A 57,019-nucleotide genomic window follows, 5' to 3' on the forward strand; every position below is an offset into this window, starting at 1 on the left:
AACCGCGCACACTTTTGCGCGACACGCTTTAGCCGGCCGACTTCGACCGTCAGGCGAAGCTCAGACGGAAAATTGCACACCCGCTCCAGCGCTCATTGTCGCGCCGATATCATGTGACGGCTGAACCAAACGGCATTTCGGAACGATAGTCGGTTCCGGGATCGAAGATACGTGCGCGTTTCAGAGAGACGAAGCAGACATTGTGAAGGGACGGAATCAGAAATCGACGTCACCGGCTTGACGGCTCCCGCGGTTTGAGAAATGCTAAGATGTCAGACCAATTTTAGGACTGACTGCCTGATAAGAAAATGGGGAACCATGAAGGCAAACAGTAGCGACAGGCCGGTGATCCGGCCGCTTCCCGCGATCGACCGCGCGCGTCAGGTGACCGATGCGCTGGCGGATTATGTCGAGCAGGCCAGCTTGCAGGCAGGGGACCGGCTGCCGGCCGAACGGGAGCTAATGGCCGCACTTGCCGTCGGGCGTTCAACGATCCGCGAGGCGATCCGTCACTTCCAGGCGCTCGGCGTCATCGAGACCCGCAAGGGCAGCGGTACCTATCTCCTGAAGCCGGTTTCCAGGGCGACGATCCACATGCCCCTGTCCTTCGACGCGGTGCATCTGCGCGATGCGCTGCTGCAGACGCTGGAAGTTCGCCGCGGCATCGAATGCGAGGCGGGCATGGTTGCGGCGCGGCGGCGCACCGAGAAGGACCTTGTCGTCATCGAGGAAAAGCTTGACGAAATGGAGCGGGTGCACCTGGAGAAGGGCACCTCCGGTCCGGAAGATCTGGCTTTCCATCTCGCCGTCTACGACGCCACCCACAATCCGCTGTTTCGCCAGCTTCTCGAACAGATGCGCGAGACCTTCGAGCGTTTCTGGGAGCATCCTTTCGACCGGCAGGATTTCGCCCGGCGGTCCTTTCCCTTTCACCGCACCCTTTTCAACGCGATCGCTGCCCAGGACCCGGAGGCGGCGCGCGCGGAAACATTGAAAATTCTCGAAATCGTCGAGGAAGACATCAAGGAAATGTCCAAATGAGCAGCGGCGTTGAACCGTTCGATCTTGCTTCCCTCATCACCGCCCACGACGAAGGCAACTTCGCCGAGGCCGTCGTGCCGCCGATCTTTCAGACATCTCTTTTCACCTTTTCCGATTATGACGAGATGATCGCCTCCTATCGCGGCGAGAAGGTGCGGCCGATCTATACGCGCGGGCTGAACCCGACGGTGCGCGCCTTTGAGGAAATGCTGGCAAAGCTCGAAGGCGCCGAGGATGCGCTTGGTTTTGCGAGCGGCATGGCGGCGATCTCTTCGGCGGTCTTAAGCTTCGTCGAGCCGGGCGACCGCATCGTCGCCGTCAGGCACGTCTATCCCGATGCCTTCCGGCTGTTCGGCACCATCCTGAAGCGGATGAAGATCGAGGTGACCTATGTCGATGGGCGCGACGAGGAAGCAGTCGCCAGGGCGCTGCCCGGCGCCAAGGTCCTGTACTTGGAGAGCCCGACGAGCTGGGTGATGGAAGCCCATGATGTCGGCGCGCTGGCAGCACTTGCGAGACGGCACGGCGCCGTCTCGATGATCGACAACAGCTGGGCAAGCCCGTTCTTCCAGCGGCCGCTGACGCTCGGCGTCGATCTCGTCATCCATTCGGCCTCGAAATATCTCGGCGGTCACAGCGATGTGGTGGCGGGCGTCGTTGCCGGCTCGAAGGAGATGATCGCGCGCATCAAGGCCGAGGCCTATCCCTATCTCGGCGGCAAGCTTTCGCCCTTCGACGCATGGCTGCTGATCCGCGGCCTGCGCACGCTGCCGCTGCGCATGAAGGCCCATGAGGCCTCCGCGCTTGAGATCGCCAGGCGTCTGCAGCGGCTCGAAGTGGTGGAGACGGTCTGCCATCCCGGCCTCGCCAACCGACTGCCCGCCGGGCTCAACGGCACATCGGGCCTCTTCTCGTTCATCTTCCGCGAGGGCGTCGATATCCGCACCTTCGCCGACCATCTCAAGCTCTTCAAACTGGGTGTAAGCTGGGGTGGGCACGAAAGTCTGATCGTACCCGGCGAGGTGGTGCTGCAGCAGAAGGCGCAGCCGAATTCCGCGCATGCCTTCGGCATTCATGCGCGATCCGTACGCCTCCATGTCGGCCTCGAAGGAACCGAGGCGCTGTGGAGGGACATCGAGGATGCGCTCGCCGCCGCCTCACAATCCTGAAACCCGAGAGAAACCTAAAAGGGGGAACTGAGCATGAAAAAACTAATAATCTCGACGCTCTTCGCTTCGATGATGGCGGGCACGGCCTTTGCCGACACCACGCTCAAGCTCGTCGAAGTCATCACCAGCCCGGAGCGCACCGAAACGCTGAAATCGATCGTCGGCAAGTTCGAGGCCGCCAATCCTGGCACCAAGGTCGACATCATCTCGCTGCCGTGGAACGAAGCCTTCCAGAAGTTCGCGACCATGGTATCGGCCGGCGACGTGCCCGATGTGATGGAGATGCCCGATACCTGGCTGTCGCTCTATGCCAATAACGGCATGCTCGAGAGCTTAGAGCCCTACCTCGAAAAGTGGGAGCACACCAAGGAGCTGACACCGCGCGCGCTCGAACTCGGCCGCGACGTCAAGAACACCGCCTATATGCTGCCTTACGGCTTCTATCTCCGGGCGATGTTCTACAACAAGAAGCTGCTTTCGGAGGCCGGCGTCGCAGCACCCCCGAAGACGATGGAGGAATTCACCGCCGCTTCGGAAAAGGTCTCCAAGCTGCCTGGCAAATACGGCTACTGCATGCGCGGCGGACCGGGCGGCCTAAACGGCTGGATGATCTTCGCCGCCTCCATGGCCGGCTCGAACAAATACTTCGGCGAGGACGGCACCTCGACGATGAACAGCCCCGGTTGGGCCAAGGGCATCGAGTGGATGGTCGATCTCTACAAGAAGGGCTATGCGCCGAAGGACAGCGTCAACTGGGGCTTCAACGAAGTCGTCGCCGGCTTCTATTCCGGCACCTGCGCCTTCCTCGACCAGGATCCGGATGCGCTGATCGCCATCGCCGAGCGCATGAAGAAGGAAGATTTCGGCGTCGCGCCGCTGCCGAAGGGTCCCGACGGCAAGTCCTTCCCGACCATCGGTTATGGCGGCTGGTCGATGTTCACGACGAGCGGCAACAAGGACCTCGCCTGGAAGCTGATCGCCACCCTCGAAGGGCCGGAAGGCAATCTCGAATGGAACAAGCGCATCGGCGCCCTGCCGGCCTATACGGCGGCCGAAAAGGATCCCTTCTATGCCGGTGACCAGTTCAAGGGCTGGTTCGAGGAACTCGCGGACCCGAACACGGTGCCGACAGTCATGCCGACCTACCTCGAGGAGTTCGCCTTCTTCAAGGATTCGCTGGCGATCAAGACCTCGCAGCAGGCCCTGCTCGGCGACATCTCGGCGAAGGACCTCGCCGACCAGTGGGCGGACTATCTGACCAAGGCGCAGCAGAAGTTCTTGTCGAAGAAATAAAGATAGAGGGCTTTGAGATTGAAGCCCCCTCATCCGCCTGCCGGCACCTTCTCCCCAGCGGGGAGAAGGTGGCCCGTAGGGTCGGATGAGGGGGCCGCACTCGCATTCGAAGCCTTGATCTACACATTATGGAAACTGCAATCCGATGACCATTTCCGCCGACACGATCGACATGCGTCGCGACCGCAGGCCGTGGCTGCGTCGTCTTGCCGATGCTTCGGAGCCCTATCTCTATAGCGCGCCGTCGCTGATCCTGATCATCGCGGTGATGCTGGTGCCGCTGACATTGGGCGTTTCCTACGCCTTCCGCGATATCCAGCTGCTCAATCCGTTTTCCGGCGGTTTCATCGGGCTCGATCATTTCCGCGCGCTTTCGAGCGACGCCGCCTTCTATGGCGCCTTGAGGAACACGCTTTGGTGGACCGGCGCTTCCGTCGTCCTGCAGTTCATCTTCGGGCTCATTCTGGCGTTGCTGCTCGACAAGCCCTTCCGCGGCCGGGCGATCGCGCAGGCGCTGGTCTTCCTGCCCTGGGCGGTGCCGTCCTTTCTCGCCGGCCTCAACTGGGCCTGGCTGTTCAACCCCGTCATCGGGCCGATCCCGCACTGGCTCTTCGCGCTCGGGCTGATGAACGAGCCGGGCAATATCCTCTCCGATCCCAACTATGCCATGTGGGGGCCGATCGTCGCCAATGTCTGGTGGGGCATCCCCTTCTTCGCCATCACGCTGCTGGCCGCTCTGCAGGCGATCCCGCGCGATCTTTACGAGGCGGCGTCGATCGACGGCGCCGGCTGGTTCCAGCGCTTCCGCTCGATCACCCTGCCGTTTCTGGCGCCGACCATCGCCATAACAGTGCTGTTGCGCACCGTCTGGATTTCCAATTTCGCCGATCTCATCGTCGTCATGACCAATGGCGGGCCGGCGGACCGCACGCAGATCGTCGCGAGCTACATCTTCACGACCGCCTTCAAGCGGCTCGATTTCGGTTATGCCTCGGCGATCGCGCTGGTGCTGCTGGTGCTGCTGCTCGCCTATTCGATGCTGATCATCCTGCTGCGGCAGACGCTGCTGAACAAGGATTGAGACCATGAGACGATCCATCCTTCCGACGATCGCGCACCGTCTGGCGATCCTCTGCTATATCGCCTTCGCGCTCTTCCCGCTGTTCTGGCTGCTCAAGGTCTCGGTGACGCCGAACGACCTGCTCTATACCGAGGGCGTGCGCATGTGGCCGTCGCGCACGAGCTGGGATCATTACGCCTTCGTGCTGCAGCACAGCGCCTTTCCGACCTTCTTCAAGAACAGCCTGATCGTGTCGGCTTCGACGGCAGTGACGGTGACGATCTGCGCCTCGCTCTCCGGCTATGCGCTGTCGCGCTTCAATTTCCGGGCGAAATACTGGATCGTCGCCTTGATGCTGCTGACCCAGATGTTCCCGCTCGTCATGCTGGTGGCGCCGATCTTCAAGATCCTGTCGCCCCTACATCTGACCAACAGCCTGACCGGGCTCGTCATCGTCTACACCGCCTTCAACGTGCCCTTCGCCACCTTCCTGATGCAGTCCTTCTTCGACGGCATTCCGAAGGATTTGGAAGAGGCGGCGATGATCGACGGGGCGACGCAATTCACGGCGTTTCGCCAGATCATCCTGCCGCTCACGCTGCCCGGCATCGCCGCGACGCTCGGCTTCGTCTTTACCGCGGCCTGGAGCGAGCTGCTCTTCGCGCTGATGCTGATCAACGGCAATGACGCGGCGACCTTCCCGGTCGGTCTGCTCACCTTCGTTTCGAAATTCTCGGTGGATTTCGGACAGATGATGGCGGCGGGCGTCATGGCGCTCATTCCGGCCGGCCTCTTCTTCCTGCTCATCCAGCGTTATCTCGTCCAGGGCCTCACGGCCGGCGCGGTCAAGGGTTAAACAGAATGGCATCGATCGATATTCAGAATATCCGCAAAGCCTATGGCCATGTGCAGGTGCTGCACGGCGTCGACTTGAAGATCCGGGACGGCGAATTCGTCGTGCTGGTCGGTCCCTCCGGCTGCGGCAAGTCCACGCTCCTGCGTATGATCGCCGGACTGGAGGACGTCACCGGCGGCGAGATCCGGATTGCCGGAACCAGGGTGAATGAGCTGCACCCCAAGGATCGCGACATCGCCATGGTGTTCCAGTCCTACGCGCTCTATCCGCATATGAACGTCGCCGGCAATATGAGCTACAGCCTGAGGCTGCGGAAGACGGCCAAGGAGAAGATTGCAGGCGCTGTGTCTGCCGCCGCCGCCAAGCTCGGCCTCGATCCGCTGCTCGAACGGCGGCCGAAGGCGCTCTCCGGCGGCCAGCGCCAGCGCGTCGCCATGGGCCGCGCCATCGTGCGCCAGCCGAAGGCCTTCCTGTTCGACGAGCCGCTTTCCAACCTCGACGCGCGCCTGCGCGAACAGATGCGCGCCGAGATCAAGAAACTGCATGGCGACCTGAAGGCGACCTCGATCTACGTCACCCATGACCAGATCGAGGCAATGACGCTGGCCGACCGCATCGTCGCCATGCATGGCGGCATCGTCCAGCAGGTCGGCAGTCCGCTGGAACTCTACGACCGTCCGGCCAACCTCTTCGTCGCCGGCTTCATCGGTTCGCCGGGGATGAATTTCCTCGATGCGACCTATGATGCAGGCGGCGTGAAGCTGAAGGACGGAACGATCGTGCCGCTCGCAAAGCCGCTGCCGCTTGCAGACGGCGCAAAGGTGACGCTCGGCATCCGGCCGGAGCACGTGCTGATGACCAATGACGGGGCGGGCCTTGCCACCGACGTGGAACTCATCGAACCTACAGGCTTCGGCATCATCCTGCATCTTGCCCTGCACGGCCTGCCCTTCAAGATCTTCACGCTGAACCGCGACGCGCTGAGTGCCGGCCCCAGGGTCAATGTGGCTTTCCCGCCGCAATATCTGCATGTGTTCGATGCCGAGGGAAAACGCGTCGATTGAGCGGTGAAACTCACGCTTGGCGAGCGGAAAAAACTTTTGCCGCCTCGCTCGCGAGGGCTATATCGTCAGATGACCTTGCTGGACTGGATGCCATGACCGACACTGTTCTCGACCGCTTTCTCCGTTATGTCGTTATCGACACGCAATCCGATCCTTCCTCGCCGACGCAGCCGACCACCGAGAAACAGAAGAATCTCGGACGTGTTCTGGTCGACGAATTGCTGAAGATCGGAATTGCCGATGCGCATCTTGATGAGCACGGCTATGTCTACGCGACGATTCCCGCCAATAGCGACAAGCCGGTGCCGGTCATCTGCTTCTGTTCGCACATGGATACGGCGCCCGATTTCAGCGGCACGAATGTCAAACCGCAGATCGTCAGGAATTATGCGGGCGGGGATATCCAGCTCACCGGCGACCCGAGCCGGGTGATCCGCGTTTCTGAACATCCAGAGCTGAAGAACCAGATCGGCAACGACATCGTCACGACCGACGGAACGACATTGCTCGGCGCCGACGACAAGGCGGGGCTGGCGGAAATCATGACGGCGGCGCAGATCCTCATCGACAATCCCGAGATCCGGCACGGGACGATCAAGATCCTGTTCACGCCCGACGAGGAAGTCGGGCGCGGCGTCAACAAGGTCGACGTCAAGAAGCTCGGTGCCGACTTCGCCTATACGATGGACGGCGAGACGGCCGGCCATATCGAGGACGAGACCTTCTCGGCCGATGGTGTGGAGATCGACATTTCAGGCGTGGCGATCCATCCGGGCTTTGCCAAGGACCGCATGGAAAACGCCATCAAGATCGCAGGCGCCATCATCGACCGCCTGCCGCGGGATATCGCGCCCGAGACTACGGAAGGCAAGCAGGGTTTCATCCATCCGGTGGACCTGAACGGCTCGATGGAGAAAGCGTCCCTGAGCTTCATCATCCGCGATTTCACGGAGAAGGGGCTCGTGGAAAAGGAGGCCCTGCTCGAAGCCATCGTGAAGGACGTGCTGTCGGCCTATCCCGGCTCGACCTACCGCTTCGAGGTGAAGGAGCAGTATCGCAATATGAAGGTTGTGCTCGACCGTCATCCCGAGATCGTCGACAACGCCATCGAGGCCGTGCGGCGGGCCGGCATGACGCCAGTGCGCGGCAGCATCCGCGGCGGCACGGATGGCTCGCGCCTCTCCTTCATGGGGCTGCCATGCCCGAACATCTTCGCCGGCGGCCATGCCTTCCATTCGCCACTGGAATGGGTCAGCCGCCAGGACATGGAAAAGGCCGTTCGGACGATCGTTGAGCTTGCCAGGGTCTGGGAAGAGCGCGCTTAGACGCTCTTCTTGTTCCGAATTGCCGGCGTCAGCCGCCGATCGCCGGAATGTCGCCGCGCAGCATCACGCTGTCATAGGCGGGGCGGGGAGTGGGGATCGCGACCGGCATTCCCGGCTCGGGCTCGATCGAGGTTTCCGGCTGGGTCACCGGCGCGGTGATGTGCATCTGCGCCGTGCTTGCCGTGGACATGGGATCGGGAGCCGGCAGCGGAACGGGGACGGCCGAAGGTATCAGTGCCTCGAATTGCGGCGGCAGCATGCTCTCCCCGGGCACATAATTCATCGCCACCTCATAGGCTGGCAGCGGCGCCGGCGTTTCGAGCATGCCGTTGGAATCGCGCTTCTCGTAGAAGGCGTTGCCGCCGGCAACCGTCACATAATGCATGTTGTCGTAAGGGAATTTCAGCCCGTCGGTGTGGAAGAACATTGCTTCCTTGACCGCAGGGTGGCGTGCACCCTTCAGAATGGCGTCTGCTGCGGACGTAAGTTCGATTTCCGCCTGCGGTTTGACTTCGCGCGTCATCACGCCGGGGGCAAATTGCCTCCTCTGGGCGACGACGCCGCAGATCGACTGGGGATAGGCCCCTGAGGTGAGCCTGTTCATGACGACGGTGCCGACGGCCAGATAGCCGTCCTCGTCCGAATGCTGCGATTCGAAATACATCGCGCGCTTCAGGCAGTCGCGATCCTTGGCCGTATAGTTGAAAGTGACTTTCGCCGGTTGAGCCTGTGCTGTCTTCGCCGCCGTTGCCGGCGGCTTCGTCGTTGTCGTGCAGCTCGCGGCTGCCAGTCCTACGAACAAAATCCCGCCCAGGGATTTTGCAAAGGAAATCTCCGCCCTCAACGCCAGGTGCCTCCTATCGGATTAGTCCAGCCCTTTATGATTAACGCGAAAACGTTTTACTCGGCATGTGACAAAAATACAAACAACCTAGGATCACAAAAAGCCCGAGGGACTCTCGCCGAATACGATTCCGGCGAAGGTCCTTATCACAAGTCCATTTCCATCAGCCGCGGAACAGCTTCCAGCGGGTGGGCTTGAAGGCCACCCGGTTGCGGTCGAGCCTGTCGGCCTCGCTCGGCGGCAGCTCGATTTCGATGTTCGGGCGGCCGTTGCCGATATCGAGTTCGATATGGCGGGTGCCCGCGACGCGGCGGCTGGAAACCGGATGGCCGGCAATACAGTTTTCCGCCGATTCGCAGAGCCGCACGTCGTGCGGGCGGAAATAGAGCTGAGCCCCGCCATCCGCTTCGCCGGAGGCATTGAGACCGAGCGAGCGGCCTTCGAAGCGGATGTCGCCATCCGATATCTCGACCTGCAGGCAGTTCGACTGGCCGATGAAGCCGAAGACGAAGGGAGAATTCGGGTTGTCGTAGACTTCGTCAGGCGTTCCGACCTGTTCGATCGCGCCCTGGCTCATGACGACGACCCGGTCTGCGAGCTCCAGCGCCTCGTCCTGATCGTGGGTGACGAAGACCGTGGTGTGGCCGGTGCGGTCGTGGATCTCGCGCAGCCATTTGCGCAGATCCTTGCGCACCTGGGCATCGAGCGCGCCGAAGGGTTCGTCGAGCAGCAGCACGTTCGGCTCGACGGCCATGGCGCGGGCGAGCGCCACGCGCTGGCGCTGGCCGCCGGAAAGCTGGGCCGGGTAGCGTTTTTCGAGACCGGAAAGCTGCACCAGTTCAAGCAGTTCCAGCGCCCGCCGGCGGATATCGGCTTTCGGCGGCCGCCGCGCGCCCTTTCTGACCTTCAGGCCGAAGGAGACGTTGTCGAGCACCGTCATGTAGCGGAAGAGGGCATAATGCTGGAACACGAAGCCGATATTGCGCTGCTGCACTGATTTCTTCGAGGCATCCTCGTCGCCGAAGAAGATCTGTCCCCCGGTCGGGCTTTCCAGGCCGGCGATCAGGCGCAGCAATGTCGTCTTGCCGGAGCCCGAAGGGCCGAGCAGTGCGATAAGCTCGCCGGAGCGGATGTCGAGCGAGACATCGTGCAGCGCCGGAAAACGATCGAATTCCTTGCGGATGTTTTGAACGCGTACTTCCATTCCAGATCCTTCAGTGCCGCCGGCTGGCGGAGATTTCAGCGCTGTAGCGCATTTCCAGCAGCGTCTTCAAAACAAGGGTGACGAGTGCCAGCAGGGCCAAAAGCGTGGCGACGGCAAAAGCGCCGGTGAAATTATACTCGTTGTAGAGAATCTCTACCTGCAGCGGCATGGTGTTCGTCTGGCCGCGGATGTGGCCGGAGACGACGGAGACGGCGCCGAACTCGCCCATGGCGCGGGCGTTGCAGAGCAGCACGCCGTAGAGCAGGCCCCATTTGATGTTCGGCAGCGTCACATACCAGAAGGTCTGCCAGCCGCTGGCGCCCAGCGAAAGGGCAGCCTCTTCGTCCGCCGTTCCCTGTTCCTGCATCAGCGGGATCAGTTCGCGGGCGACGAAGGGGAAGGTGACGAACATGGTTGCGAGCACCAGTCCCGGTACGGCGAACAGGATCTTGATGCTGTTGGCGCTCAGCCATTGGCCGAGATAGGTGTTCGCCCCGAACAGCAGCACGAAGACCAGGCCCGATATGACCGGCGAAACCGAGAAGGGCAGGTCGATCAGCGTCGTCAGAAACGCCTTGCCCTTGAACTCGAACTTGGCGATCGCCCAGGCGGCGGCGACGCCGAAGGCGAGGTTCAGCGGCACGCTGATGCCGGCGACGATCAGCGTCAGGCGGATCGCCGAGAAGGTTTCGGCATCGCCGAGCGCCGTGATGAAGGGACCGGCTCCCTTGCGGAAGGCTTCGACGAAGACGGCGGTCAGCGGCAGCAGCAGGATCAGCAGCAGGAAGACGAGCGAGAGAATGATCAGGCTGTAGCGTGCGATCCGGTGTTCTGTTGTCACCGAACGCAGCTTGACGGGTTGAACGGTTGCATCAAGCGCCATAGCCGTACCTCCGCCTGCTCCAGCTCTGGATGAGATTGATGACGAGCAGCATGGTGAACGAAATGATCAGCATGATCGCCGCAATGCCCGTCGCTGCCGCGTAGTTATACTCTTCGAGTTTGATGACGATCAGCAGCGGCGCGATCTCCGATTTGAACGGCAGGTTGCCGGCGATGAAGATGACCGAGCCGTATTCGCCGACGCCGCGGGCAAAGGCGAGCGCGAAGCCGGTGAGCACGGCAGGCGCCAGCCCCGGCAGCAGCACCCGGAAAATCGTCTGGAAGCGATTGGCGCCGAGCGTGGCCGCCGCTTCTTCCACCTCCTTGTCGATCTCTTCCATGACGGGCTGCACCGTGCGCACCACGAAGGGCAGGCCGACGAAGATCAGCGCCACGACGATGCCGGCCGGCGTGAATGCGATCTTGATGCCGAGCGGCGTCAGGAACTGGCCGATCCAGCCGTTCGGCGCATAGAGCGTCGTCAATGCGATGCCGGCAACCGCGGTCGGCAGCGCGAAGGGCAGGTCGACCATGGCATCGATGACGCGCTTGCCGGGGAAGCGGTAGCGCACCAGCACCCAGGCGAGGATGATGCCGAAGACGGCATTGACGATCGCGGCGATGAAGGCGCTGCCGAAGCTGATGCGCAGCGCGTTCAGCGTGCGCGGATCGAGCGCGATCGACCAGAATTTCTCCCAGCCGAGCGCGCTCGACCGGACGGCAAGGCCCGAGAGCGGAATGAGGATCAGAAGGGTGAGCCAGGTCAAGGTAAGGCCGAGCGTCATTCCGAAACCCGGAATGACGCTCGGCCGTCTGAACCGCCACCGCGTGGGGCTATGTGCTTTCATGAAGTCTACTATTGGGCCGGCTTGTAGATCTGGTCAAATACGCCGCCATCGCCGAAGAATTTCGGCTGGGCTTCCTTCCAGCCGCCGAAATCGTCGATAGTGGCGAGCGTCAGCTTCGGGAAGCGGGCGATGTCGGCCGGGTCGGCAGCTTCCGGCTTGATCGGCCGGTAGTAATGCTTGGCGGCGATCTTCTGGCCTTCGTCCGAATAGAGATAGTTGAGATAGGCTTCGGCGACCTTGCGCGTGCCCTTCTTGTCGACGTTGCCGTCGACGACGGCGACCGGCGGGTCGGCGCGGATGGAGAAGGTCGGCGTTACGATCTCGAACTGGTCTGGGCCGAGTTCCTCGAGCGAAAGATAGGCTTCGTTTTCCCAGGCGAGCAGCACGTCGCCGAGGCCGCGCTGGACGAAGGTGGTCGTGGCGCCGCGCGCACCGGTGTCGAGAACCGGAACGTGCTGCAGCAGTTTCCCGACATAGTCCTGCGCCTTGGCGTCGTCGCCGCCATTCGCCTGCTTGGCCCATGCCCAGGCGGCCAGGAAGTTCCAGCGGGCGCCGCCCGATGTCTTCGGATTCGGCGTGATGACCTGCACGTCATCCTTGATCAGGTCGCCCCAATCCTTGATGCCCTTCGGGTTGCCCTTGCGGACCAGGAAGACGATCGTCGACGTGTAGGGGGTCGAATTGTTCGGGAGCTTCGACTTCCAGTCGGCCGGTATCTTGCCGGTCGCCTTGGCGATGGCGTCTATATCGCCTTCAAGGGCCAGCGTCACGACATCGGCGTCGAGGCCGTCGATGACCGAGCGGGCCTGGGCGCCGGAGCCGCCATGCGAGGCCTGGATCGTAACGGTTTCACCCGTGTCCTTCTGCCACTTGGCGGCAAAGGCGGCGTTGAAATCCTTGTACAATTCGCGGGTCGGATCATAGGAAACGTTGAGCAGCGCCTGGTCCGCGAATGCGGGAGCAACGCTCCCGATTGCGAAGCTGCCTGCCATGACTGCGGCCGCGAGAAGCCGGGCGAGCCGTTTTGTCTGCATGGGAACCCTCCTGTTATCTGTCTTAACTCTATCAACTCAGTCGTATAATGAAACGAAGGTTCTTCCGGTTCCTTGGTTGCTCGTAGAATGTCATTCCATTTGAGGGCGTTTTTTGAAATGGACGTGCCGAAGTTGGCCGCGGCCAATTGCAACCTGCCGCGGTGCTGCCGCAGATCCGTGTTTTTTCTGCCACAGTTCCTCCACAAGCGGCGCGCGTAGCGCTGATTTTTGCCAGGATTTCGCCGCGATGGCATTGGCGGATTCCTATATGGCGGCGGTGCGGCCGTATTAGCCGACCGCTACGTGGGGGCATCCTTGAAATGCGCCTCACATTCAAACCTGTTAAGGGCCATTAAAATGAATATCAGAACTATCCTTTTTGCTTCCGTTGCCGCCCTTGCCGCGGCATCCGGAGCCCGCGCTGCCGACGCCATCGTGGCGGCGGAACCCGAGCCCGTGGAATATGTTCGCGTTTGCGACGCCTACGGTACCGGCTATTTTTATATTCCGGGAACGGAAACATGCCTTTCGATCGGCGGTTACATCCGTACGGAAGTGCGCTTCGGCGATCACATTGCCGGCGATTCCGACGTAAACTTCTGGACTCGCGGTCAGGTCACCTTCCAGGCCAAGAACGACACCGAGTACGGCACACTGACCGGCGTCATCACCCTGCGTTACAACGTCGACAACGCCTCCGACCAGGAAGCGCTGCTCGATGAAGGCTATATCGACATCGCCGGTTTCCGCGTCGGTAAGCTCTACAGCTGGTGGGACGACGACATGAGCGGCGAGACCGATACGCTCGCCAGCAACGAGACGACCCATAACTCGATCCGTTATCAGTACGAGAATGGTGCCTTCGCGGCCGGCCTTTCGATCGACGAGCTGGAAGACGACTACGACACCAAGCCGGGCGAAGGCCCGAACAACTTCGGTGTCGCAGGCCAGGTCTCCTACAAGGCCGGCGCCATCAGCGCTTACCTGCTTGCCGGCTATGACACCGACACCAGCGAAGTCGCTGTCCGCGGTATCGTCTATGCCGACATCGGTCCTGGCACGCTCGGCATTGCCGGCGTATGGGCAAGCGGCGCCAACTACTACTACGAAGAGTCCGAATGGACGATCGCAGCGGAATACGCCTTGAAGATCAACGAAAAGTGGTCGGTCACCCCTGGCTTCCAGTACTTCGAGAACATTGCTCTCGAGGCTGACGGCAACGGCTTCACCGGCGGCAGTGCCTACACGACCGGTGTCACGATCGACTACCGCATCGTCGACGACCTGCGTTCGAAGCTCAGCGTGCAATATCACGATGAGGACGAAGGCGACGACGAAGTCTTCGGCTTCCTGCGCTTCCAGCGCGATTTCTAAGATCGTCTGATTTAGACGAGCGGGCGCGGCCTTCGGGCCGCGCCTTTTTCACACCCGCGAGTCGGCGATGAAATCGGAATAGAATTCGTCGACCGTCCTTGCCTTGCGCATGGCGGCAAGCACGCCGTCCGTTTGCAGCCGCCGCGCGATGGCGGACAGCACGTTCAGATATTCGCCGCGGTTGTTCTCCCCGAAGAGCAGCACGAAGGCGATGTCGGTCGGGATATCGTCGATCGCCTCGAAATCCAGCGGCTGGGTGAAGCGGATGAGCAGGCCGCGCGGGCTGGTCATGCCCTCGATTGCCGCATGCGGGATGGCGATGCCGTTGCCGATCCCGGTGGAGCCGAGCTTCTCGCGCGTTTCGAGCGCCTTCAGGATGGTCGGTCCGTCGACGGAAAATGCCTTGGCGGCCTTGTCCGCTATCGTCTGCAGCGCGCGCCATTTCGTCGGCGCCGACAGGCCGATGAAGGTGTGTTCCGGCCGGATGATGCTGGGAAGGTTCATGTCATTCTCGATGCTGTTCTGGCTCGATACTGTTCGGGCAGCGGGCGGGAAGGGAGGTCAATCCGGTTCCCTGAGCCGGTAGCCGACGCCGGTCTCGGTGGTGATATAGTGCGGCTGGTCCGGAATCTGCTCGACCTTTTGCCGCAGTTGCCTGATGTAAACGCGCAGATACTGCACATCCGCCGCCGGCCCCCAAACCTGCTTCAAAAGAAACTGGTGGGTCAGCACCTTGCCTGCGTGCTGGGCGAGCACGCGCAGGATGTCGTATTCCTTCGGCGACAATTTTATTTCCTCGCCGTCGACTTTGACGATGCGCTTGACGAGATCGATCGACAGCCCGCCGGTCTGGAAGATCGCCTTTTCCCCTTGCTGCTGCAGCCGGTGGCGCAGCGCCACGCGGATGCGGGCGCCGAGCTCGTTGATGCCGAAGGGCTTGGTGACGTAATCGTCGGCGCCGCTTTCCAGCGCCCTGACGATGCCGGCCTCGTCTGTGCGGCTGGAGAGGATGACGACGGGCATCGCAAGCCCCTCATCGCGCCATTCCTGCAAGAGGTCATGGCCCGGCTTGTCGGGCAGGCCGAGATCGAGCACGACGAGGTCGGGTATATCAGCGGCGACCGACTGGCGGGCGCTGGCGGCGTTCGGTGCCTCCTGCACCTCGTAGCCCTGCGCGGTCAGGCCGACGCGGAGCAGCTTGCGGATCGGAGGCTCGTCGTCGACGACGAGGATTTTGACGGCTGAACCGGTCATTTGAGTTCATCCAGTTTGGGAATGTCGTTGGGTTTCGGCAGGCGGATGGTGAAGACGGCGCCCGAGCGGCCCGTCCGGTTGCCGGCGGCGATCGTGCCGCCCATCGCCTCGATGAAGCCGCGGCAGATGGAAAGGCCAAGCCCGGTGCCGGCGCGCACCTGATCGCCCTTGCTCACGCGGTAGAAGGTATCGAACACACGCGTCAGGTCGGCCGGCGAGATGCCCGGGCCTTCGTCCGAGACCTGCAGGACCACATGGTCGGCATCGGCCCAGCCGCCGATATGGATCACCGATCCCTCGGGCGCGTATTTCGCGGCATTGTCGAGCAGATTGAAGATCACCTGCTCGAACAGCACGGGATCGACCCGCACCATCGGCAGATCGGCGGGAATGCGCATCTCTGTCTTATGGTGTTCGAGGATCTTTGCGGCGCGGGCGAGCGCGCTGCCGACGATATCGCCGGCATAATGCAGCGCTGAGTTCGGCTCCATCGCCCCGGATTCGATCTTGGTCATGTCGAGCAGATTGGCGATGAAGCGGTTGAGCCGCTCCGATTCGTCGACGACGGTTGCGAGCAGGTCGGCGCGATCCTCCTCGGGCATGGAGGTGAAGTAATCGCGCAACGTGCCGGCGGCGCCGAGGATGGCGGCAAGCGGCGTCTTCAGGTCATGCGAGATCGAGGTCAGCAGGGCCGAGCGCAGCCGGTCGGCTTCCGCCGCCAATCTCGCCCGGTCGACATCGGCGACGAGCTGGACGCGTTCGATGGCAAGGGCCGCCTGGTCGGCCAGCGCATCGAGCAGCCGCTGCTGCTCGGGCGTCAGCAGCGGCCCGTCGCGGCGATCGCTGTCGAGGCCGATGACGCCGACGGCGGTGCGCCCGGTTCTAAGCGGCACGTAAAGCCGTTTGGCGCCGGGCAGAGTGTCAGCGCCGCGGCCGGCGGCGTGATTGTGCTCCCAGGCCCAGCGGGCGGCGGCGATATCGGCATCGTCGAGCGTGTCGTCGGGCGGATAACCGGCCTTGACGGCGATGGTGCCTTCCTCAGGCAGCAGCAGCACGACGCGGACCTTCAGCATCGAGGCGAGCTGGAAGGCGGTCGCCCAAAGTACGTCGTCGAGTGTGCCGGTGCCGGCGAGCTTCTTGGAGAAGAGATAGAGATCTTCGGTCGTGCGCGCCCGCTGCCGGGCGGCGGCGGCCTGGCGCTGCACGGTCGCGGTCAGATTGCTGGCGATGATCGCCACGCCCAGAAAGAAGAAGAGGGCAAGCACGCTTTCCGGATCGCTGATCGTCAGCGTGTAGCGCGGCGGCAGGAAGAAGAAGTTGAAGGACAGGGCGCTGAGGATGCAGCTGTAAAGCGCCGCCCGAAGCCCGTGGATGACGGCCGACGTCAGCACCGCCATCAGGAAGACCAGGGCGAGGTTGCGCACGTCGAGCACTTGGTCGAGCACGATGCTGACCCCGAGTGCGACGGCGACATAGGCTGTTGCCAGCAGATAGGCCCGGAGATCCAGCTGCGGCGCGGCAGCGGCCGCTCTGACCCCGCGGGCGGTGGTGCCGTCCTTCTCATTGCCTGAAATGACATGGACGCTGATCTCGCCGGTCTTGCGGATCAGCTCGTCGGTAATCGAGCGGCTCCACCAGTCGCGCCATGTCGGCTTCTTCGGCGCGCCGATGACGATATGGGTGACGTTGTTGGCGCCGGCGTGGCGGACGAGTTCCTCGGCCACCTCGCGGCCGGGAATGGTGATCGCCTCGCCGCCGAGCTGCTCGGCAAGGCGCAGCGTGGCTGCCACCGTATCGCGTTCCGCTTCCGTCAGATTGATCGAGCGGGCCGTCTCGATATAGACGGCGGCCCAGGGCGCGCGCAGCCGCGATGCCATGCGCGAGGCGTAGCGCACCAGCGAAGCGGAACGCGGGTGATGGTCGATCGAGACGAGGATGCGTTCGCCCGCCGCCCAGGGGCCTGATATGGCATGCGCCTGCATATGGGTGAGCAGCTGATCGTCGACGCGCTGGGCGGTCTTGCGCAATGCCAGTTCCCTGAGCGCCGTCAGATTGCCCGGCGTGAAATAATTGGTCAGCGCCCGCTCGGCCGTCTTCGGCATGTAGACCTTGCCGTCATGCAGGCGCTTGATGAGATCGTCGGGCGTCAGGTCGATGATCTCGACGTCGTCGGCAAGATCGATGATCGAATCTGGCACCGTCTCGCGCACCCGGATGCGGGTGATCTGCGAGACGACGTCGTTCAGGCTCTCGACATGCTGGATGTTCAGCGTCGTATAGACGTCGATGCCGCGATCGAGCAATTCCTTGACGTCGAGATAGCGCTTCGGATGCCGGCTGCCCTCGGCATTGCTATGGGCGAGTTCGTCGACCAGCACGAGATCGGGCCTGCGGGCAAGGATGCCGTCGAGGTCCATTTCCTCGAGCGGCCGGCCCTTATAGTCGATTTCGACGCGCGGAATGATCTCGAAGCCGGCAAGCAGCGCCTCGGTCTCCTTGCGGCCATGGGTCTCGACGACGCCGATGACGACATCGAGGCCATCGGCGAGCTTGGCGCGGCCGGAGATGAGCATCTCGTAGGTCTTGCCGACGCCGGGAGCGGCGCCGAGGAAGATTTTCAGACGGCCGCGCGTCTCGGCCCGGGCTTTTTCGAGAAGCGCATCGGGCGAGGGCCTGCCGGCCTGGTCGCGATTGTCGTCTGGCATGCGTGTGGTCTTTCTGCCGATGCCTGTGCTTGAGGATGGGCGCTACGCCTCCTTCTCCTCATTCCTGTGCCCGTCACAGGAATCCTTTCACGCGAAGTCCTTCGCGTGAAAGGAGTCTCCCGCGCCGCTGACGCGGCGCTGCTGGATCCCTGTGATGAGCACAGGGATGAGGGAGAAGGAGATGGCGTGCCCAGCCAACGAAACTCACTCACTCATAGAAGCATCAAGGCTCTGGTTCAACGCCAGAACATTGACCGTCGGTTCGCCGAGGAAGCCGAGTTCGCGGGCCTGAACGGCGCCGTCGACCAGCGTCTGGACCTTGGCTTCATCCACACCACGTGCCTTGGCGACGCGCGGCACCTGGAAGTAAGCGGCCTCGGGTGAGATATCGGGATCGAGGCCGCTGCCGGACGCCGTGACGAGGTCGGCGGGCACTTGCGTATTCGGGTTCACCGCCTTGGCGGCCTCGTAGTCGCCTTTGACGCGGTCGATCAGTTTCCGGCTGGTCGGGCCGAGGTTCGAGCCACTGGAGGCGGCGGCATTGTAGCCGTTTCCGGCGGCGGAGGGACGGCCGTGGAAATATCTGTCTGCCGTGAAGGCCTGGCCGATCAGCGCCGAGCCGATCACCTGGCCGTTCTTCTCGATCAGGCTGCCGTTCGCCTGGCTGGGGAAGAGGGCCTGGGCCGCACCCGTCATCGCGAGCGGGTAGAGAAGGCCGGTGATGGCGGTGGTGGCGACGATCATGACGACGGCCGGGCGAAATTCTTTCAACATTGTTCTTGCTCCTTAAGCGAGGCCGAGGGCTGCGACGGCCATGTCGATCGCCTTGATGCCGATGAAGGGGACGATGATGCCGCCGAGGCCGTAGATCAGCAGGTTGCGCGACAGCAATGCACCGGCGCCGATCGGGCGGTAGCGCACGCCCTTCAGCGACAGCGGGATCAGCGCGATGATGATCAAGGCATTGAAGATGATCGCCGAGAGGATGGCGCTTTGCGGCGTCGAAAGCCCCATGATGTTGAGCACACCAAGCTGCGGGTAGAAGGTCAGGAACATTGCCGGGATGATGGCGAAATATTTGGCGATATCGTTGGCGATCGAGAAGGTCGTCAGCGCGCCGCGCGTCATCAAGAGCTGCTTGCCGATCTCGACGATCTCGATGAGCTTGGTCGGATCCGAGTCGAGATCGACCATGTTGCCGGCCTCGCGGGCGGCGACCGTGCCGGTGTTCATGGCGACGCCGACATCGGCCTGGGCAAGCGCGGGGGCGTCATTGGTGCCGTCGCCGCACATGGCGACGAGCTTGCCCTTGGCCTGTTCCTCGCGCATCAGCGCCAGTTTCATCTCCGGCGTCGCCTGGGCGAGGAAATCGTCGACGCCGGCCTCGGCGGCGATGGCTGCTGCCGTCAGCGGGTTGTCGCCCGTGATCATCACTGTGCGGATGCCCATGCGGCGCAGCTCCGTGAAGCGCTCGCGGATGCCGCCCTTGACGATATCCTTCAGCTGGACGATGCCGAGCAGCCGGCCGTCGCGGGCAACGGCGAGCGGCGTGCCGCCCGATTTGGCGACCTCGTCGGCGATCGACTGCAATTCGCGCACGACCTCGCCGCCATTCTTCGAGGGCGCGTCGCCGGCGACATAGGCGAGCACCGTATCGACCGCGCCCTTGCGGATCGAGGCGCCTTCGAGATCGACGCCGCTCATGCGGGTCTGGGCGGTGAATGGCACGAAACTCGCCTTGAGGCTCGCCATGTCGCGGCCGCGGATCGCATATTTCTCCTTGGCGAGCACGACGATGGAGCGGCCTTCCGGCGTTTCGTCGGCGAGTGAGGCGAGCTGGGCGGCGTCGGCGAGATTCTGTTCGGAAACGCCGCGCACCGGCCGGAAGCTCGTCGCCTGGCGGTTGCCGAGAGTGATGGTGCCGGTCTTGTCGAGCAGCAGCGTATCGACGTCGCCGGCGGCTTCGACCGCACGGCCCGACATGGCGAGCACGTTGAAGCGGACGAGACGGTCCATGCCGGCAATGCCGATCGCCGACAGCAGCGCGCCGATCGTCGTCGGGATCAGGGTGACGAAGAGGGCGACGAGAATGATGATCGGGATCGAGCCGCCCGCATAGATGGCAAAGCTCGGGATCGTCGCGGTGGCGAGCACGAAAATCAGCGTCATGCCGGCAAGCAGGATGTTGAGCGCGATCTCGTTCGGCGTCTTCTGGCGTTGAGCACCTTCGACCAGCGAGATCATCCGGTCGAGGAAGGTCGAACCGGCGGCCGCGGTGATGCGCACGCGGATCCAGTCAGAGAGCACCTGCGTGCCGCCTGTCACCGCCGAGCGGTCGCCGCCGGATTCACGGATGACGGGGGCGGATTCGCCAGTGATCGCCGCCTCGTTGACGGAGGCGACACCTTCGATGACTTCACCATCCGAGGGGATGATGTCACCGGCCTCGACGAGCACGATATCGCCGACCTTGAGGCTGGTGCCCGGCACCATACGGTAATCGCTGCCGCTGCTACCGGTCAGCAGCTTGGCCTGGGTTTCGGTGCGTGCCTTGCGCAGTGAATCCGCCTGCGCCTTGCCGCGGCCTTCGGCGACGGCTTCGGCGAAATTGGCGAAGAGCACGGTGAACCAGAGCCAGAGATTGATCTGGAAGGAGAAGCCGAGATTGCCGTTGCCGGCGATGAGGTCGCGCAGGAAGAGCACGGTGGTCAACACGGAAACCGTGGCGACGACAAACATGACCGGATTTCTGGCGAGCGCCCGGGGGTCGAGCTTTTGGAAGGCGGCGCCCACGGCCGGAATGAGGATGCGAGAATCCATGATGCTCGCGGATTTTGCCTGGCTCATAAGAGACTCCAGCGTTGAAACGAGAATGGCGAAGGAACCTGCTGCGCAGGTTGCAGCATCGCCTCAGAAGGTTTGCCCGGCGATCGCGACCAGGTGCTCGACGACGGGGCCGAGCGCCAGAGCCGGGAAGAAGGTGAGGCCGCCGACGATCAGGATCGTGCCGACGAGCAGGCCGACGAAGAGCGGGCCGTCGGTCGGGAAGGTGCCTGCCGAGGCCGGAACCGTCTTCTTGGCGATCAGCGAGCCGGCGATGGCGAGGGCGGGGATGATGACCAGGAAGCGGCCGGCAAGCATGCCGATGCCGAGCGTCACGTTGTACCAGGGCGTATTGCCGGTCAGGCCGCCGAAAGCCGAGCCGTTATTGGCCGCAGCCGAGGTATAGGCGTAGAGGATTTCGGAGAAGCCGTGCGGGCCGGCGGTGCCGACCGAGGCGACGGCGGAAGGCAGCACCGTGGCGATCGCGGTAAAGACGAGCATGGCGAGCGGCAGGCAGAGGATGGCGAGAACGGCCATCTTCATTTCCTTCGCCTCGATCTTCTTGCCGAGATATTCCGGCGTGCGGCCGACCATCAGCCCGGCAACGAAGACGGCGACGATGATGAAGAGCAGGATGCCGTAAAAACCTGCGCCGACACCGCCGACGATGACTTCGCCGAGCTGCATGTTGATCAGCGGAACAAGGCCGCCAAGCGCGGTGAACGAACCGTGCATCGCATTGACGGCGCCGCAGGAGGCGGCCGTGGTGATGACCGCAAACAGCGAGGACAAGGCAATGCCGAAACGAACCTCCTTGCCTTCCATGTTGCCGCCCCCAAGACCGAAGGCATGCATCAGCGGATTGCCGGCGGCTTCCGCCCAATAGGTGATGGCGACGCCGGCGATGAACAGAATGCCCATCGTGGCGAGGATCGCCCAGCCCTGGCGCTGGTTGCCGACCATGCGGCCGAAGACGTTGGTCAGGGCCGCGCCGATCGCGAAGATCGAAACCATCTGGATGAGGTTGGAGATGGCGTCGGGGTTTTCGAACGGATGGGCGGAATTGGCGTTGAAGAAGCCGCCGCCATTGGTGCCGAGCATCTTGATCGCCAGCTGCGAGGCGACGGGTCCGACGGCGATCGTCTGCTGCGCACCTTCGAGCGTCGTCGCATTGACATAGGGGCCGAGCGTCTGCGGCACGCCGAGGTAGACATAGACGAGCGTCAGCACGATCGAGATCGGCAGCAGCACGTAGAGGGTCGCCCTCGTCATATCGACCCAGAAATTGCCGACGGCCTTGCCCGAGGCGCGGGAGAAGGCGCGGATGAAGGCGAGCGCGATGGCGATGCCGGTGGCGGCAGAGACGAAGTTCTGCACGGTGAAGCCGGCCATCTGGGTCAGATAGGACATCGTGCTTTCGCCGCCGTAGTTCTGCCAGTTGGTATTGCTGACGAAGCTGACGGCAGTGTTGAAGGCAAGCTCGGGCGGGACGGCGGCCATGCCGGCCGGGTTATAGGGAAGGCCGGCCTGCAGGCGCTGCAGCGCGTAAAGCGCGATAACGCCGGTGAGGTTGAAGAGCAGCATGGCGAAGGCATAGGAGGTCCAATGCTGCTCCTCGCGCTCGCTGGTGCCGGCGAGGCGATAGAGTCCCCGTTCGATCGGAACGAGAACCGGTGACAGGAAAGTGCGCTCGCCGCTGAAGACGCGCGTCATATAGGCGCCGAGCGGTTTGACGAGCACAAGGACGATCCCGCAGAAAAGCAGGATCTGAAGCCATCCGTTGAGGGTCATGGAGTTAACTTTCAATACCCGGCCGCTTGGTATTCAGAAGCGTTCCGGGCGAAGGAGAGCATAGGTGAGGTAAACGGTGAGAAACATGGTCACGGCACCGCTCAGGACATAGTCGAGGGTCATCGTCGTTTCTCCGGCTAGAGCCTGTCGCAGGCTCTGGTATAGGCAAAGCACAGCGCGAAGAATATGATCGCGGTGCCAAGCAGAATGATATCCATCATGATCGTGACTCCTGTTGTTCTTCTTGGATTCAGACAAGACAAAGGGCGCCATTCCCTCGGGAAGGCCGCCTTTCATGCTTTCTGGCGCGGAGATGACCTTTCGATCTCTCGGGCATCAATATGGAGCCGGAGCGCATAAAGGTTCGAGACGGACGAGCGGCCGTCAATATAAAAATCTTATAAATGCTTTTCGCGAGCGATTTAGGGATCGACCCGGAACTGGTATTGGCCTTCGGCGCTGTGGCCATCCATCGAGAGCACGCGCCAATCGATGGTATAGAGGCCGGGGGCCATGGAGGGATCGAGCGGGACCTTGAAGATGGATCCTTCAGGGCCGGAGAGAAACGGCTTGCCCGTGGGAAGGACCATGCCCTGGGCATCCATGAGGACGGCCGTCGAGCGGGCAAGATCGACCGGGCCGGTGAACGAGAGTTCGAGATTGGCCGGCACCAGCTTTTCTTCCTGCTCCTGCGGCGGCAGCGATGCTTGTTCCAGCGCCGCAGACGCTTCACTTGCCGCAAATAGAAGGGATGCGAACAGGCAGAATGACACGATCGACTTCATGATGGTCTTCCTTATCTTCCTGATCTGCATGGTGCCCGGAGCCGTCATGCTTCCGTAACACCATGCCGGCGCATGGCTAATAACGCTGTCGGGGATGATTTCGATCCCTTGCCTCTGCGACAACGCGCACCGGCTTCGGCTGGCGGCTTTCCCAGAGCGCGGCGATCGGCTCCATGAGCCGATGCCAAAGGGCACGGAACGACCTTGATATCGTCGAGCCGTCAGGGCGGGTTAGGCCGGCATTCTTGCGATCGTACTTCATTTTTCTGACTGTCCTCGTTGCCGCATATCTCGATTTGGTAATGTACTCTCCGGCGGCCCCGGGTGAAATCATACGGAGGTCTTGGACGGTGAATCTTTCGGATTATGGAAAATGGGCATTTCATCAATCATTGAGCAAAAGCTTGGCTGGTGCGATTGAATTGCCGCCCCTTCCAGTCTTATAGTCACGCCAGCGGCGCTCGATGAATCGCGAGGGCCACAGGGAAGGAAACCGATCATGACCAAAGTCCGTGCGCTGGTACTGGAGCGCCAGCATGAGCTTGCGCTTCGCGATATCGATCTGCCTCTGGAAACGGGGCCAGGGCAGGTGAAAATCAGGATTCACACCGTCGGCGTCTGCGGTTCGGACGTGCATTACTACGCCCACGGCAAGATCGGCCCCTTCATCGTCAACGCGCCGATGGTGCTCGGCCACGAGGCGGCCGGCGCGGTGGTCGAGGTCGGGGCTGGTGTGACGCATCTGAAGGTCGGTGACCGCGTCTGCATGGAGCCCGGCATTCCCGATCCGAACTCCAAGGCAAGCCGGCTCGGCATGTATAATATCGATCCCGCCGTCACCTTCTGGGCGACGCCGCCGATCCATGGCGTGCTGACATCGGAGGTCGTGCATCCCGCCAACTATACCTTCAAGCTGCCCGACAATGTCAGCTTCGCCGAAGGCGCGATGGTCGAGCCCTTCGCGGTCGGCATGCAGGCGGCGGCCAAGGCGAAGATCGCGCCCGGCGACACTGCCGTCGTTCTCGGCGCCGGGCCGATCGGCACGATGGTGGCGATTGCCGCCCTTGCCGGCGGCTGCGCCCGCGCCATCGTTGCAGACCTCGCCCAGCCGAAGCTCGATATATCAGCGCAGTATCAGGGTGTCATTCCCGTCAACATCCGCGAGAAGAACCTGATCGACGAAGTCGGCCGGCTCACCGATGGCTGGGGCGCCGACGTGGTTTTCGAATGCTCCGGGTCGCCGAAGGCCTGGGAGACGATCATGGCGCTGCCGCGCCCGGGCGGTGTCATCGTTGCCGTCGGCCTGCCGGTCAACCCTGTTGGTTTCGACGTCTCGACCGCGACCACCAAGGAGATCCGCATCGAAACCGTGTTCCGTTATGCGCATCAGTATGAGCGCTCGATCGCTCTCCTGGCGTCGGGCCGCGTCGATCTGAAGCCGCTGATATCGGAGACCTTCAAATTCGAAGATTCGATCAAGGCTTTCGATCGCGCCGTCGAGGCGCGGCCGAGCGACGTGAAGCTGCAGATCGTGATGGAGTAGGGCAGGCCACTTCTATGAGTGGCCTGCACTGGGTCTCATCTTGCGAAAGACATAAGCGGCGGCTGCGACGACAGCCGCGGCCACGATCGCGATCAGCAGATGGCGGTGAAGCGGAAGGTGGCCCAGTGTTTGCTGGATGCCGTGCCCGAACAGATAGCCGAGGGCGGTGAAAAGCTGTCCCCAGACCAGTGCGGCCAGGGCATTCAGCAGGACGAATTTTCCGGTCGGTATCCGCGTGGTGCCGATGACGACGGGGCTGATCGTCCGCAAGCCCACCAGAAAACGAAAAGCGAGGATGAAGCCGGTCGGATATTTTTCCAGAAGCCTGGTTGTGCGCGCCAGCGCCGGTTTTTCCATCAGCCGGCGGACAAGGGTCCATCGAGCGGCGTAACGGCCGGCGAAGAACCAGAACTGATCGCCGGCGAAGGAGCCTGCGGTGGCCGCAAGCGACGCCGACCAATAGGTCAGCAGGTCGCGATGGGCAACCACGCCGCCGAGAAAGGCGGCCGTTTCGCCTTCGAAGGCTGCGCCCAGGAAGATTGCCAACAGGCCGTAATTCTCGATCAGCGTTTCGATAGACATGCCCGCCAGCCTCCAGTCGTTCCCGAGATCAGGTCACGGCTGAACCGGCTTCAAATCCCCAAGCAGCGTCGGGATCAGTTCCGACACTGTCGGATGGATCGGCACCGACCATTGCAGCGCCGGGTAGGTCGTTCCTGCATTCATCGCATCGATGAAGCCGTGGATCGCCTCGTCGCCTTCGATGCCGAGAATGGCGGCGCCGAGGATTTCCTTGGTCTCGGCGTCGGCGACCACCTTCATGAAGCCCTTGGTCTCGCCACGCTCGTTGGCGCGGCCGACGCGGCTCATCGGCCGGGTCGAGACCATGATCCTGCGCCCCGAGGCGCGCGCCTGCTTCTCCGTCATGCCGACGCGGCCGAGCGGCGGATCGATATAGAGCGCATAGGCCGGGATGCGGCTCGAGACCTTGCGGTCCTCGCCGTCGATGAGGTTGGCGGCGGCGATCTCGTAATCATTGTAGGAGGTATGGGTGAAGGCGCCGTGGCCGTTGCAGTCGCCGAGCGCCCAGATGCCTTCGACATTGGTGGCGAGCCGGTCGTCGACCTTGATATAGCCGCGTTCATCGGTGGCGACACCGGCGGCATCGAGGCCGAGATCGTCGGTGTTCGGTTTCCTGCCGGTGGCGATCAGCACATGGCTCGCATCGATCTTTGCAGCGCCGGCGGTAACGCTGACGCCGCTGCCGTTTCCGGCGAAGGCGATGTTGCCGGCGTCGGTGTGAACGGTGATGCCTTCGGCCCGCAGAATATCGGCGATCGCGTCCGATACATCCTCGTCCTCGCGCGATGCGAGCTTCGGCCCGTGCTCGACGACGCTGACCTCGGCGCCGAAGCGGCGATACATCTGCGCGAATTCCAGCCCGATATAGCTGCCGCCGATCACGGCCAGATGCCTTGGCAGCGTGTCGAGCTCTATGATCGAGGTGCTGGTGAGGTAATCGATATCGTCGATACCAGGCAGAGGGGGGATGACAGGCCGGGCGCCGACATTGAGGAAGATGCGCGGCGCAGTCAGCGTCTCGCCATTGACGCTGACGGTCTTCGCGCCCTCGAAACGGGCATGGCCTGAGATCACGGACATGCCGTCCATGCCGCCCAGCCAGCCGATCAGGCCGTTGCGGGCGTTCATGGTTACGGTCTCGGCGCGGGCCCTGACCACCTTCATGTCGATGGCGATCTCGCCCGGGATCTTCACGCCGTAGGCGGCGCCGGTCCGGGCGACATGGGCTGCGCGGGCGCTGGCGACCAACGTTTTTGTCGGCATGCAGCCGGCATTGACGCAGGTGCCGCCGATGTACTTGCGCTCGATGAGCGCCACCTTCATGCCTTTCTCGACCATGCGGGCGGCAAGCGACGGGCCGGCCTGGCCGGCGCCGATGACAATGGCGTCGAAGCTTTTCATGCGACGGCCCCCACGATCAGCACCGCGCCGATGACGGCGACGGCATCCTCGATGAGAGCGGCCGGCAGATCCTTGCCGAAGGAGGCGGCGAGCCTGGCGCGCACGGCCGCCCCGCCATAGGTGCCGATGACGGCGCCGATCACGCCGGCGATCAGCCCGCCCGAGAGCAGGCTGCTGGCCGCGCCGATCGTCGCCCCGGAGAGCGCGCCCATGATGATGCGGGCGCCGAACTGCACCGGCACCTTGCGAGACGGCGTGGACGGCAGCTGGTCGGTGATGAGTTCGACGACGGCGAGGATGGTGAAGATCCACGGCGTCCACTGATAACCCATGAAGGCAAGCGGCGTTTGCGAGACATCGAACCAGCCGAGCGCCGCGCCCCAGGCGACGACAGCCGGCGCCGTCATGGCGCGAAGGCCTGCGATGACACCGATCAGCAATGCAAGAAGCAGAAACATGCACGATCCCCCTCTTTGCCGGCTTTGTGCCGCGAGAGGGAAGGTTGCACATTGTCAGGCACGTGGCAATTCGCCTTGCCCGGCGGCCGGCTAGTTCGCAAAGGCGGCGATGCCGGTGATGGCGCGGCCGATGATCAGCGCGTGGATGTCGTGCGTGCCCTCGTAAGTGTTGACCACTTCGAGGTTGACGAGATGGCGGGCGATGCCGAATTCGTCGGAGATGCCGTTGCCGCCGAGCATGTCGCGGGCCGCACGTGCAATCTCCAGCGCCTTGCCACAGCTGTTGCGCTTGAGGATCGAGGTCAGCTCCACCGGCGGATGGCCTTCCTCCTTCATGCGGCCGAGCCGCAGGCAGCCCTGCAGGCCGAGCGAGATTTCCGCCGCCATGTCGGCGAGCTTCTTCTGGATCAGCTGATTGGCGGCGAGCGGCCGGCCGAACTGCTTGCGCTCCAGCGTATATTGCCGGGCCCTGGCGTAACAATCCTCGGCCGCGCCGAGCGCACCCCAGGCGATGCCGAATCGGGCCGAGTTGAGGCAGGTGAAGGGTCCCTTGAGGCCGGTGACGCCGGGCAGCAGGTTTTCCTCGGGCACGAAGACCCCGTCCATCACCACTTCGCCTGTGATCGAGGCGCGCAGGCCCACCTTGCCGTGGATGGCGGGAGCCGAAAGGCCCTTCCAGCCCTTTTCGAGGATGAAGCCGCGGATGAGGCCGTCCTCGGTCTTTGCCCAGACGACGAAGACATCGGCGATCGGCGCGTTCGATATCCAGGTCTTCGAACCGGTGAGGCTGTAGCCGCCGTCGACCTTCTTGGCGCGCGTCGCCATCGAGCCGGGATCGGAGCCATGATCGGGCTCGGTCAGGCCGAAGCAGCCGATCCATTCGCCGCTCGCAAGCTTCGGCAGATATTTCAGCTTCTGCGCCTCGGACCCGAAAGCGTCGATCGGCAGCATGACGAGCGAGGACTGCACGCTCATCATCGAGCGGTAGCCGCTGTCGATCCGTTCGACTTCGCGGGCGATCAGGCCATAGGCGACATAGCTGAGGCCGGCGCCGCCGTAATCGGGCGAGATCGTCGGGCCGAGCAGGCCGAGGGCGCCCATTTCGCGGAAGATTTCAGGATCGGTCTTTTCATTGCGGAAGGCGTCGAGAACCCGGGGCGCGAGCTTCTCCTGCGCATAGGAATGGGCGGTCGCCTGCACCATGCGCTCTTCGTCGGTGAGCTGTTCCGCCAGCCGGAAGGGGTCGGTCCAGTCGAAAACCTCGCGCGTATGCTGCATGGCGGCGTCTCCTCACCTCGAATTCCGAGCTTTCCTCGTCAAGCTCGGGATAGACCCGACGGCGGATCGCGTCAACCGAGGGCGATCCGGCGAAAAGACGGCCGCTTCATCTTTTCAAAAGCGGCGGCATGATCCACTTTGCGCCCGTTCGATTCTGGAAGGAGGAGGCGGAAATGTCGTCAAGCGATCTGTTCGTATCGGCCGAAGGCGCCGAGTGGGTCAACCCCGAGCCCGGCGTCACCAGGCGCATCATGACTTATCTGCCCGAGATGATGATGGTGGAAGTGGCTTTCGAAAGCGGCGCCGTCGGTGCTGCCCATTCGCATCCGCACATCCAGGCAAGTTACGTGGCGGAAGGCAGTTTCGAAGTGACGATCGACGGGCGGACCGAGGTGCTGCGCCAGGGCGGCAGCTTCATCGTGCCGCCCAACCTCGTGCACGGCGTGAAGGCGCTGGAAAAGGGCCGGCTGATCGATACGTTCACCCCGCACCGCGCCGAATTCCTGAAATAATCAGGGTTCAGCCTTCGCCCGGCGCGCCGGGCCAGCGGCGGCATAGGGCGGCACGAAGCGGGCATCCTCGCCGCGCACCGCCTCGCGCAGGAAATCGATGACGGCGCGCACGCGCGGCGCCTGTTTCAGGTCGCGGTGGCAGGTGATCCAGTAATGGCGCTTGAGGTCGATCTCCTCGGGCAGCACAGGCACCAGTTCGGGATAACGGCTGGCGAAGAAATAGGGCAGGATGCAGAGGCCGAGGCCGTTCCGGGTGGCGGTGAGCTGCGCGAATATGCTGGAACTCTGGAACTGCGGCTTGATGCGCGGATGCACATCGCCGAGATAATCCAGGCCCGGCGCGAAGATCATCTCCTCGATATAGCTGACGAAGGGATGCTCGAGCAGGTCGTCGCGGCAGGTGATGACGGGCGCTTTTGCGAGATAGTCGCGCGAGCCGTAGATCTGCAGGTGGTAGTCCGTCAGCTTCTCGGCAAAATAAGGCCCGCCCTTCGGCTCATCGAGCACGACGGAAAGATCGGCCTCCTTGCGCGACAGCGACATGATCTGCTGGATCGTCACCAGCTCCAGCGACAGATGCGGATGCTGGGCGGCAAACCGATGCAGCACCGTCGCGAAGAAGAAATTGGCAAAACCCTCCGGGGCGCTGAGGCGCACAAGGCCGCGCTGCGCCATCGAGCCGTCGGCAAGATCGGCGCGCAGCCGCTCGGTCTCCTGCTCCATCCGCTCGGCCGTCTCGACGAAGCGCGTGCCCATCGCCGTCAGCACGTACCCGCGCGGATTGCGCTCGAAGAGCTTGACCTTGAGGGCAAATTCCAGCCGGTCGATGCGCCGCGAAACGGTGGCATGGCTGGAGCGTAGCTGGCGGGCCGCCGTCGAAAGCTGTCCAGTGCGGGCGACGGCTAGAAAAAACTGAAGATCGTCCCAAGTAAACTGCGGTGGGTTGTTCATCGCGATCCCTGTCTGTTCAAAAACGAACAGATACTGTTTGGAATTAGTTGTAAACCACCCGTTGCTTCAAGGCGGAATTTCCTTGATCGTAAGCTGAGGGTCGGCCGTTCTGAGGAGTGCGGCTGGCCAAATCTGAACAGATCCGTAAGCTGGCTCATCTCTGGGAGGAGAGAATATGCGAAAGAATCTCATTGCATCGGTTGCATTTCTGCTTGCAAGCAGCACGGCGGTGTTTGCGCAGAGCGCGACCGATGGCAAGGTCAAGATCGGCATTCTCAACGATCAGTCGGGTGTCTATGCCGACTTCGGCGGCAAGTCCTCCGTCGAAGCCGCCAAGATGGCGGTCGAGGATTTCGGCGGCAAGGTGCTCGACGTTCCGATCGAGATCGTCGATGCCGACCACCAGAACAAGCCGGATATTGCCTCCAACATCGCCCGCCAATGGTATGACACCGAGCAGGTCGATGCGATCATGGAACTGACGACCTCGTCGGTGGCGCTCGCCGTGCAGGCGATCGGCAAGGAAAAGAAGAAGATAGACATCGTCACCGGTGCTGCGACGACGGATCTCACCGGCAAGGCCTGCTCGCCTTACGGCTTCCATTGGGCTTACGACACGCACGCGCTGGCCGTCGGCACGGGCGGCGCGCTCGTCAAGCAGGGCGGCGACAGCTGGTTCTTCCTGACCGCCGACTATGCCTTCGGCTACTCCCTGGAACAGCAGACCAGCGATTACGTCAAGTCGAGCGGCGGCACGGTCGTCGGCTCGGTTCGCCATCCGCTGTCGACGCAGGATTTCTCATCCTTCCTGCTGCAGGCGCAATCCTCGGGCGCCAAGGTGATCGGCCTTGCCAATGCCGGCCTCGACACCTCGAACGCCATCAAGCAGGCGGCCGAATTCGGCATCACCCAGGGCGGCCAGCATCTGGCGGCGCTGCTCTTCACGCTGGCCGAAGTCCATGGTCTCGGCCTCGAAGCGGCGCAAGGGCTAACGCTGACGGAAGGCTATTACTGGAACCGCGACGACGAGAGCCGCGCCTTCGCCAAAAAATTCTTCGACCGCACCGGCAAGATGCCGAACATGATCCACGCCGGCACCTATTCGGCCGTGCTGCAATATTTGAAGGCGGTGCAGAAGGCCGGCACGGACGAAACGGAAGCGGTGGCCAAGCTGCTGCATGAAATGCCGGTCGACGACGTCTTCGGCCGCGGTGGCACGGTTGGCGCCAATGGCCGCATGATCCACGACATGTATCTGCTGCAGGTCAAGAAGCCTTCCGAAAGCAAGGAGCCCTGGGATTACTTCAACGTGCTCGCCACCATTCCCGGCAAGGAGGCCTATATCGATCCCGCCAAGAGCGGCTGCGATCTGGTGAAGTAAGCGACATGGCGGTTTCCGCGATTGAATCTGGGGCGAAGCCGCGGGTGGTCCTGTCCGCCCGCGGTCTGCGCCGCGATTTCGGCGGCTTCACGGCCGTCAAGAACGTCGATCTCGACGTGCATGATGCGAGCGTCCATGCGCTGATCGGCCCGAACGGCGCCGGCAAGACGACGGTCTTCAACCTGCTGACGAAGTTCCTGCAGCCGACGGCGGGCACGATCACGCTGATGGGAACCGACATAACCGGGACCGCACCCGACAGGGTGGCGCGCATGGGGCTGGTGCGCTCCTTCCAGATCTCGGCGGTTTTCCCGCATCTCTCCGTTCTCGACAATGTGCGCGTGGCGCTGCAGCGCCCGAACAATCTCTCCACGCAATTCTGGCGGCCGCTGTCGGCGCTCGACCGGCTGAACGAGCGCGCCGAGCAGCTGCTTGCCAGCGTCGGGCTGTCCAAGGAGCGCGACCATATCGCCGCCGATCTTTCCTACGGCCGCAAGCGCGTGCTGGAGATCGCCACGACGCTGGCGCTGGACCCGAAGGTGTTGCTTCTCGACGAACCGATGGCCGGCATGGGGCATGAGGATGTCGGCGTCGTGTCGTCCATCATCCGCGATGTCGCCCGCGACCGGGCGGTGCTGATGGTCGAGCACAATCTCTCCGTCGTCGCCAATATCTGCCAGCATGTCACCGTGCTGCAGCGCGGCGAGATTCTCGCCGAGGGCGATTATGCCACCGTCAGTCAGGACGAGCGCGTGCGCGAGGCCTATATGGGCACGGAGGAGCATTGATGGCCGCTCTCCTCGAAGTTCAGGGCCTCAATGCCTGGTATGGCGAAAGCCACATATTGCATGGCGTCGACATGCATGTCGGCGAAGGCGAGACGATTACCATTCTCGGCCGCAACGGCGTCGGCAAGACGACGACGCTGCGCACCATCACCGGCATCGTGCGCACCCGCAAGGGCCGGATCAGCTTTGCCGGTAGCGACATGATGCAGGTGCCGCTGCACAAGACGGCGCATCGCGGCATCGGCTTCGTGCCGGAGGAGCGCGGCATCTTTTCGACGCTCACCGTTTCGGAAAACCTGCTGCTGCCGCCCGTGGTGGCGGATGGCGGCATGACGCTGGATGAAATCTACGAGCTCTTCCCCAATCTCTACGAGCGCCGCGGCAGCCCCGGCACCAAGCTTTCCGGCGGCGAGCAGCAGATGCTGGCGATTGCCCGCATCCTGCGCACCGGCGTCAGGCTGCTCATTCTTGACGAACCGACGGAAGGGCTTGCCCCCGTTATCGTCCAGCGGATCGGCGACGTGCTGAAGAAGCTCAAGGAGCGCGGCATGACGATCCTGCTCGTTGAGCAGAACTTCCGTTTCGCCAGCCGTATTGCCGACCGCTTCTATCTGATGGATCATGGGCAGATGGTGTCGGAATTCCCGGTCGACGAACTGCCGCAGCGCATGGATACGCTGCACAAGGTTCTGGGAGTGTGACCAGATGACGATGATCTTCGGCATTCCCCTGCAGGCGCTGCTCGGCCAGCTCTTGATCGGCCTGATCAACGGCTCCTTCTATGCGCTGCTGAGCCTCGGCCTCGCCATCATCTTCGGCCTGCTCCGGGTGATCAACTTCGCCCATGGCGCACAATATATGCTCGGCGCCTTCGCCGCCTATCTGCTCTTGACCTATGCCGGCATCGGCTACTGGCCGTCGCTGATCCTGGCGCCCGTCATCGTCGGCCTTGCCGGCGCGGTCATCGAGCGGCTGTTCCTGCGCCGGCTCTACGATCTCGATCCGCTCTACGGCCTGCTCTTCACCTTCGGGCTGGCGCTCGCCGTCGAAGGCACCTTCCGCTATCTCTACGGCTCGTCCGGCCAGCCCTATGCAACGCCGCCCGCCCTTGCCGGCGGGGCCAATCTCGGCTTCATGTTCCTGCCGATCTATCGCGGCTGGGTGGTCATCGTCGCGCTCGTCGTCTGCCTCGGCACATGGCTGCTGATCGAGAAGACCAAGCTCGGCGCCTATCTGCGCGCCGCCACGGAGAATGCCGTGCTGGTGCAGGTGTTCGGCGTCAACGTGCCGATGCTCCTGACCTTCACATACGCACTCGGCGCCGGCCTCGCGGCCTTTGCCGGCGTGCTGGCCGCGCCGATCTACCAGGTCTCGCCGCTGATGGGCTCGAACATGATCATCGTCGTCTTCGCCGTGGTCGTGGTCGGCGGCATGGGGTCGATCATGGGCGCGATCGTGACCGGTTACGTGCTCGGCATCGCCGAGGGCCTGACCAAGGTCTTCTATCCCGAAGCCTCCAACACCGTGATCTTCGTCATCATGGCGATCGTGCTTCTCATCAGGCCCGCGGGCCTCTTCGGCCGGGATGCTTGACATGGCTGACATCACCGAAACCATCCGAACGGAAAAAAGCCGGACCGCCTTTTCAGTGCAGGCGGGCTTCCTGCTTGCGGGGCTGGTGTTCCTGCTGCTGGCGCCGTTCTTTTTCTATCCGATCTTCCTGATGAAGCTGCTCTGCTTCGCTCTTTTTGCCTGTGCCTTCAATCTGCTGCTCGGCTATACCGGCCTGCTTTCCTTCGGCCATGCCACCTTCTTCGGAGGGGCGGCCTATTTCACCGCCTATACGGTGAAATCATGGGGGCTGCCGCCGGAACTCGGCATCCTGATCGGCGTGGCGGGCGCTGCCTTTCTCGGGCTGGTCATGGGCTTCTTCGCCATCCGCCGCCAGGGCATCTATTTCGCGATGATCACGCTGGCCTTGTCGCAGATGTTCTTTTTCTTCTGCCTGCAGGCGAAGTTCACCGAAGGCGAGGACGGCATCCAGTCGGTGCCGCGCGGCCATCTCTTCGGCTTCATCGACCTGAACAACTCGACCAACATGTATTATTTCGTGCTGGCCGTCTTCCTCGTCGGCATTCTGATCATCTGGCGTTTCATCAATTCGCCGTTCGGCATGATCCTGAAATCGATCCGTGAGAACGAGAACCGCGCCACTTCGCTCGGCTACTCCGTGGCGCGCTACAAGCTCGGCGCCTTCGTCATGTCGGCAGCGCTTGCAGGGCTGGCGGGCGCGGTGAAATCGCTGGTCTTCCAGTTCGCGACCCTGACCGACGTCGCCTGGCAGATGTCGGGCGAGGTGATCCTGATGACGCTGCTCGGTGGCATCGGCACACTGGTCGGACCGCTCTTCGGCGCGGGGCTCGTCGTGGCGCTGCAAAATTATCTCGCCACGTCGGAATTCCCGGTGACGATCATCACCGGCGTGGTCTTCATGATCTGCGTGCTGATCTTCCGCCGCGGCATCATCGGCGAATTCTACGCTTCGCGGCTCGGGCGGAAACTGGGCTTCGTCTATCGCCGCTGAACGAGCGGACCTCTCTTTCCCAGGGCGATTTCCTTCCCGGCGAAGAGATTGGCGGCGGCAATGCGACTCTTCCTCTCCCCGTTCCGCGGGGAGAGGGAAGCGGGAGGCATCTGGGGCTTCGTGCAGGGCACATGGATCGTTACGACTATATCATCATCGGGGCAGGCAGCGCCGGCTGCGTGCTTGCCAACCGGCTTTCCGCCGACGGCAGGAGCCGGGTGCTGCTGCTCGAAGCCGGCGGCAAGGACAATTACCACTGGATCCATATTCCGGTCGGCTATCTCTACTGCATCAACAATCCGCGCACCGACTGGTGTTTCACCACAGCGCCGGAAGCGGGATTGAACGGCCGGGCGCTAAGCTATCCGCGCGGCAAGGTGCTCGGCGGCTGCTCCTCGATCAACGGCATGATCTACATGCGCGGCCAGGCGCGCGACTATGATCTCTGGCGGCAGATGGGCTGCACCGGCTGGGGCTGGGACGATGTTCTGCCGTTCTTTCGCAAGTCCGAGGATTTTTATCGCGGCGAAGATGAGATGCATGGCGCCGGCGGCGAATGGCGCATCGAGAAGGCGCGCGTGCGCTGGGCCGTGCTCGACGCCTTCCAGCAGGCGGCGAAGGAAGCAGGCATTCCGGAGACGGCGGATTTCAACCGCGGCAGCAACGAAGGTTCCGGCTATTTCGACGTCAACCAGCGTTCCGGCATTCGCTGGAACACCTCCAAGGCCTTCCTGCGCCCGGCGATCAGACGCCGCAATCTGACGGTTCTGATCAAGGCCCAGGTCCGGCGGCTGCTGGTGGAAGACGGAGCCGTCGCCGGTGTCGAGTTCCAGCATAATGGCGTGGCCAAACGCGCCTATGCTGCCCGGGAGACCGTCCTGTCCGCCGGTGCGATCGGTTCGCCGCATATCCTGGAGCTGTCAGGCATCGGCAAGGGCGAAGTGCTGCGGCAGGCGGGTGTCGACGTCGTGACCGAGGTGAAGGGCGTCGGCGAGAACCTGCAGGATCATCTGCAGCTGCGGCTGGCCTATAAGGTGACGGGCGTTCCGACGCTGAACGAGAAGGCGACGAAGCTGATCGGCAAGGCGGCGATCGGGCTCGAATATCTCGTTCGCCGCTCCGGGCCGATGGCAATGGCGCCGAGCCAGCTCGGCATCTTCACCCGTTCCGGTCCGGATCGGGAAACGCCTGATCTGCAATATCACGTGCAGCCCGTGTCGCTGGAGAAGTTCGGCGATCCCGTCCATCCTTTCCCGGCGATTACCGCGAGCGTCTGCAATCTGAGGCCGGAGAGCCGGGGTTCGGTGCACCTGTCGAGCCCGGATTTTGCAGCCCAGCCGACGATCAGCCCGAAATACCTCTCGACGCAGCGGGATCGTGACATAGCTGTCCGTTCCATACGGTTGACGCGCAAGATCGTCGCGCAGCCGTCCTTCGCGAGGTTCCGGCCGGAGGAGTTCAAGCCGGGCCCCAGCTATCAGACGGAGGCCGATCTTGAGCGGGCGGCGGGCGATATCGGTACGACGATCTTCCATCCCGTCGGCACCTGCCGCATGGGCGCCGACAGGGACAGCGTCGTCGATCCCCGGCTGAAACTCAGGGCGCTCGGCAAGCTCAGGATCGCCGACGCCTCGGTGATGCCGTCGATCACCTCGGGCAACACCAATTCGCCGACGATCATGATCGCCGAAAAGGCGGCGGCGATGATCCTCGAAGACAATCGATAGGAGAAGACCATGGCAAGGATCGCATTCATCGGGCTTGGCAACATGGGCGGGCCGATGGCGGCCAATCTCGTCAAGAGAGGTCACGAGGTTCTTGGCTTCGATCTCGCGGCCGCGGTGCTGAAAGCGGCCGAAGAGAGCGGCGTCAAGGCGGCGAGCCATGCCAGCCAGGCGGTCAAGGACGCGGAGATCATCATCACCATGCTGCCGCAGGGCAAACATGTGCTGACGGCCTGGACTGACATCCTGCAGACTGCGGCGCAGAGCACGCTGGTCATCGATTGCTCGACCATCGATGTCGAGAGCAGCCGCAAGGCGCATGAGATGGCCAAGGCCGCAGGCTGCCTGTCGCTCGACGCGCCCGTTTCCGGCGGCACCGGCGGGGCAGCCGCCGGCACGCTCACTTTCATGGCGGGCGGCTCGGACGAGGCGTTCGCCAGGGCAAAACCGATCCTTGAAGGCATGGGCAAGAAGATCGTCCATTGCGGCGAGGCGGGTGCCGGCCAGGCGGCGAAAATCTGCAACAACATGATTCTCGGCATCTCGATGGTCGGCGTCTGCGAAGCCTTCGTGCTTGCCGAAAAACTCGGCCTCTCGCATCAGGCGCTGTTCGATGTCGCCTCGACTTCGTCAGGCCAGTGCTGGTCGATCAATACCTATTGCCCGGTGCCCGGGCCGGTGCCGACCTCGCCGGCCAACAACGGCTACAAGCCGGGTTTTGCCGCCGCACTGATGCTGAAGGATCTCAGGCTTTCGCAGGAGGCGGCGCTGGCGAGCGGCGCCTCAACGCCGATGGGCGCGGAAGCGGCCCAGCTTTTTGCGCTCTTCGAAAAGCAGGGCAATGGCGGCAGGGATTTCTCCGCCATCATCGAGATGTTCCGCGAAAAGAAGTAGACGGTGCTTGCTACTCTCGCCCGCTTGAACGCGACAGCAGCCAGATGAGATAGGGGCCGCCGATCAGCGCCGCGAAGAGGCCGACCGGCACCTGGTAGGGGTAGATGACGACCCGCGCCAGCCAGTCCGCCGCCGTCAGCACGCCGGTGCCGACGATGAGGCTGGCCGCAAGTTGGTGGCCCGGTCTGCGGAAACCGGCGAGGCGCGCCAGATGCGGCGCGATGAGGCCGGTGAGGCTGAGCGGCCCGACGAGGAACGAGGCGATCGCCGTCATCAGCGCAGCGAGAATTGCCAGCACAAGGCGGCTTGGCCCGACGCGAAGGCCGAGGGCGCGGCTGGAGGCAGCGCCGAGCGGCAGCATCGTCAGCCAGCGGCTGAGGAAAGGCAGAGGCGCGGTCAGCGCGACGAGCGAGATGACCGCCGTCCAGGCTTCGAAGGCGCCGGCGCGGTTGGTCGAGCCGGACAGCCAGGTGAGCAGTATATAGCCGCGCATATCTCCCTGGGCGAGCACCATGGTCACGATCGCCATGGCGAAGGCGCCGATACCGACGCCGGCCAGCAGCATGCGCTCCGGCGAAAACTGCGCGTGGGCGGAGATGGCGATCATCGCGAGGAAAGCCGCCAATGCGCCGATCGCCATGGCCAGAAGCATGATGACGGGCGAGGGGAAGCCGAAGAGGAAGAGCGCAATCGTGAGGCCCGCCCCGGCGCCGCCGCTGACGCCCAGCACTTCGGGGCTGGCGATGGGGTTGCCGGTCATACGCTGCATGATGAAGCCCGCGGCCGCCAGCATGGCGCCGGCGCCGGCGGCCACGATCGTCCGCGGCAGCCGGAAGGGCAGAAGGTCGCTCAAGAGCGCGCCGGTCGCGACATGCCAGCCGTCATCGGCCGGGCCGAGGGTCAGGACGACGGCGAAAAGCAGGGCGAGGGCCACGAGAAGCACGGCAAGGGTTCGGAGCGGCTTCGTGAGCCTCTTCAACGACCCGGCCGACTGGGCGGCAATAGTCGAAACGGAATGCACGCGGGGCAGAAGGAAGAGCAGCAGCGGCCCGCCGAGCAGGGCGGTGGCCGCTCCGGTCGGGGCTAGGTCGGCAAAGCCCGAGCCGAGGATCTGGGTCAGGCAATCGGTCAGGAAGAGCAGGCCGGCGCCGGTCAGCGGCGCCGTGATCATCAGCCTCTCCGTGCTGCGCGCGCCGGCGAACCTTGCGATCGCGGGAGCGGCAAGGCCGAGAAAACCGATGATGCCGATCTCCGATGTCACCGAGGCGGCAAGCCAGACGGCAAGGGCGACGATCGCCAGGCGGGTCGAATGCAGGGCAAGGCCGAGGCTTCTCGCGCCGCTGTCGTCGAGCGCCAGGATCCGCAGCGGCCGCACCAACAGCAAAGCGGCCGCAAAGCCGAGGACAAGCCGCGGACCGAGCGACAAGACGCTGTGCCAATCCTGCTGGCTGAGCGAGCCGGCGCCCCAGATATAGATCGACATGGCATATTCGCCGCGCGCCAGGATAAGCGTGACGCTGAGCGCCGAGGCGATCAGGCTGACGATCATGCCGGAAAGCGCGACGGTCACCGGATCGAGCCCGCGCCGCCAGCTCAGAGCCAGCACGAGGGCGACAGCCGCGAGACCGCCGCCGAAGGCGGTCATCTCGCGCGACAATCCCATGAGCAGGGGAGAGAGGCTCATGGCTGCGGTCATCGCCAGTTCCGCGCCGGAAGCGATGCCGAGCGTGGAGGCGTCGGCAATCGGGTTGCGCAGCACGCGTTGCAGCAATGTCCCGGAAAGGCCGAGCGCGGCGCCGGCGATCAGGGCCAGCGCGGCGCGGGGCATGATGCCGCTCCAGAGCAGCGCCCCGTTCAGCACGGCTGCCTCGGCATCCTCGTGCGGCAGCTGCGGGCGCGTCGCGATGAGAAGCGCAAAGGCAGCGATGCAGAGGATGGCCAGTATCATGCCTGACATGTTTGCGCTTCGTGCCGGCCGGACGCGGCTAACCATTCCATGCATGGGAAAGCCCCTCCGCCAAGAGATCGGCAAAGCGGCCGGCAGCCGGCAGCGCACCATAGGGATTGACCGCGCTAAGCGTCAGCACCCGTTTTTCGCGCACGGCAGGCAGGGCATTCCAGAAGCTGCTCGCCGAAAGCGTGACGACCGCATCGGCCGGATGCGGAGCGATCATGACGATCCAGGCATCGGGCATCGACGCCAATGCCTCGATGCCGACGGGTGCTGCGGCCGAATAGCTGGTCGCACCCTGCCAGGCATTGGTGAGGCCGACGCGTTTCAGCACCTCGCCGAACATGCTGTCGGAGCCGAAGACACGGAAATGCCGGGCATCGCCGAGATTGATCGGGATCACCGGCCGCCCGTCGCCGGCGGCAAAGACGGACCGGTAGCGGTCGAGCCGGGCTGAAAGCTCCTCGGTCAGCCGTTTGGCGGCGGGAAGCTGCAGGCGCTCGCCGATCGCCAGCGTTGCCTGTTCGGCCAGCGCGAATGGGCTCTCGCCTGACTTGTAGATCGCATGGCTTTCGACCGGCGCGATCGCACGCATGCGTTCGTCCGCCCAGGTATAGAAGTTCGAATTGAAGATCAGGTCTGGCCGCTGAAGCCGCAACACCTCGAAATTCGGCGTGCCGCGCAGGCCGAGATCGGCTGTTGTCGCGGGCACTTCAGGCGTGACGGCCACTTCGCGGAATTGCCGCAGTTCGGTTGCCGCAACGACGTTGGCGCCCACGGCCAGCAGGGTTTCCAGCAGCGCCCAATCCAGCGTTGCGACGCGCAGGCTCTCCACCGCCCGCAATGGCGCGGGGGCGGAGAGCAAGCCCGCCGCACCGGCCAGAAACTGCCTGCGGGAGAGAAAAGCCATGACCTACAACAGATAGCTGACCGGCTCGTTTCGAACCGGATGCGGGAAGACGCCCATGCCGACGCCGAAAATCGATCGCAGCTTGTCGGCCTGCATGATCTCGGTCGGCGTGCCCTCGGCGGTGATCCGGCCGCGATTGAGCGCAATGATCGCATCGCAGTAGCGCGCGGCGAGATTGATATCGTGCAGCACGATGACGACGGTCAGCCCGCGTTCGTGGCTGAGTTCCTGCACCAGCGAGAGGACGCTTGCCTGGTGGGCGAGGTCGAGCGCCGATGTCGGCTCGTCGAGCAGCAGGCAGCGCGCGTCCTGGGCGAGCATCATGGCGATCCAGGCGCGCTGACGTTCGCCACCGGACATATTGGCGGCGAGGCGATCGGCGAAATCCTCGAGTTCGGTGCGGACGATCGCCTCCTCGACCATCCTGCGGTCCGTCGCCGTGAAGCGTCCGAGCGTGCCGTGCCAGGGGAAACGGCCGAGGGCGATAAGCTCCCGTACCGTCATTCCGTCCGTCGCCGGCGTGAATTGCGGCATATAGGCGACGTGCCGCGCAAATTCCCGGGCGCCCCAGTCGGCCGCCGGCTTGCCGCCGAAGGCGATGGCCCCGGATTTGGGAGCGATCTGGCGGGCGATGATCTTCAGAAGCGTGCTCTTGCCGGAACCGTTCGGCCCGACCAGTCCGTAGATACGGCCGCGCTCGAGCGTCAGATCGATCCCGGACAGGATGGGTTTCGGTCCGATTGCATAGTCGATCCCCGACAGGGCAATGAAAGGCGAAGGCATGGTCTGCTCCAGGTTTGGCGCTGCAAACGGGTTCGGGAGGGCAAGCCCTCCCTTTCCCCGCAGGTTCCTGCAAAACTAAACTCAGATTGTCAACTTACCACTTTCTGCTGAGCTTGAAGGTGACGGTGCGGGCATCGCCGTAACCGCAGACGGTCAGGCCGCCGCAACCCTTGACATATTCCTTGTCGAAGAGGTTCGTGACGTTGAGCGAGGCACCCCAATCCTCTCGCTCATAGCGGATCGCCGCATCGACGAGAGTCGCGGCCGGCACCTTCTCGGTATTGGCCTCATCGGCCCAGGACCAGCCCTGATGGCGCACGCCGGCGCCGAAGCTCATGCCGTCGAAGGCACCCGTCGTCAGCGTATAATCGACCCAGAGAGAGGCTGTCACCTTCGGCACGATATAGGGCGAATTGCCGACGAGGGCCGGGTTGGCTTCGTTCTCGGTCACTTCCATATCCGTGTAGGCAAGGGAGGCGAGAACCTTCCAGTTTTCGTTGATATTGACCTTGCCTTCCAGTTCGGCGCCGCGCGAAACGACCTCGCCGAGCTGGCTCTGGGCGAAGGTCGCCGGATTGGTGACGGTGTTGTTGCGCTTGGTGATGTGGAAGACCGATGCCGTCAGCGAGCCGTCGATGAAGCTCGGCTCATATTTGATGCCGCCTTCGAACTGCTCGCCTTCTTCCGGCTTCAGAGCGCCTGATACACCGGTGCCGATCAGCGGGTTGAAGAAAGTCGCGGCGCTGACATAGGGCGTCAGGCCGTTGTCGAATTCATAGGCAAGGCCGACACGTCCGCTGAGCGCGCCGTCATTGGTGCTGAAGGTCGTGCCGATCACGGCATCCTGGTCGATGTCGACATAATCGTAGCGGCCGTTCAGCGTCAGCAGCCAGCCGTCACCGAAATGGATGCGGTCCTGGGCATAGACGCCGATCTGGTTCTTGGTGACGATGCCGTCGGCATAGACGAAATTGGCGCCCTGCGTCGTGCCGTAGACCGGATCGGTGGCGCTGATCGGATTGGAGCCGCAGCAGGCCTGCCAATTGTCGAGACGGTAGTAGGTGTAATCAAGGCCGACGAGAAGATTGTGCGTGGTGCCGCCGATGTCGGTCTCGCCTTCGAGCCGGTTGTCGATCGAGACGGTATCGACGCCCGAACGGCCCTCGAAGCCGATGCGCGCCAGCTGATAATCCGGTCCCGTCGGCACGCCGCCGACCCAGCCGTTCAGGTAGGGCCCGATCTCATGCTTGTCGAGGCGGCCATAGCGCAGGTTCTGGGAGAACTTCATGCCATTGTCGAATTCATGTTCGAATTCGTAGCCGATCATCTTCTGCACATAGCTGCCGTCGTCGAGGTCGGGTTCGCCATAGAAGGCGTCGCGGTCGATCTTGCCGAACGGCGCGTCCTCGACGGTGCCGACATAGGGGAAGAAGCCGTTGCCGGTATGGACCTGATCGAGGCCGGCGAGATAGCCCCAGACCGTGAGGCTGGTGCCGTCATCCGGCGAAATGGTCAGCTGCGGCATGATGAAGCCGCGCAGATCCTCGGAGAAATCCGAATAATTGTCGCCGCCCGCAACCTTGCCGGTGATGCGGTAGCTCATCGCTCCGCTGGAGCCGATCTTGTCGGAGACATCGAAGCCGGTGAAGGCGTTGCCGTTGCTGTTGATGCCGATCTCCGTATAGAAGAGCGGCTCGTCGAGCGGGCGTTTGCGGACGAGATTGACGATGCCGCCGGGATTGGCGCCGCCATACAGCACGGAAGCGGGACCCTTCAGCACTTCGACGCGCTCCAGCATGAACGGATCGAGCTGGAAGCCGCCGAAGCCGTAGCTGAAAAGCGTCAGATTGTCGAAGAAGACGCCGGTCTGGCTGGCGTCGAAGCCGCGGATATAGAACCAGTCGGTGTCGGCGTCATTGCCAAAAGGCTGCGAGGTGACGCCGGGTGTATAAAGCAGCGCCTCGTCGATCTTGTTGGTGACGCCGCGATCGTCCATTTCTTCGGTGCCGACCACCGAAACGGATTGCGGGATTTCGTTGAGCGGCGTGTCGCTCTTCGAGCCGGCGGAGGAGTTCTTGGCGACATAACCTTTGACAGGGCTGGTGGCGGTGTCGCCGCTGCCCTGAATGACGATCGGTTCGAGCTCGGTCGACGTCGCGTCTTGTGCCGAGGCGGAACCCGCCATCAGGCCGGCGACTGCAACGCCTGCCAACAAACTTGCCTTGAAAACGGGACCCCTGGTCTGCCCACGCATGTCTTATATACCCCACTCGTGCCGCGACGCTGACGCGCGGCGAAACCTTGAATAAGATGAGTGCTTAACTCAGTTTTATCGGGTGGGCTTGTCGCGATCGGGGAAAATTGAACGTTTTTGGGCAATTCTCCGCGTCGCAAATAATTGCCCAGGAGGCGTTGCAATCAGGCAACTTGTGCCTTTTTCCAGCTCGCCGGCGTGGTGCCGACATGCTTGCGGAAAACGCGGGTGAAATGGGCCTGATCGGCAAAGCCGGTTTCGGCGGCGATCGCGGTCAAGGCATATTCGCTCTCGACGAGCAGCCGCTTGGCCCTGCTCAGCCGGGCATTGGTCTGCCATTGATGAGGAGCGACGCCGGTGGAAGCCTTGAAGGCATGGCTGAAATGCGATTGCGACAGGCCGGTCAGGCCGGCGAGCTCCTCGAGGCGGATATTGCGCAGGCAATTCTCCTCGATGAAATCGGTCGCGCGGCGAAGCTGCCAGGAGGCCAACTTGCTGCGTTTGCGCGGCATGGCCTTGGAAAGCTTGAGAACGTCGATGATCAGCGCCAGCGCGAGGCCGTCGCCATAGAGATCGTGCAGCGGTTCAGGATTGAGGCATTCGCGGGCGACCAGCTGCGCCAGCGCCAGCACCCGGTCATCGGAAAAGAGAAGCTGCGGGCTTTCCAGGCGGCGCGGATCGATATCCTCCATCAGCCTGCGGCTGATGGTGTCGGCGTCGAAATGGAGGTCGAGATGGCGCACTGAATGCACGTCGGTCAGATCGGCCCAGACTTCCATGCCGGCGGGTACATAGGAGATCGGCCGTTTTTCTGTGTCCTGAACGGTGCCTTGCGCCTTCGGCGAGAGCTTGATGCGCGAATTGCCCGGTCCCCGCTTGTCGAGCATGATGAAGAGCCGGGGATCCCGCGAGACATAATAGCCGCCGGCATAAGCGGCGCACTCCACGTCCCATACATCGGCGACGATGCCGTTCCACAGGCGGCGATGCACGCCGCCTATGACCGAAAAGCCCTGGATCTTGTTTTGCATCCGCGGTTGAAACGTCATTTCATTTCCGCCCCCGGCCATGCGCCGGGAGTAAACCTTCAATTAATACTCAAGTTTCTTACAATAGGCGGAAGCGGATGACAATCACCAAATCCGGCGGTTAAACCGCCGGTGACTCAGGTCTTCGACACCGAGAAACGCAGCTCGATGTCGCCGAGCAGAACGTCGATTTCGCCGGGCTCGGTCAGCTCGATGGCGCCGCTCAGAGTGCCGGTCGTGATGAGTGCGCCTGCATTGAGCGATGTCTGCGGGCGCAGCCCATCATTGGCATAATCGACGAGCCAGGTCAGCACGTCGCCCTTCGGATGCTGTGCCGGGCCGTCATAGATGGTGCGGCCGGCATGGGTGACCTTGAGCGGCGTGCCGGCGGCGGTGTCGACAAGGCTTTTGTCGACCTTCGGGCCGAGCACATAGCCGCTATTGCCGAGCCGGTCGGCGAGAAACAGCAGGAAGGAAACGCCGCCGCTTTCCTTGACGGCGCTGACCAGCAATTCGGCGCCGAGATAGACAGCGGAAATCGCCTCGACCACCTCGGCGCGGCTGTAGGCGATGCCCGAGCGGACCGGCAGGTCCTTGCCGAGGCGAACGGCGATCTCCGTCTCGAATTTCAGGCCCGGATACCAGGGAATGCTCGCACCCGAGACGGCTTCGACATAGGGATGCAAGGGGGCGGTGACGGCTTGCCCCTGTGGCGACACCGTCACCTTCCAGGCATTGCTGGAAATACCGTCCGCCGCCGCCAGAAAGTTCTGCGCCTCCATCGCCTGGTGCAGATCGGCCGGCAGCGCGAAGGTGCCCGTTTCCTCCTGCCGGCCGGCCTGATGCAGGCTGTGAAGCCTGGATGCGAGGCCGCGCGGATCGAATGTCTCTGTCATGATAGCTCCTCGAATGATTTTCGAGGTGCACACTAACCGCAAGGCCGGGACGGACAAGCCCGATCTTGGAAAGACTCCTATTCCATCGCCGCGTACCAGCGATCGCGATAGGCGAGGAGTCCCGGGATATCGGCCGGGGGAAAATGCGTCTCGGCGCTCGCTACCGGCCGGATGCCGGTGAGAAGGGCCGCACCCTGGCTGGTGCCTGTCGTACCGGGAAGGGCGATGACCTCGCGGCCGGCAAGCGCGGCCAGCAGCTTCAGATAGGTTTCGTTCAGAGCGAAGGGACCTTCGATGATGACGGCGCCTTTGGCCCCGATCAGTCCGAGGCAGGCATCGGTCATCAGCGCAAGGTAGAGACAGGCGGCGGCATGACGCTCTTCGCGGCTTACCTCTTCCGCGCCGATCCAGCGGCTTGTCTTTCCCGGAAAGGGGCCGGAGCCGGGAGCGATGTTCGGCAGCAGCATAATGCCCTTGGCGATCACCGGGCCGATCGCCGCTTGGGCAGGCTTTTCATCGACGGGGCCGATTTCCGCCGAAAGGATTTCGAACTCCCGCCCGCCCATGAAGCGTGAGGAGGGAACGGCGCGTCCATAGGCGTCGACATTGGCAAGCGCGTCGCGTTTCTGGTCGAGATGATCGAGATCGCCGCCGACGCCGAAATTGATGACCCATGTGCCTGTGGAGACGACGGCGAACGGGGCCTCCCGATGGATGAGATGCGGCAGCAGCGAGGCGTTGGAATCGTGAATGCCGCAATAGACCGGCACCGTTTCGCCAAGGCCGAGTTCAGCGGCGATTTCGGGAAGAACCGGGCCGATCGCATCGAAGGCGGAACGGATCGGCGCCATCAGGCCGCGGATGCCGAGCCTGTCGACCAGCGAGGAATAGCTGCCGGTCTTCGGATTCCAGAGGTCGGTATGGCAGCCGAGCGAGGTCAATTCGTTGGCGGCAACGCCGGTCAGCCGCGCCGTCCAATATTGCGCATAGGTGAGGATATCAGTGACCTTGGCGAATTCCTCGGGGAAGGCGCTTTTCTGATAGTGCAGCTGCGCGCCGACATTGAGGCCCATTGCGAGGCGCGGCGAGAAGGTTTCGCCGAAAGACGGACGGAGCGCCGTATAGGCGTCGCGGATCTGCTCGGGATATTCGTGCTCATAGTCGATCACAGGCATGGCGAGCGCCCCATCGCGGCCGAGCAGGGCGGCGGCGGCGCCATGGGTGGTGATCGAAATGGCGTCGAAGCCGGGTTCCCGCGCCAGGCTCTTCAGCGCATCGAGCGCGAAGGACCAGAGAGCCTCTATGTCGTAATGCGGGTAAAGGCCGGTCTTGACGGCAATGTTCGGCCGCTTCAGCACGGCGATCTCGGCGCCCGTTTCGCTGTCGAGCACGACGACCTTGGCATTGGTCTTGCCGATGTCGAGAACGGCGATGCGGCGATAGGAACTGGCGGTCATGGCATATAGAAGAGGGTGACGAGGTCGCTCTGGACGGGCGAATTATCCGGATTGGTCGCCATGATATCGGCCATGTGCGCCCACCATTTCTTCATGACGGGATGTTCCGGCAGGCTCGCCATCGTGTGGTCCTTCGGCCGCGTCAGCACGCCGAACAGCGTGTTGGTGTCGCGGTCGAGATGGATGGAATAGTCGCTGGCGCCCGACGTGTGGAGGAGATCGACCAGCTCCGGCCAGATCTCGTCATGGCGCTTGCGGTATTCGGCTTCCATGCCGGGATGGAGCTGCATCTTGAAGGCGTGTTTTTCTGATGTCATCGGGAGCTCATGATCTTGATGCGGCGGGCGATGATCGGGATGGCGATGGTGATGATGAGGAGAAGGCCGATGAAGATCGACATGACGATGCCGGGCACGTTCAACAGGCCAAGGCCGAAGGTGACGAGGCCCATGACGAAGGCGGCGATGACGACGCCGCCGATCCTGCCGGAGCCGCCGAGGATCGAGATGCCGCCGAGCACGACCATGGTCACGACCTCGAGTTCCCAGCCCTGGGCGATCGAGGGCCGGGTCGAGCCGAGGCGCGAGGTCAGGCAGACGGCGGCGACACCGCTCATGATGCCGGTCAGCAGGAAGAGGATGAATTTGACGCGCTCGACGGGGATGCCGGAGAAGCGGGCGGCGAAATCATTGTTCCCGATCGCGTAGACCTGCCGGCCGAAATTCGTCGCATGCAGCAGGATGGCGAAGAGGATCGCCACGACGATGAAGAGCACGAATTCGAAGGAGAAGACCCAGAAGACGTAACCCTGACCGAAATAGGCGAAGTCGGCGGGGTATTTGCCGTAAGCCTGGTCGCCGAGCACGATATAGGAAATGCCGCGGAAAAGGCTCATCGTGCCGATGGTGACGACGATCGACGGCAGTTTCAGCACCGAGACGAGCACGCCGTTGAAGATGCCGCAGGCAAGGCCGGTGCCGATGCCGATCAGCACAAGGCCGGGCGTGCCGACGCCGAGCTGCGCTGCCGCCCCCATCGCCGTCGAGGCGAGCGCGATGATCGCGGCGACCGAGAGGTCGATCTCGCCTGAGATGACGAGCAGCGCCATGGCAAAGGCGATCATGGCCTTTTCGGTGAAGTTGAAGGTGGCGTCGGAGAGGTTCCAGGCATCGAGGAAATAGGGCGAAGCCAGGGAATTGAAGATGAAGATCAGGACGGCGACGGCAAAGAGCAGCACTTCCCAGCTCGCGATGATGCGGCGGAAGGGCGTGCCGAGGCGGTCGGGGATGGTACGCTTTTCGGGCTGTGCTGAAACGGCGCTCATGCTGCTGCCTCCGTTCGGGTGTCGGCTGCGGCACGGTCGCGCAGGATGATGCGGCCGCGGTTGCGCTCGCGCCGGGCGTTGAAGGCGACGGCGAGAATGATGACGGTGCCTGATATCGCCATTTGTGTGAAGGGCGAGATGCCGATGACCGGCAGCGCATTCTTGATGACGCCGAGGAAGAGCGCGCCGAGCACTGTGCCGGCGACCGAGCCGACGCCGCCGGCAATCGAAATGCCGCCGATGACGCAGGCCGCGACGCTGTCCAGTTCGAAGCCGTTGGCGATATCGACGTAGGCGACGGCGTAACGCGACACCCAGAGATAGCTGGCAAGGCCGGCCAAGGCACCCGACAGCACGAAGGCCAGGAATTTCGTCCGGCCCGTATCGATGCCGGCATAGACGGCTGCGGTCGGATTGCCGCCGGTCGCATAGGCCGAGCGGCCGAACTGGCTGTAGCGCAACAGCATGTACATCAGCGCGACGATGATGATCGCGACCCAGCTCAGCACCGGCAGGCCGAGGATCGGCGTGCGGGGAACGGCGAGGAAGGTCGGGGTCATCTGGTGCGCGTTGACCCAGGCGCCGCCCGAGAGCACGAAGGCCATGCCGCGATAGATGGTGAGAGTGCCGAGCGTGACGACGATCGGCGGGATTTCGAGGCGCCAGACGAGGAGGCCGTTGATCGTGCCGAGCGCGGCGCCGATGACGATCGCCGTAAGGATGAGCACGACGAGCGGCAGGCCGGGATAGGCGGCGTTCATCATCGCGATCGCCATGCCGGTGAAGGCGAGGTTGGCGGCGACGGAAAGGTCGATCGACTTCGTCAGGATGACCGTCATCTGGGCGAGCGCCAGGATGATCAGGATAGAGGTATCGTTGAAGATGCCGGCGAGATTGCCTGGTGTGGCGAAATCCGCAGCGCGCGTCGAAAAGACCGCGATCATCACGACGATGATGAGGAACAGCAGGGTTTCGCGTTTTCTGATCAGTCTTGCCATGCTCTTAACCTCATGCATTGCCGGTGGCGGCGCGTACCAGCGCTTCCGGCGACAGTTCGGCGCGTTCGAAAATCCCGGCCGACAGGCCTTCCTTCATGACGAGGACGCGATCCGACATGCCGATGATCTCCGGCAGCTCCGAGGAGACCATGATGATCGACAGGCCTTCGGCCGCGAGTTCGCTGATGAAGCCGTGCACGGCGGCCTTCGAGCCGATGTCGATGCCCTTTGTGGGTTCGTCGAGAATGATCACCTTCGGCGCCGTCGCCAGCCACTTGCCGATGACGACCTTCTGCTGATTGCCGCCCGACAGCGTGCCGACCGGCACGGACAGGGCGGCAGCGCGCAGATCCAGCCGTTCGGCATATTTGCGCGCAAGCGCGAATTCGTTCGCCGCTCTGAGGAAGCCTCGGCGCGAGGTGCGGGCGAGCGATGGCAGCGTCATGTTCTGGAAAATCGGCATCGGCAGCGCCAGGCCATGGCGGCCGCGCTCTTCCGGCACGTAGACGATGCCGGCGCGGATCGCATCCTGCGGCGAATGGATGGTGATTTCCTGGCCTTCGAGCACCATCCTGCCGGAGAGCGGCTTGGTGATGCCGAAGAGCGATTGCGAGAGTTCCGAGCGGCCGGCGCCGATCAGGCCGTAAATGCCGAGAATCTCACCCTTGCGCAGCGTGAAGGATATGTCGCGGAATTCGGTGCGGTGGCTGTAGTTGCGGATCTCCAGAACGGGGCCGCCGATGGCGACATCGATCTTCGGGAAGACGTTCTCGACGTCGCGGCCGACCATCATCCGGACGATCTCGTCCTGCGGCGTTTCCTTGAGACGTCCCTGGCCGACGGCGCGGCCGTCGCGGAAGACGACGAAATCGTCGGCGATCTCGTAAAGCTCGTCGAACTTGTGGCTGATGAAGAGGATCGCCTTGCCTTGTTCCTTCAGGCCCCGGACGATGCGGAAGAGGTCGTCGATTTCCTTGCGGGAGAGGGCAGCCGTCGGCTCGTCCATGATGACGATGCGGGCCTCGATCGACAAAGCGCGCGCGATCGCCACCAGATGGCGCTGCGCGATGGAGAGGTCCTTCAGGCGGATCGTCGGGTCGATATTGCTTTCGAGCGCGGTCAGCAGCGCCTTCGAGCGGCTGTTCATCGCGGTCCAGTCGATGGTGCGAAAGCGCGTGCGCGGCGCATGGCCGAGGAAGATATTTTCGGCGACCGTCAATTCGTCGAAGAGCACGGTCTCCTGATGGATGGCGGTGACGCCGGCATCGATGGCGGCCTGGGCGCTGGCGAAGGTCGCCGGCTGGCCGTCGACCAGAATCTCGCCTTCGTTCGGCCTGTAGATGCCGGTCAGGATCTTGACGAGCGTCGATTTTCCGGCGCCGTTTTCGCCGATCAGCGCCGTCACCGTGCCGGGATGGAGCGCGATGCTGACATTGTCCAGCGCTTTCACGCCGGGAAAGATCTGCGAGATGCCGCGCATTTCCAGAATGGGGGGTGCTTCGGGCATGGGGCTGGTATCGTGCTTTTGCGTTGCTGCGTGCATCATTCGTTTCACCTTGAAAACCCCTCCCCAACCCCTCCCCACAAGGGGGAGGGGCTTGACCCACCGCGATGCCGAGGCTCGCGATGGGCGGGGCGTTGCTTCATATTATCTCCCCCCTGTGGGGGAGATGGCCGGCAGGCCAGAAGGGGTCTTAACGATCAGAAGACCTTCGAGAACTGATCGATGTTCGAAGCATTGTAGACGAAGGGATCGGCCATCGCGGCTTCGCCGTTGTCGCCGACCTTGATCTTGCCCATGCGGCCGGCTTCGATTTCGCTGCCCGGCTTGCCGTCGGTTTCGCCCTTGACAAGACGGTAGGCGATCTGCGTTGCGGAGTAGCCGAGGTCGATCGGGTTCCAGATGGCGAATTCCTTCGTGGCGCCGGACTTGATCGCGCCGGCCATTTCGGACGGCAGGCCGAGGCCGGTGACGTAGACCTTGCCGACAAGGCCCTTGTCTTCGACGACCTTGGAAGCGGCGAGAACGCCGACCGTCGTCGGAGCGACGATGACCTTGACGTTCGGGTTCGACTTCAAGAGGCCTTCGGCTTCACGATAGGACTTGTCCGAGAGGTCGTCGCCATAGACCGTGGTGACGAGGTTGAGGCCCGGGAAATCCTTGAGCTGCTTCTTCATCTGGTCGATCCAGATGTTCTGGTTGGTCGAGGTGGTCGTTGCCGACAGGATGGCGAAGTCGCCCTTGCCGCCTTCCAGGTGGTCCTTGGCGAGCGTCAGGCACATCTTGCCGATCAGCTCGTTGGACGACGGGTTGAGCTGCAGGATGCGGCCTTCGGGCGCTACACCGGAATCCCAGGAGATCACCTTGATGCCGCGCTGGGTCGCCTTCTTCAGCGCCGGAACGAGCGCGTCGGGGTCGTTGGCCGAAACGGCGATGGCGTCGACGCCCTGGGCGATCAGCGAGTTGATGACTTCGATCTGGCCTTCGGCCGTCGTCGACGTCGGACCGGTGTAGATCACCTCAACGCCGCCGAGTTCCTTGGCGGCTTCTTGGGCGCCCTTGTTGGCGGCGTCGAAGAAGCCGTTGCCGAGCGACTTCACGACCAAGCCGATCTTGATGTCCTTGGCGCTGGCGGTGCCTGCCATCATAGCGACGGCGAGCGCTGCGCCGAGCGCAAGTGTCTTTGCGAGTTTCATGTCACTTTCCTCCCATTAAGATTAGACTTCCACACCCCGGCGGCGCCTCATGCGACCGACGAGGAATCCTCCTTCACAAGCTGGGCCACCGGGCTGGCGACGATGAGACGGACGCCGGCATTCTCGACCATGCGAGCCGCCTCTTCCGAGATCCCGTCATCGGTGATGACCACAGAAACGCGATCGAGCGCGCAGAGAATGAGGCTCGACCGGCGATTGAATTTGCTTGAATCGACCATGACCACGAGTTCGTCGGCCTGGTGCATCAGCTTCTGCTCGCTCTGAATGATGAGGGCATCTGCCTCCATGATGCCGAGCGGGCCGACGCCCTGTGCGCCGATGAACATGCGCCGCGCATAAAAATTGCGGATCGCGTCATTGTCGAAAGGCGACAGGATGAGGCTCTGCTCGCGATAGATCGCGCCGCCCGGCACCGTCACCGTATTCTTGGAATGCTTCACCAGATGTTCGGCGATGGCAAAAGAATTGGTCATGACCTGCATGCGGTGGCCGGCCATGTAATGCACCATCTGGAAGGTCGTCGTGCCGCCATTGATGATGATGGCGTCGCCCGCCTCGCAGAGATCGACGGCTGCGCGCGCAATTGCGCGCTTTTTATCGATATTGACTGATTCTGAAACCCGGAACGGCCGGCCGGCGAGGTTGCCGAGCTGCGGCGGGTGCACCGCTTCTGCGCCGCCGCGGACACGGCGGATCTTGCCCTGGACATGAAGAGCCGCAATATCACGCCGGATTGTCGCTTCAGATGCTTCCGTCAGCTCGGAAATGTCCTGGATCGTGACGACGGACTTTTCCTGAACGGCGCTTAGAATGATGCGATGACGTTCGCGTTCGTGCATTGGGCTCCTCCTCTTGTCGTATTTATTTCGTATCCGTTAAAAGCTGTCAATCACAAACGATCATAAATTTTCATATTGCGCTGCACAATAATCGAATTTGATCGTTTTCGATTGACAAACTCCATTTTGATGAGCGATACCGTCAGCGAAAAGGGCGCGAACCCTCGCGTCCCGATGATGATTTCATATGGGAGGATGACATGGCGGCGAACGTCCGGCTTCTGGAAAACCGGTGGGATGAGGCTTACGCGGCAGGTCTCGACGAGCCCGGCAAGCTTCTCTATCGCTCCAATCTGCTCGGCGCCGACAAGCGCATCACCAATTATGGCGGCGGCAATACCTCGGCGAAGGTGATGGAAACCGACCCTCTGACCGGCGGCAAGGTCAAGGTGCTCTGGGTCAAGGGCTCCGGCGGCGATGTCGGCACCATCAAGCTCGACGGTTTCGCCACCCTCTATCAGGACAAGCTGGAAGCGCTGAAGGGCATCTATAAGGGTGTCGAGGATGAAGACCGCATGGTCGGCTTCCTGCCGCATTGCACATTCAACCTGAATGCCCGCGCCGCCTCGATCGACACGCCGCTGCACGGTTTCGTGCCGTTCACCCATGTCGACCACATGCATCCCGACGCGATCATCGCAATCGCCGCTTCGAAGAATTCCCGGGAACTGACCAAGCAGATCTTCGGTGACGAGATCGGCTGGCTTCCGTGGCGCCGCCCGGGCTTCCAGCTCGGCCTCGATCTCGAAGCCTTCGTCAAGGCGAACCCGAATGCCAAGGGCGTCGTGCTCGAAAGCCATGGTCTCTTCACCTGGGCAAACGACGCCAAGGCCTGCTACGAGCTGACGCTCGATATCATCAACAAGGCGATCGAATGGTTTGCCGGCCAGACCGAAGGCAAGACGATCTTCGGCGGCGCCGTCGTCCAGAGCCTTCCCGTTGCCGAACGCCGCGCCATCGCCGCCCGGCTGATGCCGGAGATTCGCGGCCGCATCGGCAAGCAGGAACGCAAGCTCGGCCATTTCGATGATCAGGATGCGGTTCTGGAATTCGTCAATTCGAAGAACCTGCGTCCGCTCGGCGCGCTCGGCACCAGCTGCCCGGACCATTTTCTGCGCACCAAGATCCGCCCGCTGATCGTCGAATTCGACCCTGCCAAGCCTGATGTCGATGCGATCGTCGCCGGTCTCGACAAGGCGCTGGAAGATTACCGCGCCGACTACGCCCGCTATTACAACGACTGCAAGCATGACAATTCGCCCGCCATGCGCGACGCCAATCCGGTCATCTTCCTCGTTCCCGGCGTCGGCATGCTGTCCTTCGCCCGCGACAAGGCAACGGCCCGCATCGCCAGCGAATTCTACGTCAACGCCATCAACGTCATGCGCGGCGCCTCGACGGTCTCGGAATATCAGGGCCTGCCGGAGCAGGAGGCGTTCGATATCGAATACTGGCTGCTCGAAGAGGCTAAGCTCCAGCGCATGCCGAAGCCGAAGAGCCTTGCCGGCAAGGTCGCCTTCGTCACCGGCGGCGCCGGCGGCATCGGCCGCGCCACGGCCGTACGCCTCGTCGGCGAGGGCGCCTGCGTCGTGCTCGCCGATATCGATCAGGCGGCGCTTGAATCGACCGAAGCCGATTTCGTGAAGAAATACGGCGCGGATGCCGTGCGCACCGTAAAGCTCGACGTTACCAAGGAAGACGCCGTTATCGCTTCCTTCGCCGAATCCTGCGTCGAATTCGGCGGGATCGACATCCTCATTTCGAATGCCGGGATCGCCTCCTCGGCGCCGATCGAAACGACCGAGCTGTCGACGTGGAACCGCAATATCGACATTCTGGCGACCGGTTACTTCCTCGTCTCGCGCGAGGCCTTCCGGCTGTTCCGCCGGCAGGCGCTCGGCGGCAACGTCGTCTTCATCGCATCGAAGAATGGCCTTGCCGCTTCGCCGAACGCATCGGCCTATTGCACGGCGAAGGCCGCCGAAATCCATCTCGCCCGCTGCCTGGCGCTGGAAGGCGCGGATGCCGGCATCCGCGTCAACACCGTCAATCCGGATGCCGTCCTGCGCGGCTCCAAGATCTGGAGCGGCGAGTGGCGCGAACAGCGTGCGGCCTCCTCGAAGATCGAGGTGGACGACCTGGAGGAACATTACCGCAAGCGTTCCATGCTGAAGCTCAACGTGTTCCCGGAAGACATCGCCGAGGCGGTTTACTTCCTGGCATCCGATCTTTCGGCCAAGTCGACCGGCAACATCATCAACGTCGATGCCGGCAACGTGCAGAGTTTTACGCGCTAGAGCAATTCCAGCAAAAGTGTGCAGCGGTTTTGCGTCCGGAATTGCGCTAAGCAAACGGAAAACTATTTTCGGAGGATCACCCATATCGCGTGGATGATCCCTGGCACATAGCCGCAAAGCGTCAGCAATATGTTGAGCCAGAAATGCAGGCCGATCCCGACCTGCAGGAATACGCCAAGGGGCGGCAGGATGATCGCAAGAAGAATGCGGACGATGTCCATCGTAGCTCCTGAGTTTTGAAGACATACAAGCGTTAGAACGCAAACCACGGTTCTGTGGTTCGCGACGTGGGAGGAAACAATGGCTGAATTCAGGATTGCGCCGGATCTGGTCGCGACGGAAAATGAAAAACGGGCGGCGGCGCTGAAAGCCGATTACGACGCATTGGGTGCGACGCTTGATCGCCGTGGCGTCGATATCGAGGCGGTGACGCGCAAGGTCGGCGAATTTTTCGTCGCCGTTCCGTCCTGGGGCGTGGGCACCGGCGGCACCCGCTTTGCCCGTTTTCCCGGCACCGGCGAACCGCGCGGCATCTTCGACAAGCTCGACGATTGCGCCGTCATCAACCAGCTGACGCGGGCCACGCCGAACGTCTCGCTGCATATTCCCTGGGACAAGGCGGATGCACGGGAATTGAAAGCGAAGGGCGACGCGCTCGGCCTTGGTTTCGATGCGATGAATTCGAATACCTTTTCCGATGCGCCGGGACAGGCCCATTCTTACAAATACGGCTCGCTCAGCCATACGGATGCGGCAACGCGCGCCCAGGCGGTCGAGCATAATCTCGAATGCATCGAGATCGGCAAGGCGATCGGCTCCAAGGCGCTGACGGTCTGGATCGGTGACGGCTCGAACTTCCCCGGCCAGAGCAATTTCACCAGGGCATTCGAGCGCTACCTCGCTTCGATGGCCGACATTTACAAGGCGCTGCCCGACGATTGGAAGCTCTTCACCGAGCACAAGATGTATGAGCCGGCCTTTTATTCGACGATCGTGCAGGATTGGGGCACCAACTACCTGATCGCCCAGACGCTCGGCCCTAAGGCCCATTGCCTCGTCGACCTCGGCCACCATGCGCCGAACACCAATATCGAGATGATCGTCGCCCGCCTGATTCAGTTCGGCAAACTCGGCGGCTTCCACTTCAACGATTCGAAATATGGCGATGACGATCTCGACGCCGGTTCGATCGATCCCTACCGGCTGTTCCTCGTGTTCAACGAGCTGGTCGATGCCGAGCAGCGCGGCGTCAACGACTTCAATCCGGCCCATATGATCGACCAGTCGCACAATGTCACCGATCCGATCGAGAGCCTGATCAACAGCGCCAACGAAATCCGCCGCGCCTATGCGCAGGCGCTGATCGTCGACCGCAAGGCGCTCGATGGCTACCAGCAGGACAATGACGCGCTGATGGCGTCGGAAACACTGAAGCGTGCCTATCGCGCCGATGTCGAGCCGATCCTCGCCGAGGCCCGCCGCAGGGCCGGCGGCGCGATCGATCCCGTTGCCGCCTACCGCGCCAGCGGCTACCGCAAAAAGGTGGCAGCCGAGCGCCCGGCTTCCGTTGCCGGCGGCGGCGGTATCATCTGAGCTTGAGTTGCCGGCGGCGCAGGTGATGCGCTGCCGGCAATCATCGTTTACGGCTTCCAGGCACCGGCGATCTGCCGGGTGGCAATGTTCAGCCGGTTCCAGACATTGATATTGGCGATGGCGATGACGAGAGCCGCGAGGCTCCTGCCGTCATAATGCCGCGTCGCTTCGTCCCAGATCTCGTCCGGCACCGGATCGGCGCGGTCGCTGACGCGGGTCACCGCTTCGGTCAGCGCCAGGGCTGCCCGCTCGGCATCGCTGAAATAGGGCGTGTCGCGCCAGGCGCTGACGGCAAAAAGCCTTTCATCCGTTTCGCCGAGTTTCTTCGCGATGCGCGGATGGCCGTCGATGCAGACGCTGCAGCCGTTGATCTGGCTGGCGCGAAGATTGACGAGTTCGAGCAGTTTCGGCGAAAGGCCGGCCTCGGCCGGAACCTTGCCGAGGGCAGTCAGCGCCTGCATGGCGGCGGGAAGGACGAGGGCGGGATTTCCCATTCTTTCCTGCATGATATGTCTCCTTGATG

The 57,019-nt window shown here is 62.9% G+C and carries 52 protein-coding genes; 19 read left to right on the forward strand and 33 right to left on the reverse strand.

What is annotated here, in order from left to right; all coding sequences use genetic code 11:
* Positions 1-318 precede the first annotated feature (318 nt).
* From CO670_RS00005 to pepT, 7 genes are all read left to right on the forward strand, one after another.
* Positions 319-1,041, forward strand: coding sequence for a FadR/GntR family transcriptional regulator (locus CO670_RS00005; protein ID WP_097588391.1), 723 nt, complete (start codon positions 319-321; stop codon positions 1,039-1,041).
* Positions 1,038-2,210: a PLP-dependent transferase gene (locus CO670_RS00010; RefSeq protein ID WP_097588392.1), complete on the forward strand. Its 1,173-nt coding sequence runs from the start codon at positions 1,038-1,040 to the stop codon at positions 2,208-2,210. The genes CO670_RS00005 and CO670_RS00010 overlap by 4 nt, the downstream gene beginning before the upstream one ends.
* A gap of 33 nt (positions 2,211-2,243) precedes the next feature.
* Complete coding sequence (locus CO670_RS00015; protein WP_097588393.1) at positions 2,244-3,503, forward strand: sugar ABC transporter substrate-binding protein; 1,260 nt, start codon at positions 2,244-2,246, stop codon at positions 3,501-3,503.
* Between the two features lie 145 nt (positions 3,504-3,648).
* Entirely contained in the window at positions 3,649-4,584 is a 936-nt protein-coding gene (locus CO670_RS00020) for a sugar ABC transporter permease (protein ID WP_097588394.1), read from the forward strand.
* Between the two features lie 4 nt (positions 4,585-4,588).
* Positions 4,589-5,419 carry a carbohydrate ABC transporter permease gene (locus tag CO670_RS00025; RefSeq protein WP_011428101.1) on the forward strand — a complete coding sequence of 277 codons (831 nt, stop codon included), beginning with the start codon at positions 4,589-4,591 and terminating at the stop codon, positions 5,417-5,419.
* A 5-nt stretch (positions 5,420-5,424) separates the two neighbouring features.
* Complete coding sequence (gene ugpC, locus CO670_RS00030) at positions 5,425-6,483, forward strand: sn-glycerol-3-phosphate ABC transporter ATP-binding protein UgpC (RefSeq protein ID WP_097588395.1); 1,059 nt, start codon at positions 5,425-5,427, stop codon at positions 6,481-6,483.
* A gap of 92 nt (positions 6,484-6,575) precedes the next feature.
* Entirely contained in the window at positions 6,576-7,808 is a 1,233-nt protein-coding gene (pepT, locus tag CO670_RS00035) for a peptidase T (RefSeq protein ID WP_097588396.1), read from the forward strand.
* A gap of 28 nt (positions 7,809-7,836) precedes the next feature.
* Here pepT and CO670_RS00040 read toward each other — a convergent pair whose 3' ends face one another.
* The 5 genes from CO670_RS00040 to CO670_RS00060 all read right to left on the reverse strand — a co-directional run bounded on the left by CO670_RS00040 (position 7,837) and on the right by CO670_RS00060 (position 12,620).
* A complete protein-coding gene (locus tag CO670_RS00040; RefSeq protein ID WP_097588397.1) occupies positions 7,837-8,652 on the reverse strand; it encodes a cell wall hydrolase in 816 nt (271 codons plus the stop codon).
* A 163-nt stretch (positions 8,653-8,815) separates the two neighbouring features.
* A complete protein-coding gene (locus CO670_RS00045; RefSeq protein ID WP_097588398.1) occupies positions 8,816-9,856 on the reverse strand; it encodes a sulfate/molybdate ABC transporter ATP-binding protein in 1,041 nt (346 codons plus the stop codon).
* 10 nt (positions 9,857-9,866) lie between these two features.
* Positions 9,867-10,739: a sulfate ABC transporter permease subunit CysW gene (gene cysW / locus CO670_RS00050; protein ID WP_097588399.1), complete on the reverse strand. Its 873-nt coding sequence runs from the start codon at positions 10,737-10,739 to the stop codon at positions 9,867-9,869.
* Positions 10,729-11,586: a sulfate ABC transporter permease subunit CysT gene (gene cysT / locus CO670_RS00055; protein WP_097588400.1), complete on the reverse strand. Its 858-nt coding sequence runs from the start codon at positions 11,584-11,586 to the stop codon at positions 10,729-10,731. Before cysT ends, cysW begins: the two co-directional genes overlap by 11 nt.
* A gap of 8 nt (positions 11,587-11,594) precedes the next feature.
* Positions 11,595-12,620, reverse strand: coding sequence for a sulfate ABC transporter substrate-binding protein (locus tag CO670_RS00060; protein ID WP_097588401.1), 1,026 nt, complete (start codon positions 12,618-12,620; stop codon positions 11,595-11,597).
* 357 nt (positions 12,621-12,977) lie between these two features.
* Here CO670_RS00060 and CO670_RS00065 point away from each other — a divergent pair, with 357 nt between their 5' ends.
* Positions 12,978-13,994, forward strand: a complete 1,017-nt coding sequence (locus CO670_RS00065) for a porin (RefSeq protein WP_097588402.1) — start codon at positions 12,978-12,980, stop codon at positions 13,992-13,994.
* Positions 13,995-14,042: 48 nt separating this feature from the next.
* Here the strand turns inward: CO670_RS00065 and CO670_RS00070 are convergent, their stop codons facing one another.
* The 8 genes from CO670_RS00070 to CO670_RS00110 all read right to left on the reverse strand — a co-directional run bounded on the left by CO670_RS00070 (position 14,043) and on the right by CO670_RS00110 (position 23,352).
* Entirely contained in the window at positions 14,043-14,498 is a 456-nt protein-coding gene (locus tag CO670_RS00070) for a PTS sugar transporter subunit IIA (protein WP_097588403.1), read from the reverse strand.
* A 57-nt stretch (positions 14,499-14,555) separates the two neighbouring features.
* Positions 14,556-15,248 (reverse strand): response regulator transcription factor, encoded by a 693-nt coding sequence (locus CO670_RS00075; protein WP_097588404.1) that lies wholly within the window; start codon positions 15,246-15,248, stop codon positions 14,556-14,558.
* Positions 15,245-17,953, reverse strand: coding sequence for a sensor histidine kinase KdpD (locus CO670_RS00080; protein ID WP_097588405.1), 2,709 nt, complete (start codon positions 17,951-17,953; stop codon positions 15,245-15,247). The genes CO670_RS00075 and CO670_RS00080 overlap by 4 nt, the downstream gene beginning before the upstream one ends.
* Before the next feature lie 204 nt (positions 17,954-18,157).
* Positions 18,158-18,727, reverse strand: a complete 570-nt coding sequence (gene kdpC, locus CO670_RS00085) for a potassium-transporting ATPase subunit KdpC (protein ID WP_097588406.1) — start codon at positions 18,725-18,727, stop codon at positions 18,158-18,160.
* Between the two features lie 12 nt (positions 18,728-18,739).
* Entirely contained in the window at positions 18,740-20,800 is a 2,061-nt protein-coding gene (gene kdpB, locus CO670_RS00090) for a potassium-transporting ATPase subunit KdpB (RefSeq protein ID WP_097588407.1), read from the reverse strand.
* A 63-nt stretch (positions 20,801-20,863) separates the two neighbouring features.
* Positions 20,864-22,567 (reverse strand): potassium-transporting ATPase subunit KdpA, encoded by a 1,704-nt coding sequence (gene kdpA / locus CO670_RS00095; protein ID WP_097588408.1) that lies wholly within the window; start codon positions 22,565-22,567, stop codon positions 20,864-20,866.
* Positions 22,568-22,600: 33 nt separating this feature from the next.
* On the reverse strand, positions 22,601-22,690 hold the full coding sequence (locus CO670_RS00100) for a K(+)-transporting ATPase subunit F (RefSeq protein WP_097588409.1): 90 nt from the start codon (positions 22,688-22,690) through the stop codon (positions 22,601-22,603).
* A 299-nt stretch (positions 22,691-22,989) separates the two neighbouring features.
* A complete protein-coding gene (locus CO670_RS00110) occupies positions 22,990-23,352 on the reverse strand; it encodes a copper resistance protein CopC (protein WP_088674734.1) in 363 nt (120 codons plus the stop codon).
* 499 nt (positions 23,353-23,851) lie between these two features.
* Between CO670_RS00110 and CO670_RS00120 the strand changes: the two genes are divergently transcribed.
* Entirely contained in the window at positions 23,852-24,895 is a 1,044-nt protein-coding gene (locus CO670_RS00120; protein WP_097588411.1) for an NAD(P)-dependent alcohol dehydrogenase, read from the forward strand.
* Positions 24,896-24,907: 12 nt separating this feature from the next.
* On the opposite strand, the gene CO670_RS00125 is transcribed toward CO670_RS00120, so the two are convergent.
* The 4 genes from CO670_RS00125 to CO670_RS00140 form a co-directional block, all read right to left on the reverse strand.
* Positions 24,908-25,477 carry a DedA family protein gene (locus CO670_RS00125; protein ID WP_097588412.1) on the reverse strand — a complete coding sequence of 190 codons (570 nt, stop codon included), beginning with the start codon at positions 25,475-25,477 and terminating at the stop codon, positions 24,908-24,910.
* Positions 25,478-25,510: 33 nt separating this feature from the next.
* Complete coding sequence (locus CO670_RS00130) at positions 25,511-26,878, reverse strand: FAD-containing oxidoreductase (RefSeq protein ID WP_097588413.1); 1,368 nt, start codon at positions 26,876-26,878, stop codon at positions 25,511-25,513.
* Positions 26,875-27,336: a DUF4126 family protein gene (locus tag CO670_RS00135; protein WP_097588414.1), complete on the reverse strand. Its 462-nt coding sequence runs from the start codon at positions 27,334-27,336 to the stop codon at positions 26,875-26,877. The genes CO670_RS00130 and CO670_RS00135 overlap by 4 nt, the downstream gene beginning before the upstream one ends.
* A gap of 90 nt (positions 27,337-27,426) precedes the next feature.
* On the reverse strand, positions 27,427-28,614 hold the full coding sequence (locus CO670_RS00140; RefSeq protein ID WP_097588415.1) for an acyl-CoA dehydrogenase: 1,188 nt from the start codon (positions 28,612-28,614) through the stop codon (positions 27,427-27,429).
* A 173-nt stretch (positions 28,615-28,787) separates the two neighbouring features.
* Here CO670_RS00140 and CO670_RS00145 point away from each other — a divergent pair, with 173 nt between their 5' ends.
* The gene (locus CO670_RS00145) at positions 28,788-29,126 is read left to right on the forward strand and encodes a cupin domain-containing protein (RefSeq protein WP_003594586.1); all 339 of its coding nucleotides are present in this window, start codon (positions 28,788-28,790) and stop codon (positions 29,124-29,126) included.
* On the opposite strand, the gene CO670_RS00150 is transcribed toward CO670_RS00145, so the two are convergent.
* Entirely contained in the window at positions 29,127-30,077 is a 951-nt protein-coding gene (locus CO670_RS00150; RefSeq protein WP_097588416.1) for a LysR family transcriptional regulator, read from the reverse strand.
* 175 nt (positions 30,078-30,252) lie between these two features.
* On the opposite strand from CO670_RS00150, the gene CO670_RS00155 reads away from it, so the two are divergent.
* From CO670_RS00155 to mmsB, 7 genes are all read left to right on the forward strand, one after another.
* Complete coding sequence (locus CO670_RS00155; protein WP_097588417.1) at positions 30,253-31,458, forward strand: ABC transporter substrate-binding protein; 1,206 nt, start codon at positions 30,253-30,255, stop codon at positions 31,456-31,458.
* 5 nt (positions 31,459-31,463) lie between these two features.
* Positions 31,464-32,246 carry an ABC transporter ATP-binding protein gene (locus CO670_RS00160; protein WP_097588418.1) on the forward strand — a complete coding sequence of 261 codons (783 nt, stop codon included), beginning with the start codon at positions 31,464-31,466 and terminating at the stop codon, positions 32,244-32,246.
* A complete protein-coding gene (locus CO670_RS00165; protein WP_097588419.1) occupies positions 32,246-32,947 on the forward strand; it encodes an ABC transporter ATP-binding protein in 702 nt (233 codons plus the stop codon). The genes CO670_RS00160 and CO670_RS00165 overlap by 1 nt, the downstream gene beginning before the upstream one ends.
* A 4-nt stretch (positions 32,948-32,951) precedes the next feature.
* The gene (locus CO670_RS00170) at positions 32,952-33,839 is read left to right on the forward strand and encodes a branched-chain amino acid ABC transporter permease (RefSeq protein WP_097588420.1); all 888 of its coding nucleotides are present in this window, start codon (positions 32,952-32,954) and stop codon (positions 33,837-33,839) included.
* A 1-nt stretch (position 33,840) separates the two neighbouring features.
* Entirely contained in the window at positions 33,841-34,830 is a 990-nt protein-coding gene (locus CO670_RS00175; protein ID WP_097588421.1) for a branched-chain amino acid ABC transporter permease, read from the forward strand.
* Between the two features lie 131 nt (positions 34,831-34,961).
* Complete coding sequence (locus CO670_RS00180; protein WP_097588422.1) at positions 34,962-36,557, forward strand: GMC family oxidoreductase N-terminal domain-containing protein; 1,596 nt, start codon at positions 34,962-34,964, stop codon at positions 36,555-36,557.
* 9 nt (positions 36,558-36,566) lie between these two features.
* Positions 36,567-37,448 carry a 3-hydroxyisobutyrate dehydrogenase gene (gene mmsB / locus CO670_RS00185; protein ID WP_097588423.1) on the forward strand — a complete coding sequence of 294 codons (882 nt, stop codon included), beginning with the start codon at positions 36,567-36,569 and terminating at the stop codon, positions 37,446-37,448.
* A 10-nt stretch (positions 37,449-37,458) separates the two neighbouring features.
* On the opposite strand, the gene fhuB is transcribed toward mmsB, so the two are convergent.
* The 13 genes from fhuB to CO670_RS00250 all read right to left on the reverse strand — a co-directional run bounded on the left by fhuB (position 37,459) and on the right by CO670_RS00250 (position 52,606).
* Positions 37,459-39,441, reverse strand: a complete 1,983-nt coding sequence (gene fhuB, locus CO670_RS00190) for a Fe(3+)-hydroxamate ABC transporter permease FhuB (protein WP_097588424.1) — start codon at positions 39,439-39,441, stop codon at positions 37,459-37,461.
* Positions 39,434-40,309 carry an ABC transporter substrate-binding protein gene (locus CO670_RS00195; RefSeq protein ID WP_097588425.1) on the reverse strand — a complete coding sequence of 292 codons (876 nt, stop codon included), beginning with the start codon at positions 40,307-40,309 and terminating at the stop codon, positions 39,434-39,436. The genes fhuB and CO670_RS00195 overlap by 8 nt, the downstream gene beginning before the upstream one ends.
* Before the next feature lie 3 nt (positions 40,310-40,312).
* On the reverse strand, positions 40,313-41,092 hold the full coding sequence (locus tag CO670_RS00200) for an ATP-binding cassette domain-containing protein (RefSeq protein WP_097588426.1): 780 nt from the start codon (positions 41,090-41,092) through the stop codon (positions 40,313-40,315).
* A 94-nt stretch (positions 41,093-41,186) separates the two neighbouring features.
* Positions 41,187-43,346: a TonB-dependent siderophore receptor gene (locus CO670_RS00205; RefSeq protein WP_097588427.1), complete on the reverse strand. Its 2,160-nt coding sequence runs from the start codon at positions 43,344-43,346 to the stop codon at positions 41,187-41,189.
* Between the two features lie 164 nt (positions 43,347-43,510).
* Positions 43,511-44,395, reverse strand: a complete 885-nt coding sequence (locus CO670_RS00210) for an AraC family transcriptional regulator (RefSeq protein ID WP_097588428.1) — start codon at positions 44,393-44,395, stop codon at positions 43,511-43,513.
* A 116-nt stretch (positions 44,396-44,511) separates the two neighbouring features.
* Positions 44,512-45,270 (reverse strand): fumarylacetoacetate hydrolase family protein, encoded by a 759-nt coding sequence (locus CO670_RS00215; RefSeq protein WP_097588429.1) that lies wholly within the window; start codon positions 45,268-45,270, stop codon positions 44,512-44,514.
* A 77-nt stretch (positions 45,271-45,347) separates the two neighbouring features.
* Positions 45,348-46,727, reverse strand: a complete 1,380-nt coding sequence (locus CO670_RS00220) for an FGGY-family carbohydrate kinase (RefSeq protein ID WP_097588430.1) — start codon at positions 46,725-46,727, stop codon at positions 45,348-45,350.
* Positions 46,724-47,044: an L-rhamnose mutarotase gene (rhaM, locus tag CO670_RS00225; protein WP_097588431.1), complete on the reverse strand. Its 321-nt coding sequence runs from the start codon at positions 47,042-47,044 to the stop codon at positions 46,724-46,726. The genes CO670_RS00220 and rhaM overlap by 4 nt, the downstream gene beginning before the upstream one ends.
* Positions 47,041-48,051, reverse strand: a complete 1,011-nt coding sequence (locus CO670_RS00230; protein WP_097588432.1) for an ABC transporter permease — start codon at positions 48,049-48,051, stop codon at positions 47,041-47,043. The genes rhaM and CO670_RS00230 overlap by 4 nt, the downstream gene beginning before the upstream one ends.
* Positions 48,048-49,049, reverse strand: a complete 1,002-nt coding sequence (locus CO670_RS00235) for an ABC transporter permease (protein WP_097588433.1) — start codon at positions 49,047-49,049, stop codon at positions 48,048-48,050. The genes CO670_RS00230 and CO670_RS00235 overlap by 4 nt, the downstream gene beginning before the upstream one ends.
* Positions 49,050-49,059: 10 nt before the next feature.
* The gene (locus CO670_RS00240) at positions 49,060-50,595 is read right to left on the reverse strand and encodes a sugar ABC transporter ATP-binding protein (RefSeq protein ID WP_097588434.1); all 1,536 of its coding nucleotides are present in this window, start codon (positions 50,593-50,595) and stop codon (positions 49,060-49,062) included.
* A gap of 155 nt (positions 50,596-50,750) precedes the next feature.
* Positions 50,751-51,746, reverse strand: a complete 996-nt coding sequence (gene rhaS, locus CO670_RS00245; RefSeq protein ID WP_097588435.1) for a rhamnose ABC transporter substrate-binding protein — start codon at positions 51,744-51,746, stop codon at positions 50,751-50,753.
* Positions 51,747-51,793: 47 nt separating this feature from the next.
* Positions 51,794-52,606, reverse strand: coding sequence for a DeoR/GlpR family DNA-binding transcription regulator (locus tag CO670_RS00250; protein WP_097588436.1), 813 nt, complete (start codon positions 52,604-52,606; stop codon positions 51,794-51,796).
* Between the two features lie 200 nt (positions 52,607-52,806).
* Here CO670_RS00250 and CO670_RS00255 point away from each other — a divergent pair, with 200 nt between their 5' ends.
* On the forward strand, positions 52,807-54,903 hold the full coding sequence (locus tag CO670_RS00255) for a bifunctional rhamnulose-1-phosphate aldolase/short-chain dehydrogenase (RefSeq protein ID WP_097588437.1): 2,097 nt from the start codon (positions 52,807-52,809) through the stop codon (positions 54,901-54,903).
* A 62-nt stretch (positions 54,904-54,965) separates the two neighbouring features.
* On the opposite strand, the gene CO670_RS00260 is transcribed toward CO670_RS00255, so the two are convergent.
* Positions 54,966-55,124 carry a YqaE/Pmp3 family membrane protein gene (locus CO670_RS00260; RefSeq protein WP_088689959.1) on the reverse strand — a complete coding sequence of 53 codons (159 nt, stop codon included), beginning with the start codon at positions 55,122-55,124 and terminating at the stop codon, positions 54,966-54,968.
* Positions 55,125-55,203: 79 nt separating this feature from the next.
* Between CO670_RS00260 and rhaI the strand changes: the two genes are divergently transcribed.
* Entirely contained in the window at positions 55,204-56,496 is a 1,293-nt protein-coding gene (gene rhaI, locus CO670_RS00265; RefSeq protein WP_097588438.1) for an L-rhamnose catabolism isomerase, read from the forward strand.
* A 47-nt stretch (positions 56,497-56,543) separates the two neighbouring features.
* Here rhaI and CO670_RS00270 read toward each other — a convergent pair whose 3' ends face one another.
* Positions 56,544-57,002: a carboxymuconolactone decarboxylase family protein gene (locus CO670_RS00270; protein WP_097588439.1), complete on the reverse strand. Its 459-nt coding sequence runs from the start codon at positions 57,000-57,002 to the stop codon at positions 56,544-56,546.
* Positions 57,003-57,019: the final 17 nt, after the last annotated feature.

Source organism: Rhizobium sp. J15, from assembly GCF_002531825.1.
Lineage (GTDB): Bacteria > Pseudomonadota > Alphaproteobacteria > Rhizobiales > Rhizobiaceae > Rhizobium.

Coding starts and splice junctions, on each gene's coding strand:
- CO670_RS00005 (WP_097588391.1), top strand. CDS start 319: ATGAAGGCAAACAGTAGCGACAGGCCGGTGATCCGGCCGCTTCCCGCG.
- CO670_RS00010 (WP_097588392.1), top strand. CDS start 1,038: ATGAGCAGCGGCGTTGAACCGTTCGATCTTGCTTCCCTCATCACCGCC.
- CO670_RS00015 (WP_097588393.1), top strand. CDS start 2,244: ATGAAAAAACTAATAATCTCGACGCTCTTCGCTTCGATGATGGCGGGC.
- CO670_RS00020 (WP_097588394.1), top strand. CDS start 3,649: ATGACCATTTCCGCCGACACGATCGACATGCGTCGCGACCGCAGGCCG.
- CO670_RS00025 (WP_011428101.1), top strand. CDS start 4,589: ATGAGACGATCCATCCTTCCGACGATCGCGCACCGTCTGGCGATCCTC.
- ugpC (WP_097588395.1), top strand. CDS start 5,425: ATGGCATCGATCGATATTCAGAATATCCGCAAAGCCTATGGCCATGTG.
- pepT (WP_097588396.1), top strand. CDS start 6,576: ATGACCGACACTGTTCTCGACCGCTTTCTCCGTTATGTCGTTATCGAC.
- CO670_RS00045 (WP_097588398.1), bottom strand. CDS start 9,856: ATGGAAGTACGCGTTCAAAACATCCGCAAGGAATTCGATCGTTTTCCG.
- cysW (WP_097588399.1), bottom strand. CDS start 10,739: ATGGCGCTTGATGCAACCGTTCAACCCGTCAAGCTGCGTTCGGTGACA.
- cysT (WP_097588400.1), bottom strand. CDS start 11,586: ATGAAAGCACATAGCCCCACGCGGTGGCGGTTCAGACGGCCGAGCGTC.
- CO670_RS00060 (WP_097588401.1), bottom strand. CDS start 12,620: ATGCAGACAAAACGGCTCGCCCGGCTTCTCGCGGCCGCAGTCATGGCA.
- CO670_RS00065 (WP_097588402.1), top strand. CDS start 12,978: ATGAATATCAGAACTATCCTTTTTGCTTCCGTTGCCGCCCTTGCCGCG.
- CO670_RS00070 (WP_097588403.1), bottom strand. CDS start 14,498: ATGAACCTTCCCAGCATCATCCGGCCGGAACACACCTTCATCGGCCTG.
- CO670_RS00075 (WP_097588404.1), bottom strand. CDS start 15,248: ATGACCGGTTCAGCCGTCAAAATCCTCGTCGTCGACGACGAGCCTCCG.
- CO670_RS00080 (WP_097588405.1), bottom strand. CDS start 17,953: ATGCCAGACGACAATCGCGACCAGGCCGGCAGGCCCTCGCCCGATGCG.
- kdpC (WP_097588406.1), bottom strand. CDS start 18,727: ATGTTGAAAGAATTTCGCCCGGCCGTCGTCATGATCGTCGCCACCACC.
- kdpB (WP_097588407.1), bottom strand. CDS start 20,800: ATGAGCCAGGCAAAATCCGCGAGCATCATGGATTCTCGCATCCTCATT.
- kdpA (WP_097588408.1), bottom strand. CDS start 22,567: ATGACCCTCAACGGATGGCTTCAGATCCTGCTTTTCTGCGGGATCGTC.
- CO670_RS00100 (WP_097588409.1), bottom strand. CDS start 22,690: ATGACCCTCGACTATGTCCTGAGCGGTGCCGTGACCATGTTTCTCACC.
- CO670_RS00110 (WP_088674734.1), bottom strand. CDS start 23,352: ATGAAGTCGATCGTGTCATTCTGCCTGTTCGCATCCCTTCTATTTGCG.
- CO670_RS00120 (WP_097588411.1), top strand. CDS start 23,852: ATGACCAAAGTCCGTGCGCTGGTACTGGAGCGCCAGCATGAGCTTGCG.
- CO670_RS00125 (WP_097588412.1), bottom strand. CDS start 25,477: ATGTCTATCGAAACGCTGATCGAGAATTACGGCCTGTTGGCAATCTTC.
- CO670_RS00130 (WP_097588413.1), bottom strand. CDS start 26,878: ATGAAAAGCTTCGACGCCATTGTCATCGGCGCCGGCCAGGCCGGCCCG.
- CO670_RS00135 (WP_097588414.1), bottom strand. CDS start 27,336: ATGTTTCTGCTTCTTGCATTGCTGATCGGTGTCATCGCAGGCCTTCGC.
- CO670_RS00140 (WP_097588415.1), bottom strand. CDS start 28,614: ATGCAGCATACGCGCGAGGTTTTCGACTGGACCGACCCCTTCCGGCTG.
- CO670_RS00145 (WP_003594586.1), top strand. CDS start 28,788: ATGTCGTCAAGCGATCTGTTCGTATCGGCCGAAGGCGCCGAGTGGGTC.
- CO670_RS00150 (WP_097588416.1), bottom strand. CDS start 30,077: ATGAACAACCCACCGCAGTTTACTTGGGACGATCTTCAGTTTTTTCTA.
- CO670_RS00155 (WP_097588417.1), top strand. CDS start 30,253: ATGCGAAAGAATCTCATTGCATCGGTTGCATTTCTGCTTGCAAGCAGC.
- CO670_RS00160 (WP_097588418.1), top strand. CDS start 31,464: ATGGCGGTTTCCGCGATTGAATCTGGGGCGAAGCCGCGGGTGGTCCTG.
- CO670_RS00165 (WP_097588419.1), top strand. CDS start 32,246: ATGGCCGCTCTCCTCGAAGTTCAGGGCCTCAATGCCTGGTATGGCGAA.
- CO670_RS00170 (WP_097588420.1), top strand. CDS start 32,952: ATGACGATGATCTTCGGCATTCCCCTGCAGGCGCTGCTCGGCCAGCTC.
- CO670_RS00175 (WP_097588421.1), top strand. CDS start 33,841: ATGGCTGACATCACCGAAACCATCCGAACGGAAAAAAGCCGGACCGCC.
- CO670_RS00180 (WP_097588422.1), top strand. CDS start 34,962: ATGGATCGTTACGACTATATCATCATCGGGGCAGGCAGCGCCGGCTGC.
- mmsB (WP_097588423.1), top strand. CDS start 36,567: ATGGCAAGGATCGCATTCATCGGGCTTGGCAACATGGGCGGGCCGATG.
- fhuB (WP_097588424.1), bottom strand. CDS start 39,441: ATGGTTAGCCGCGTCCGGCCGGCACGAAGCGCAAACATGTCAGGCATG.
- CO670_RS00195 (WP_097588425.1), bottom strand. CDS start 40,309: ATGGCTTTTCTCTCCCGCAGGCAGTTTCTGGCCGGTGCGGCGGGCTTG.
- CO670_RS00200 (WP_097588426.1), bottom strand. CDS start 41,092: ATGCCTTCGCCTTTCATTGCCCTGTCGGGGATCGACTATGCAATCGGA.
- CO670_RS00205 (WP_097588427.1), bottom strand. CDS start 43,346: ATGCGTGGGCAGACCAGGGGTCCCGTTTTCAAGGCAAGTTTGTTGGCA.
- CO670_RS00210 (WP_097588428.1), bottom strand. CDS start 44,395: ATGACGTTTCAACCGCGGATGCAAAACAAGATCCAGGGCTTTTCGGTC.
- CO670_RS00215 (WP_097588429.1), bottom strand. CDS start 45,270: ATGACAGAGACATTCGATCCGCGCGGCCTCGCATCCAGGCTTCACAGC.
- CO670_RS00220 (WP_097588430.1), bottom strand. CDS start 46,727: ATGACCGCCAGTTCCTATCGCCGCATCGCCGTTCTCGACATCGGCAAG.
- rhaM (WP_097588431.1), bottom strand. CDS start 47,044: ATGACATCAGAAAAACACGCCTTCAAGATGCAGCTCCATCCCGGCATG.
- CO670_RS00230 (WP_097588432.1), bottom strand. CDS start 48,051: ATGAGCGCCGTTTCAGCACAGCCCGAAAAGCGTACCATCCCCGACCGC.
- CO670_RS00235 (WP_097588433.1), bottom strand. CDS start 49,049: ATGGCAAGACTGATCAGAAAACGCGAAACCCTGCTGTTCCTCATCATC.
- CO670_RS00240 (WP_097588434.1), bottom strand. CDS start 50,595: ATGATGCACGCAGCAACGCAAAAGCACGATACCAGCCCCATGCCCGAA.
- rhaS (WP_097588435.1), bottom strand. CDS start 51,746: ATGAAACTCGCAAAGACACTTGCGCTCGGCGCAGCGCTCGCCGTCGCT.
- CO670_RS00250 (WP_097588436.1), bottom strand. CDS start 52,606: ATGCACGAACGCGAACGTCATCGCATCATTCTAAGCGCCGTTCAGGAA.
- CO670_RS00255 (WP_097588437.1), top strand. CDS start 52,807: ATGGCGGCGAACGTCCGGCTTCTGGAAAACCGGTGGGATGAGGCTTAC.
- CO670_RS00260 (WP_088689959.1), bottom strand. CDS start 55,124: ATGGACATCGTCCGCATTCTTCTTGCGATCATCCTGCCGCCCCTTGGC.
- rhaI (WP_097588438.1), top strand. CDS start 55,204: ATGGCTGAATTCAGGATTGCGCCGGATCTGGTCGCGACGGAAAATGAA.
- CO670_RS00270 (WP_097588439.1), bottom strand. CDS start 57,002: ATGCAGGAAAGAATGGGAAATCCCGCCCTCGTCCTTCCCGCCGCCATG.